This window comes from Streptomyces sp. CoH27 (assembly GCF_020181035.1).
GTDB classification, from domain to species: Bacteria; Actinomycetota; Actinomycetes; order Streptomycetales; family Streptomycetaceae; genus Streptomyces; species Streptomyces camelliae.
Genome location: NZ_JAIQYY010000003.1, coordinates 187,560 through 244,922 on the forward strand (window position 1 = coordinate 187,560; position 57,363 = coordinate 244,922).

General features: G+C 72.6%; 47 protein-coding genes and 3 pseudogenes (1 of these 50 cut by a window edge). 23 read left to right on the forward strand and 27 right to left on the reverse strand.

All coding sequences use genetic code 11. The annotated features are described in order from the left end of the window. Positions 1–259 precede the first annotated feature (259 nt). The 3 genes from LE548_RS06135 (at position 260) to LE548_RS06145 (ending at position 3,202) form a co-directional block, all read left to right on the forward strand. The gene (locus LE548_RS06135; protein ID WP_225095611.1) at positions 260–916 is read left to right on the forward strand and encodes a Tat pathway signal sequence domain protein; all 657 of its coding nucleotides are present in this window, start codon (positions 260–262) and stop codon (positions 914–916) included. 428 nt (positions 917–1,344) lie between these two features. Next, positions 1,345–1,992, forward strand: coding sequence for a ScbR family autoregulator-binding transcription factor (locus tag LE548_RS06140; protein ID WP_225095612.1), 648 nt, complete (start codon positions 1,345–1,347; stop codon positions 1,990–1,992). Positions 1,993–2,014: 22 nt separating this feature from the next. Next, positions 2,015–3,202, forward strand: coding sequence for a damage-control phosphatase ARMT1 family protein (locus LE548_RS06145; protein ID WP_225095613.1), 1,188 nt, complete (start codon positions 2,015–2,017; stop codon positions 3,200–3,202). Here LE548_RS06145 and LE548_RS06150 read toward each other — a convergent pair. Beyond that, positions 3,195–4,454: a cytochrome P450 gene (locus LE548_RS06150; protein WP_225095614.1), complete on the reverse strand. Its 1,260-nt coding sequence runs from the start codon at positions 4,452–4,454 to the stop codon at positions 3,195–3,197. The genes LE548_RS06145 and LE548_RS06150 overlap by 8 nt on opposite strands. Then, positions 4,451–5,251: an alpha/beta fold hydrolase gene (locus LE548_RS06155; RefSeq protein ID WP_225095615.1), complete on the reverse strand. Its 801-nt coding sequence runs from the start codon at positions 5,249–5,251 to the stop codon at positions 4,451–4,453. Before LE548_RS06155 ends, LE548_RS06150 begins: the two co-directional genes overlap by 4 nt. A gap of 118 nt (positions 5,252–5,369) precedes the next feature. On the opposite strand from LE548_RS06155, the gene LE548_RS06160 reads away from it, so the two are divergent. Next, entirely contained in the window at positions 5,370–6,227 is an 858-nt protein-coding gene (locus LE548_RS06160; protein ID WP_225095616.1) for a TIGR03619 family F420-dependent LLM class oxidoreductase, read from the forward strand. Between the two features lie 113 nt (positions 6,228–6,340). After that, complete coding sequence (gene cyc2 / locus LE548_RS06165) at positions 6,341–8,524, forward strand: germacradienol/geosmin synthase Cyc2 (RefSeq protein WP_225095617.1); 2,184 nt, start codon at positions 6,341–6,343, stop codon at positions 8,522–8,524. Between the two features lie 64 nt (positions 8,525–8,588). On the opposite strand, the gene LE548_RS06170 is transcribed toward cyc2, so the two are convergent. Then, positions 8,589–9,311 (reverse strand): hypothetical protein, encoded by a 723-nt coding sequence (locus LE548_RS06170; RefSeq protein WP_225095618.1) that lies wholly within the window; start codon positions 9,309–9,311, stop codon positions 8,589–8,591. Between the two features lie 92 nt (positions 9,312–9,403). On the opposite strand from LE548_RS06170, the gene LE548_RS06175 reads away from it, so the two are divergent. From LE548_RS06175 to LE548_RS06190, 4 genes are all read left to right on the forward strand, one after another. Beyond that, the gene (locus tag LE548_RS06175) at positions 9,404–10,303 is read left to right on the forward strand and encodes a LysR family transcriptional regulator (RefSeq protein ID WP_225095619.1); all 900 of its coding nucleotides are present in this window, start codon (positions 9,404–9,406) and stop codon (positions 10,301–10,303) included. A 233-nt stretch (positions 10,304–10,536) separates the two neighbouring features. Then, positions 10,537–11,124 carry a PDZ domain-containing protein gene (locus LE548_RS06180; RefSeq protein WP_225095620.1) on the forward strand — a complete coding sequence of 196 codons (588 nt, stop codon included), beginning with the start codon at positions 10,537–10,539 and terminating at the stop codon, positions 11,122–11,124. Positions 11,125–11,523: 399 nt separating this feature from the next. After that, entirely contained in the window at positions 11,524–12,651 is a 1,128-nt protein-coding gene (locus LE548_RS06185) for an aminopeptidase P family protein (protein ID WP_225095621.1), read from the forward strand. Between the two features lie 54 nt (positions 12,652–12,705). Then, entirely contained in the window at positions 12,706–13,653 is a 948-nt protein-coding gene (locus tag LE548_RS06190; RefSeq protein ID WP_225095622.1) for an aminoglycoside phosphotransferase family protein, read from the forward strand. 31 nt (positions 13,654–13,684) lie between these two features. Here LE548_RS06190 and treZ read toward each other — a convergent pair whose 3' ends face one another. After that, complete coding sequence (gene treZ / locus LE548_RS06195; RefSeq protein ID WP_225095623.1) at positions 13,685–15,430, reverse strand: malto-oligosyltrehalose trehalohydrolase; 1,746 nt, start codon at positions 15,428–15,430, stop codon at positions 13,685–13,687. A gap of 182 nt (positions 15,431–15,612) precedes the next feature. Between treZ and LE548_RS06200 the strand changes: the two genes are divergently transcribed. Together LE548_RS06200 and LE548_RS06205 are read left to right on the forward strand one after the other, a co-directional pair. Then, a complete protein-coding gene (locus LE548_RS06200; protein ID WP_225095624.1) occupies positions 15,613–16,164 on the forward strand; it encodes a DUF1707 and FHA domain-containing protein in 552 nt (183 codons plus the stop codon). Positions 16,165–16,291: 127 nt separating this feature from the next. Next, on the forward strand, positions 16,292–16,705 hold the full coding sequence (locus tag LE548_RS06205; RefSeq protein ID WP_225095625.1) for an SSI family serine proteinase inhibitor: 414 nt from the start codon (positions 16,292–16,294) through the stop codon (positions 16,703–16,705). 31 nt (positions 16,706–16,736) lie between these two features. On the opposite strand, the gene LE548_RS06210 is transcribed toward LE548_RS06205, so the two are convergent. Both LE548_RS06210 and LE548_RS06215 read right to left on the reverse strand, forming a co-directional pair. Next, positions 16,737–17,987 carry a M14 family zinc carboxypeptidase gene (locus LE548_RS06210; protein ID WP_225095626.1) on the reverse strand — a complete coding sequence of 417 codons (1,251 nt, stop codon included), beginning with the start codon at positions 17,985–17,987 and terminating at the stop codon, positions 16,737–16,739. A 137-nt stretch (positions 17,988–18,124) separates the two neighbouring features. Continuing rightward, positions 18,125–18,328, reverse strand: a pseudogene (locus LE548_RS06215) (dihydrolipoyl dehydrogenase); the annotation flags it as partial. Here LE548_RS06215 and LE548_RS46415 point away from each other — a divergent pair. Continuing rightward, positions 18,293–18,562, forward strand: a pseudogene (locus LE548_RS46415) (LysR substrate-binding domain-containing protein); the annotation flags it as partial. The pseudogenes LE548_RS06215 and LE548_RS46415 sit on opposite strands and share 36 nt — an antisense overlap. A gap of 221 nt (positions 18,563–18,783) precedes the next feature. Here the strand turns inward: LE548_RS46415 and treY are convergent. Further along, on the reverse strand, positions 18,784–21,156 hold the full coding sequence (gene treY / locus LE548_RS06225; protein WP_225095627.1) for a malto-oligosyltrehalose synthase: 2,373 nt from the start codon (positions 21,154–21,156) through the stop codon (positions 18,784–18,786). Positions 21,157–21,237: 81 nt separating this feature from the next. Between treY and LE548_RS06230 the strand changes: the two genes are divergently transcribed. Further along, the gene (locus tag LE548_RS06230; RefSeq protein ID WP_225095783.1) at positions 21,238–22,686 is read left to right on the forward strand and encodes an MFS transporter; all 1,449 of its coding nucleotides are present in this window, start codon (positions 21,238–21,240) and stop codon (positions 22,684–22,686) included. A 2-nt stretch (positions 22,687–22,688) separates the two neighbouring features. On the opposite strand, the gene glgX is transcribed toward LE548_RS06230, so the two are convergent. Continuing rightward, positions 22,689–24,803, reverse strand: a complete 2,115-nt coding sequence (gene glgX, locus LE548_RS06235; RefSeq protein ID WP_225095628.1) for a glycogen debranching protein GlgX — start codon at positions 24,801–24,803, stop codon at positions 22,689–22,691. A gap of 365 nt (positions 24,804–25,168) precedes the next feature. Here glgX and LE548_RS06240 point away from each other — a divergent pair, with 365 nt between their 5' ends. Next, positions 25,169–26,407 (forward strand): SAV2148 family HEPN domain-containing protein, encoded by a 1,239-nt coding sequence (locus LE548_RS06240; protein ID WP_225095629.1) that lies wholly within the window; start codon positions 25,169–25,171, stop codon positions 26,405–26,407. Between the two features lie 101 nt (positions 26,408–26,508). Further along, positions 26,509–27,234, forward strand: coding sequence for a 3'-5' exonuclease (locus tag LE548_RS06245; protein ID WP_225095630.1), 726 nt, complete (start codon positions 26,509–26,511; stop codon positions 27,232–27,234). Positions 27,235–27,253: 19 nt separating this feature from the next. On the opposite strand, the gene LE548_RS06250 is transcribed toward LE548_RS06245, so the two are convergent. Then, positions 27,254–28,117, reverse strand: coding sequence for a phosphotransferase enzyme family protein (locus LE548_RS06250; protein ID WP_225095631.1), 864 nt, complete (start codon positions 28,115–28,117; stop codon positions 27,254–27,256). A 39-nt stretch (positions 28,118–28,156) separates the two neighbouring features. On the opposite strand from LE548_RS06250, the pseudogene mgt reads away from it, so the two are divergent. Then, positions 28,157–29,426: pseudogene (gene mgt / locus LE548_RS06255) on the forward strand (macrolide-inactivating glycosyltransferase). 20 nt (positions 29,427–29,446) lie between these two features. Here mgt and LE548_RS06260 read toward each other — a convergent pair. From LE548_RS06260 to LE548_RS06270, 3 genes are all read right to left on the reverse strand, one after another. Continuing rightward, entirely contained in the window at positions 29,447–32,533 is a 3,087-nt protein-coding gene (locus tag LE548_RS06260) for a caspase family protein (protein ID WP_225095633.1), read from the reverse strand. Then, a complete protein-coding gene (locus LE548_RS06265) occupies positions 32,523–33,377 on the reverse strand; it encodes a hypothetical protein (RefSeq protein WP_225095634.1) in 855 nt (284 codons plus the stop codon). The genes LE548_RS06260 and LE548_RS06265 overlap by 11 nt, the downstream gene beginning before the upstream one ends. Positions 33,378–33,541: 164 nt before the next feature. Continuing rightward, a complete protein-coding gene (locus tag LE548_RS06270; RefSeq protein WP_225095635.1) occupies positions 33,542–35,782 on the reverse strand; it encodes an MMPL family transporter in 2,241 nt (746 codons plus the stop codon). Between the two features lie 434 nt (positions 35,783–36,216). On the opposite strand from LE548_RS06270, the gene LE548_RS06275 reads away from it, so the two are divergent. From LE548_RS06275 to LE548_RS06290, 4 genes are all read left to right on the forward strand, one after another. Further along, positions 36,217–36,765 carry a DUF1697 domain-containing protein gene (locus LE548_RS06275; RefSeq protein WP_225095636.1) on the forward strand — a complete coding sequence of 183 codons (549 nt, stop codon included), beginning with the start codon at positions 36,217–36,219 and terminating at the stop codon, positions 36,763–36,765. A 65-nt stretch (positions 36,766–36,830) separates the two neighbouring features. Next, positions 36,831–37,841: a ketopantoate reductase family protein gene (locus LE548_RS06280; RefSeq protein WP_225095637.1), complete on the forward strand. Its 1,011-nt coding sequence runs from the start codon at positions 36,831–36,833 to the stop codon at positions 37,839–37,841. Between the two features lie 90 nt (positions 37,842–37,931). Continuing rightward, the gene (locus LE548_RS06285; RefSeq protein WP_225095638.1) at positions 37,932–38,591 is read left to right on the forward strand and encodes a DsbA family protein; all 660 of its coding nucleotides are present in this window, start codon (positions 37,932–37,934) and stop codon (positions 38,589–38,591) included. A 547-nt stretch (positions 38,592–39,138) separates the two neighbouring features. Continuing rightward, positions 39,139–39,435: a hypothetical protein gene (locus LE548_RS06290; protein WP_225095639.1), complete on the forward strand. Its 297-nt coding sequence runs from the start codon at positions 39,139–39,141 to the stop codon at positions 39,433–39,435. Between the two features lie 73 nt (positions 39,436–39,508). On the opposite strand, the gene LE548_RS06295 is transcribed toward LE548_RS06290, so the two are convergent. From LE548_RS06295 to LE548_RS06365, 15 genes are all read right to left on the reverse strand, one after another. After that, the gene (locus LE548_RS06295; RefSeq protein ID WP_225095640.1) at positions 39,509–40,246 is read right to left on the reverse strand and encodes a sirohydrochlorin chelatase; all 738 of its coding nucleotides are present in this window, start codon (positions 40,244–40,246) and stop codon (positions 39,509–39,511) included. A 1-nt stretch (position 40,247) separates the two neighbouring features. Beyond that, entirely contained in the window at positions 40,248–41,132 is an 885-nt protein-coding gene (locus tag LE548_RS06300; RefSeq protein ID WP_225095641.1) for an ABC transporter permease, read from the reverse strand. Continuing rightward, a complete protein-coding gene (locus LE548_RS06305; protein ID WP_225095642.1) occupies positions 41,119–41,922 on the reverse strand; it encodes an ABC transporter ATP-binding protein in 804 nt (267 codons plus the stop codon). The genes LE548_RS06300 and LE548_RS06305 overlap by 14 nt, the downstream gene beginning before the upstream one ends. A gap of 12 nt (positions 41,923–41,934) precedes the next feature. After that, positions 41,935–43,038: an aliphatic sulfonate ABC transporter substrate-binding protein gene (locus LE548_RS06310; RefSeq protein WP_225095643.1), complete on the reverse strand. Its 1,104-nt coding sequence runs from the start codon at positions 43,036–43,038 to the stop codon at positions 41,935–41,937. A gap of 223 nt (positions 43,039–43,261) precedes the next feature. Continuing rightward, positions 43,262–44,596: a sulfate adenylyltransferase subunit 1 gene (locus LE548_RS06320; protein WP_225095645.1), complete on the reverse strand. Its 1,335-nt coding sequence runs from the start codon at positions 44,594–44,596 to the stop codon at positions 43,262–43,264. A 2-nt stretch (positions 44,597–44,598) separates the two neighbouring features. Beyond that, positions 44,599–45,534, reverse strand: a complete 936-nt coding sequence (gene cysD, locus LE548_RS06325; RefSeq protein ID WP_225095646.1) for a sulfate adenylyltransferase subunit CysD — start codon at positions 45,532–45,534, stop codon at positions 44,599–44,601. Continuing rightward, positions 45,531–46,067, reverse strand: coding sequence for an adenylyl-sulfate kinase (gene cysC, locus LE548_RS06330; protein ID WP_374116028.1), 537 nt, complete (start codon positions 46,065–46,067; stop codon positions 45,531–45,533). Before cysC ends, cysD begins: the two co-directional genes overlap by 4 nt. Before the next feature lie 29 nt (positions 46,068–46,096). Beyond that, positions 46,097–46,810 carry a phosphoadenylyl-sulfate reductase gene (locus tag LE548_RS06335; RefSeq protein WP_225095648.1) on the reverse strand — a complete coding sequence of 238 codons (714 nt, stop codon included), beginning with the start codon at positions 46,808–46,810 and terminating at the stop codon, positions 46,097–46,099. Continuing rightward, positions 46,807–47,046 carry a hypothetical protein gene (locus tag LE548_RS06340; RefSeq protein WP_225095789.1) on the reverse strand — a complete coding sequence of 80 codons (240 nt, stop codon included), beginning with the start codon at positions 47,044–47,046 and terminating at the stop codon, positions 46,807–46,809. The genes LE548_RS06335 and LE548_RS06340 overlap by 4 nt, the downstream gene beginning before the upstream one ends. Continuing rightward, entirely contained in the window at positions 47,043–48,740 is a 1,698-nt protein-coding gene (locus LE548_RS06345; RefSeq protein WP_225095649.1) for a nitrite/sulfite reductase, read from the reverse strand. Before LE548_RS06345 ends, LE548_RS06340 begins: the two co-directional genes overlap by 4 nt. 125 nt (positions 48,741–48,865) lie before the next feature. Then, the gene (locus tag LE548_RS46420; protein ID WP_309486338.1) at positions 48,866–48,949 is read right to left on the reverse strand and encodes a putative leader peptide; all 84 of its coding nucleotides are present in this window, start codon (positions 48,947–48,949) and stop codon (positions 48,866–48,868) included. A 169-nt stretch (positions 48,950–49,118) separates the two neighbouring features. Next, on the reverse strand, positions 49,119–49,691 hold the full coding sequence (locus LE548_RS06350) for a GNAT family N-acetyltransferase (protein ID WP_225095650.1): 573 nt from the start codon (positions 49,689–49,691) through the stop codon (positions 49,119–49,121). A gap of 75 nt (positions 49,692–49,766) precedes the next feature. Beyond that, entirely contained in the window at positions 49,767–51,101 is a 1,335-nt protein-coding gene (locus LE548_RS06355) for a hypothetical protein (protein ID WP_225095651.1), read from the reverse strand. Between the two features lie 176 nt (positions 51,102–51,277). Then, positions 51,278–52,564, reverse strand: coding sequence for a GAF domain-containing protein (locus LE548_RS06360; RefSeq protein WP_225095652.1), 1,287 nt, complete (start codon positions 52,562–52,564; stop codon positions 51,278–51,280). Positions 52,565–52,959: 395 nt separating this feature from the next. Beyond that, positions 52,960–54,597, reverse strand: a complete 1,638-nt coding sequence (locus tag LE548_RS06365) for an acyl-CoA dehydrogenase family protein (RefSeq protein WP_225095653.1) — start codon at positions 54,595–54,597, stop codon at positions 52,960–52,962. Positions 54,598–54,731: 134 nt separating this feature from the next. On the opposite strand from LE548_RS06365, the gene LE548_RS06370 reads away from it, so the two are divergent. The 3 genes from LE548_RS06370 to LE548_RS06380 form a co-directional block, all read left to right on the forward strand. After that, positions 54,732–55,916, forward strand: coding sequence for a YihY/virulence factor BrkB family protein (locus LE548_RS06370; RefSeq protein WP_225095654.1), 1,185 nt, complete (start codon positions 54,732–54,734; stop codon positions 55,914–55,916). 175 nt (positions 55,917–56,091) lie between these two features. Beyond that, positions 56,092–56,958, forward strand: a complete 867-nt coding sequence (locus tag LE548_RS06375; RefSeq protein ID WP_225095655.1) for a VC0807 family protein — start codon at positions 56,092–56,094, stop codon at positions 56,956–56,958. A 91-nt stretch (positions 56,959–57,049) separates the two neighbouring features. Then, positions 57,050–57,363 carry the 5' portion of an AraC family transcriptional regulator gene (locus LE548_RS06380; RefSeq protein WP_225095656.1) on the forward strand. It continues 373 nt past the right edge of the window, so only the first 314 of its 687 coding nucleotides appear in the window; it begins with the start codon at positions 57,050–57,052; its stop codon lies beyond the right edge, outside the window.

Consider the following 57,363-nt stretch of genomic DNA (forward strand, 5'->3'; position numbering starts at 1 on the left):
CGGGTCCCGCGTGTGCCGCGTCACCACGTCACGCACCCTCCGCGCCGCCGCCACCGGCGCGCCCGCGCCACCCGCGTGACGCACCGACACACGCACCACCACACGCACCACCCCTGTGCACCACCTGGCACCACCCGCACCGCACGCACTTCCGCGTGACGCACCACCCGATCAGCGCACCACCCGATCAGCCCACCACCCCCCAGGGCGCCGTCGCCCCTCACCTCGACCGACCCCCACACAGGAAAGAGACACCCGCATGCGTACGCGATCCGTCCTCGCCCTCGCCGGTACCGCCACCGCCTTCACGCTCGCCCTCGCGGTGGCCACCCCGGCCTCCGCCGACAGTGTCGTCCTCACCACCGGCGGCGCGGGCGGCACCGCCGTCGCCGTCGGCGACACCCTCATCGCACCCCTCGCCTCCGGCACGTCCGCCACGCTGTACTCCAGCGCGACCGGCACCAGCGGCGTCTCGTGCACGTCCTCCCAGTTCACCGCCAACGTCACGGCCAACCCGTCCGCCCCCGGCACGGCCACGGAGTCCGTCACCGGCCACACTTTCGACGCGAGCTCCTGCACCAGCAACGTCCTCGGTGTCACCGGCGTCAGCAGCATCACGGTCGACAACCTGCCCTACACGGCGTCGGTCGGCTCCGACGGCACCCTCACCGTCGCCCCGGCCAGTGGCTCGGTCATCCAGACCACGGTCAAGCTGAAGACCCTGCTCGGCAGCATCACCTGCGTGTACCAGGCCGCTGGCCTGACGGGCAAGACCGACAACGCCGACAGCAGCATCTCCTTCACCAACCAGCAGTTCACCAAGTCTTCCGGTTCCTCGCTGTGCTTCGCGAACGGCTACTTCACGGCGAAGTACGCGCCCGTGACGGACGGCGGAGCCCCGGTCTACGTCAACTAGCGGCAGACTCAAGCACATTCACCAAAGGCCCGAGCCGGCTTCAGCCGGCTCGGGCCTTTGGTATGCCGTACGGACGGATCATCCGGGATCAGGGGGCGCAAAGCACCGACCGGTTCGGCTGTTTCGCGCCTCTTGCGAGCCCCCGTTGAGAGGCCGGCCGTCGGCCTCGTATCGTGGCGATCATGGGTGCGGCGCGCGTCGTCACACGACGGCTCGGAATCGGCGGGCGAGGAAGGGGGAAACCATTCTGATCTCGCCTGATCACGGACTGCTGAAGCGTCGTTCGGTGCGGGAGTCGCGGATGACACGTGTCGCCTCGCCGGCCTGCACGCCCGACTCCCGATACCGCTCGGTGAGTTATCGTGTGCAGGGTGTGAGAAACAAACCGCATGCCCCGTTCATTGAAGTCGCGAGAAGAGGTCCCCACGATGGCGAGGCAGTTACGCGCCGAGCAGACCCGGGCAACGATCATCACGGCGGCCGCCGATCTGTTCGACCGGCAGGGCTACGAGTCCACCAGCCTCAGCGACATCGTCGCACACGCGAAGGTGACCAAGGGTGCCCTGTACTTCCACTTCGCCGCCAAGGAGGACCTGGCCCAGGTCATCCTCGAACTCAATGCGGCCGCCGCGCGGCAGCTCGTCGCCGAGGTCGAGAGCCGGGGCTGCTCCTCGCTGGAGGTCCTGATGCGCACCACGTTCGGCATCGCCCGGCTCGCCGTGGAGGACCCGGTGCCGCGCGCCGCGCTGCGCCTCGCCACCGCCGACGTCGTCGTACGGCCGCCGCTCAGGCACCCGTTCACCGAGTGGCTGGAGTTCGCCACGCGCAAGTTCACCGGGGCCGTCAGGGAGGCCGATGTGCACAGCGAACTCGACGTCGGCACGCTCGCGCACTCGCTCGTCTCCTTCTTCGTCGGCACCCGGATCGCCGCCCGCCGGCTCGAACCGGTGGGCCGGCTGCCGCGCCGGGTCGCCGAGATGTGGCACCTCATGATCCGGGGCCTGGTCCCGGTGCACCGCCGCCCCCGCTACGTCACCCTCGCCACGCAGCTGGAGCGGGAGATCAGAACCGCCTGACCCGCGCGCTACCGTGACGGACATGCCCGACACCCCGTTCGCACCCGTGATCCTCGGCAACGAACCCGGCTCGTTCCCGCACAGCGTGCTGGCCGAACGGCATCCCGCGATCATCCGGCAGGTCCGGGACGCCTTCCCCTACGGCCCCGGACAGCACCAGGCGCTGGACGAGCTGCTGGAGAGCTGCACCGAGGGCACGGTCGAGCCGCTGCCCGCCCATGCCCCGGACCGGGATCTGTGGGACGCCTGGGGCCTGAGCGCCCACGCCGGACGGTCCTGGTACGACGTGCCCTGGCTGTGGTCCGAGAGCTGGTTCTACCGCCGGCTGCTCGACGCCGTCGGCTTCTTCGGCCCCGGCGCCTGGCGGGGCATCGACCCCTTCCGCCCGTTCAAGCACGCCGAACTCGACGCCCCGGAGACCGACGCCGAACTCGCCGCGCTGGACGACCTGCCCGGCCTGCCGGAGGAGGAGCGGGCGCGCGCCCTGCTGCACGGCTCGCTCTGGGGCAACCGCGCCGACCTCGGCTTCCGGCTCTCGGCCGAAGGCGCCGAGGACCGGGACCCGGCCCGCGCTCTGGTCGCCGACGAGAGCGACACCCTGTGGTCGCTGCTGCCGCCCACCGGAGCCGGCACCCTCGTCCTGGTCGCGGACAACGCGGGCCGCGAACTCGTCCCGGATCTGCTGCTGCTCGCCCACCTCCTCGCCGAGGGCCGGGCCGCGCGGGCGGTGCTGCACGTCAAGCCGTACCCGTACTACGTCTCGGACGCCACCACCGCCGACGTCGTCGACGCGCTGCGGCGGCTGCGCGCCGCCTCCGGCGCGGCCGCCGAGTACGGGCGCGTGCTCTGGTCGGCCCTGGCCGACGGCCGTCTCACCGTGCGCGCCCACCCGTTCTCGTGCGCCCCGCTGCCGTACGCGGACATGCCGGACGATCTGCGCGCCGAGTTCGCCGAGGCCACCCTGACCGTTTTCAAGGGCGACCTCAACTACCGCCGGCTGGTGGGCGACCGGCTGTGGCCCCCGACCACGCCCTTCGCGGAGGCGACCGGATACTTCCCGGGCCCGGTCGCCGCCCTGCGCACCCTGAAGTCCGACGTCGTCACCGGCCTGTCCGCGACGACGGAGGCCGCGCTCGTCGCCGCGGAGGGCCGGCGCTGGCGCACCAGCGGCACCCATGCGCTGATCCAGGTCGCCCGGCCGGTCACATGACGTTCAGCTGAAGCGACTTGATGCCGTTGATGAAGTTCGACACGAGCCGGGCGGGCGGTGCGGCGAGCCGGAGCTCCGGCAGGGCGCGCAGCACCTCCTCGTGGAGCAGTCGTAGTTGCAGCCGCGCGAAGTGGGCGCCCAGGCACACGTGCGGGCCGTCTCCGAAGGACACGTGCGGATTGGGGGAGCGGGCGAGGTCGAGCCGGCCGGGCTCGGCGAAGACGCGCTCGTCCCGGTTGGCCGAGGCGTGGAAGACGACGACCTTCTCACCCGCCCGGATCCGCCGCCCCGCCAGCTCGGTGTCGTGCGCGGCGGTCCGGCGGAAGGACAGCACCGGCGGATGCCAGCGGAGCAACTCCTCGATGGCTGTGGCGAGTTGGATCTTTCCTGAGCGCAATGCCTGGTACGCATCCGGGTGTTCCGCCAGCGCCAGCAGTCCTCCCGGGGCCGCACTGCGCACCGTGTCGTTGCCCGCGACCGTGAGCAGGAAGAAGAACATCTCCAGCTCGGCCGAGGCGAGTTCGGCATCGTGGGCAAGTGTGGTCATCACGTCGTCCGCCGGGTAGCGCCGTTTGTACGCGGCGAGCTGCTGGGCGTAGCCGAACATGTCCGTCAGCATCGCCGGGGAGCGCGGGTTGACCGGCCTACCGGTCTCGTCCAGCACCGGGGAACCGGCCTCGTCCGGGTCCTGGTAGCCGATGACCCGCTGGGTCCAGTGCAGCAGCAGGCCCCGGTCGCTCTCCGGGACGCCCAGCAGGTCCGCCAGGTTCAGCAGGGCGTACTCGTCGGTGACCGAGGCCACCAGATCGACCGTGCCCTCCCCCTCCCACGCCTTCTGCAGCGCCCCGGCGAGCAGCGTGCCCGCCCGCTCCCGGGCGACCGCCGCGAACCGCTCGATCCGGCCGGGCGTGAACGCCCGGCTCACCAGCCGCCGCAACCGGCCGTGCTGCGGCGGATCCTGATTGAGCATCATCCGTCGGATGAACGGCAGATCCGCCGGATCGGGGTCCCGGATCTGCGTGGCGCCGATGTACGAGGAGTACGTCGCCCCGTCCTTCAGCACCCGCACCACGTCCGCGTGCCGGGTCACCGCCCAGAAGCCGGGCCCGGCCGGCCAGTCCAGCAGCTCCGGCTCCTCCTGCCAGGCGACCGGGTGCCGGTCGCGCAGCAGACGGTAGTCGTCGTGGGGGACCGCGACACCGTACCGCCGGGGATCGAACACATCGGGCACCGGAGGGACGGGCTCGCTCACGCCGACTCCCGTGCCACTCCGGGGACTTCGGTGTCGGCCCGCAGGAAGTCCTCGACCGCGCGGATCAGTTCGAGCGGCGTCTCGTCCATGGCGTAGTGCCCCGCACCGGGCAGCGTGACGAGTTCGGCGCGCGGGAACCAGGACATCCAGGTCTGCCGCATGACCGCGGGCGACAGCGCCGGGTCCAGTTCGCCGGCCACCGCGAGGGCGGGCACCGCGCAGCCCTCGACGTCGGCGTGGAAGTCCTCGCCCGCCCAGGAGTCCAGCCAGGCCCGGAACGCCTTCGCGTCACTGCGCTCCAGCGAGCGGGCGACCATCCGGTCCAGCCAGGCGGCCGGACGCCGGCCCCCGGTGGTGACGTCGATGATCGCCCGCCGGTTTGCCGGCTGCTCCGCCGCGTCCGTGAACAGCGCGGCCTGCTCACCGGCCAGCGGCAGCCCCGAGGCGGGCACCGGGGAGACACCGACGATCCGGCGCAGCCGGTCCGGAGCGAGGGCCGCCAGCCGCTGTGCCACCGCGCCGCCCATGGAGTGCCCCAGCACCGAGAACCGCTCCCAGCCCAGCCGTTCGGCCAGCGCCAGCAGATCCGAGGCCGCCTCGGCCGTCGTGTACGGGCCGGCCGCGTCCCGGGCCTCGCCGTAGCCGCGCAGGTCCACCAGCGTGTAGGTGAAGGCGGACCGGTCGAGGTCCGGCAGGACGGCGGCGTAGGCGGACCGGTCGGCGAACCAGCCGTGCACGGCGAACACCTGGTGGGCGCCGTCGCCGTGCACCTCATGGGGCAGCACGAAGGAGGTCATGCGCCTACCGTCTCCCGCGCGCGAGGGCACGACAAGGGTGCGCACGCGGGCATACGGGTGGGCGCGCCGCTGTTGCCGTACGGCAGTGACGGTTCCGGACCCGAGGAGAGGCGACCGCATGCGCATCGGAGTGGCACCCCACCGGCTGTGGCCCGGCTCGGCGCACGAGACCGACGACGCCGTCGAGACCGCCCGCACGGCCGAAGACCTGGGCTTCGACCATGTCATCGCGAGCGGCCACCTGCTGGCCGGGGACGTCGGGGTGACCCCGGATCCGCTGGTCCTGCTGTCCGCGGTGGCCGGCGCGACCCGGCGCATCCGGCTGGTCACCAGCGTCCTGGTGCTGCCCCTGTACGACCCGGTCGTCCTCGCCCACCAGACCGCGACCCTCGACCGGCTCTCCCGCGGCCGCTTCGTCCTCGGCGTCGGCACCGGCTGGTACACCGCGGAGTTCGCGGCCGTCGGCGCGTCCTTCGCCGGGCGGGGCCGCCGCAGCGACGAACAGCTCGCCGTCGTACGGCGGTTGTGGCGCGGTGAGGCCGACGCGCCGCGGCTCGGGGTGCCGCCGCGCACCGCGGGCGGGCCGCCCGTCTGGATCGGCGGCCACAGCGACGCGGCCCTGCGCCGCGCCCTGCGGTACGGGGACGCGTGGCACGGCGCGGGCGTCGATGCCGCACAACTGGCGTTGGTGCGGGCACGGTTGACGGAGCTGGCCGAGACGACGGAGCGGGATCCGGCCGCCGTCCCGATGACCGCCGGCGCGTACCTGCTGCCCCCGGGCTTCGCCGCCGCCGTCGACCTCCCGCGCCGCCCTCTGGGCGGCACGCGCGCGAGTGCCGAGAGCGTGCGGGAGGAGCTGGGGCGCCTGGCGGAGGCGGGGCTGTCGGCCGTGTCGCTGTGGCTGCCGGTCGACGCAGGCGCGCTGCCGGACGCGCTGGCCTGGACCGCCGAGGAGGTGCTGCGGCACCAGCCCTGAACCGGCCCACACCGGGCGCCCCGAGGTCAGGGTTTCGGAGGCGGTTCACGCGATGGTGTGATCATGCGCTGTGCGGTGGATGGGTGCCAGGGGCCACGGGTAGGGCCCCGGCCATGACGCAGCCGTTCGAACTCCCGCACTTCTACATGCCGTATCCCGCGCGGCTCAATCCGCACCTCGACGAGGCGCGCGCCCATTCCACCGAGTGGGCCCGCGAGATGGGCATGCTGGAAGGTTCCGGCATCTGGGAACAGGCCGATCTGGAGGCGCACGACTACGGACTCCTGTGCGCCTACACCCACCCCGACTGCGACGGCCCGGCCCTCTCCCTGATCACCGACTGGTACGTGTGGGTCTTCTTCTTCGACGACCACTTCCTGGACATGTACAAGCGCACCCCGGACCGTGCCGCGGGCAAGGCCCACCTGGACCGCCTGCCGCTGTTCATGCCGCTCGACCTGTCGACTCCGGTGCCGGAGCCGGAGAATCCGGTCGAGGCGGGCCTGAAGGACCTCTGGGCGCGCACGGTGCCGGCGATGTCCGTGGACTGGCGCCGCCGGTTCGCCCTCGCCACCGAGCACCTGCTCAACGAGTCGATGTGGGAGCTGTCGAACATCAACGAGGGGCGGATCGCCAACCCCGTCGAGTACATCGAGATGCGCCGCAAGGTGGGCGGCGCGCCCTGGTCGGCGGGACTCGTCGAGTACGCGACCGCCGAGGTGCCGGCCGCCGTCGCCGGGACGCGTCCCCTGCGCGTACTGATGGAGACCTTCTCCGACGCCGTGCACCTGCGCAACGACCTGTTCTCCTACCAGCGCGAGGTCGAGGACGAGGGCGAGAACAGCAACGGCGTACTGGTCCTGGAGAAGTTCTTCGACTGCACCACCCAGGAGGCCGCCGACACCGTCAACGACATCCTCACCTCACGCCTGCACCAGTTCGAGCACACCGCGCTCACCGAGGTCCCCGCCGTGGCCCTGGAGAAGGGCCTGAACCCGGCCGAGATCGCGGCGATCGCCGCCTACACCAAGGGACTTCAGGACTGGCAGTCCGGCGGCCACGAATGGCACCTGCGCTCCAGCCGCTACATGAACAAGGGCGCCGTGTCGCATGCGCCCTGGCAGCTCCCGAGCGGCCCCGGCATGGCCGCCGCCGACGTCGGCGCCCTGCTGGCCTCGGCCGCCCGGCAGCGCCTGCGCCGCTACACCCATGTGCCGTACCAGAAGGTCGGCCCGTCCCTGCTGCCCGACTTCCACATGCCGTACGAGCTGAGCCTGAGCCCCCATCTGGACAGCGCCCGAGGCAACCTCGTCACCTGGGCGCACCGCATGGGCATCCTGGAGGAGGGCGTCTGGGACGAGGACAAGCTCACCGCCTTCGACTTCGCGCTCTGCTCGGCGGGCCTGGACCCCGACGCCACCCCCGAGGCCCTCGACCTCAGCGCCCAGTGGCTCGCCTGGGGGACGTACGCCGACGACTACTACCCGCTGGTGTACGGCCGGCGCCGGGACCTGGCCGGGGCGCGGCTGAGCACGGCCCGGCTGTCGCAGTGCATGCCTGTCGACGACGAACCGGCCCTCGTCCCCGCCGACGCCATCGAGCGAGGCCTGACCGACCTGTGGGCGCGGACGACGGCCCAGATGCCCGCCGACCAGAAGCGCACCCTCAAGGACGCCGTGGACTCCATGACCGAGAGCTGGGTGTGGGAGCTGTCCAACCGGTTCCAGAACCGCATCCCGGACCCGGTCGACTACCTGGAGATGCGGCGCGACACCTTCGGCTCCGACCTCACCCTGAGCCTGTGCCGCATGGGACAGGGCCCCGCGATCCCGCCGGAGGTCTACCGCAGCGGCCCGGTCCGGGCCCTGGAGAACGCCGCGTTCGACTACGCCTGCCTCCTCAACGACATCTTCTCGTACCAGAAGGAGATCGAGTACGAGGGCGAGATCCACAACGCCGTCCTGGTCGTGCAGAACTTCTTCGGCGTGGACTACCCGGCCGCGCTCCGCGTCGTACATGACCTGACGACCCAGCGGATGGAGCAGTTCCAGCACATCGTCGCCCATGAACTGCCTGTCCTCTACGACGACATGAAGCTGTCCGCCGAGGCCCGCGCCGCCGTGGGCGCCTACGTGCTCGATCTGCAGAACTGGATGTCCGGGATCCTGAACTGGCACCGCGAGGTCGACCGGTACAAGGCCGAGTGGCTGGGCCGCCGTTCGCACGGCTTCCTGCCCGACCGCGCGCCCGCCGCACCGTCACTGCCCTCCGCCGCACCGGTCCTGGCGTTCGGCTGACCGGGCATCCTGGGACCTTCGGTGAGCCGTCGGGGGATCGGGCGCGGCCGGCGGACGGTGCCCGTCAGGCCGGCCGGCTCCGTTCGGCCGCCGCGTGCTCGACCGCGGCCCGGGCCAGCGCGCGGATCATCGGGTGCGGGCGCGAGCCGTCGCCGGCCAGCTCCGGCTGGAACAGGGACAGCAGGAAGAAGGGGTGGCCGGGCAGTTCGGCGACCCGCACGTGACCGTCCTCGTCGTACCCGGAGAACCTCAGGCCGTGGGCGGTCAGTGCGTCGAGGTGGCGGGAGGGGCCGTAGCTGCAGAAATACCGCTCGACCGTGCGCCCGGCGCCGATCACCGACTCCGCCAGCGTGCCCGGCTCGATCGTCACCGCCGCCTCGTGCCCCACCAGCGAGCAGGCCAGCGGCTCGATGAGCGGATCCACGGCGTCCGGGTCGTTCTCGGCGTGCGCCACGCCGGTCAGCCCGCACACGTTCCGCGCGTACTCCAGCAGCGCGTGCTGGAAGCCGCCGCACGTGCCCAGGAACGGGATGCCCTCCTCACGTGCGGTGCGCACGGCAGCGAGCACGCCCGCCTCGCTACGGTACGGGCTGCCCGGCAGCACCCACACGGCGTCGAACCCCCGGACCGCGCCCTCGGCCTCCGCGTCCTCGGAGGGGATCCAGTACGCGTCCAGCACCAGCCGGTCGCGCTCGGCGAGCGCCTCCAGCAGGAGGGGGACGCGGGTGTGCGAGACGACGTTGGGGGAGCGGTCGCCGACGAGGGCGATGGTGGCTGTGTTGTCCATGAACGTCATTTTTCGCGCGCACGGTCGTTCACGTCCAACGATGATTCCTGGTCGCTCGATAAGCGATGCTGATGGAGTGGGATGCTGGGCCCATGGACCCGCATCTGCTGCGCACGTTCGTCACCGTGGCGCGCCTCGCCTCCTTCTCGGAGGCCGCCCGCGAGCTGGGCTACACCCAGTCCGCCGTCTCCCAGCACATCGCCGCGCTCGAACAGGACCTGGGCGCGCCCCTGCTGACCCGGCGGCCCGTCACGCCCACCACGGCCGGCGAACGGCTCCTGGAACACGCGGGCCCGCTGCTGCTGCGGCTGGACGCGGCCCGGGCCGACGTCGCCCGGATGGCCGCCGCACCGCAGCACGGCCTGACCCTCGCCACCACCCCGACCGGGCTCGGTCCGGCCGTCCTCGCCGCGCTTCCGCCGGCCGGGGTCACGGTGCGTGTCCTCGCCCGCGCGGAGATCCCGGCCGCCGTCGCCACGGGCACCGCCGACCTCGGCCTCGTCGACGGGCCGGCCGCGCCGAGCGATCCGCTGCGGCTGCCCGACGTGGCGCCGCTGACCACGCACGGCGTCGCCGAGGAACCCGTCAGCGTCCTGCTGCCCGCCGGGCACCCCCTCGCCGGCCGGGCCGGCCTGCGCCTCGGCGACCTCGCCGACGCCCGCTGGCTCGACGCGCCCGACGCGGCGCTCCCGCTCGCCGCCCTGCGCGCCGCGAACGGCGGCGGCGCCCTGCGCTCCGCTCTGCGCTACGAGGGCACCGACCTGCACACCGTGACCGCCCTCGCGGCCGCCGGCCACGGCCTCGTCCTGCTGCCCCGCTCCGCCGCCACCGCCGTCCCCGGCACGACCGCCGTCCCCCTCACCGCACCCCGCCTCGTACACCGCACGGAACTCCTCCACGGCGGGGCCCCGGGGCCGGCGGCGGCGGAGCTCGTACGGAGGCTGGTGGGCGGGGGCGAGGGGGTTTCGAGCGGGTCTCCGGGGGAGCGATGAGCCTCTCGGGGGTGCGGTGGGGCACCGCCTCGGAGGGGGTGTGGCGGCGGGTGTGGGGGAGCCTCGACGGGATCACGGGGTGAGCCTGCGGCGATGGCGGGGCGGGAGTGCGCCGGGCCGCGGTGGCCGGGGCGCAATGGCTACCCCGCGATGCCCCCTGGGCAGTCTCACTCGTTCGTGTCTCGTCGCCGCCCGGCGCCCCGGGTAGAGCACCAGCCGGAGGCGAGCGAATCATGGAACAGACTGCGTTGCGGCCCAAGCCGATGCCGGGCCAGGACCCTCGGGACGGCACAGGCACAGGCACAGGCACAGGCACCGGCACCGGCACTGCCCACCGCCCGCACGCCGCGCGCCGGCGCGGGCGGCGGCTGCGGACCCTGCTGTTCGGCCTGTGCGCCGGCACCCTGCTGGTGCTGTCCGGCGTCGGCATCGGGACGGTCGGCGCCACGGTGATCGGCATGAGCAAGCTCGCCGAACTGCGGCACCTGACCACGCCGTCCGCCCCCTCGGCCACGCCCGCCCCGGCCGCCACCCCGAGCTCCGCCGCGGGCCCGGCCGGTGCCACTCTGGGCGTGGAGGCCGTGGACGCCGAGAAGGCGGGCGCGCTGGTCGTGGGCGTGCACGTGCCCGGACCCGGCTACGCGGCCGGCCTGGTCCGCGGCGACGTCCTGCTCCAGTTCGGCCCCGTGCGCGTGGACAGTGCCGCCGATCTCGCCCGAGCCGTCGCCCACGCCCGCCCCGGCGAGGAGGTGCTCCTCACCGTCCGTCACCGCGGCGGGGGGTACCAGCAGTTGACGGCCGTACCGGGCGTGGTGACCTGAACGCGGTCCGCGGTCGGCCCGTACGCGTCGGCCACCACGGCATCCCGCAACGGTCACCCCGGGAAGCTCACGTCGGTCACGCAGGGAAGCCCGCACCGGCCACCCCGTGACACCCCCTTGTGCCGCCCCGGGACGCCTCCCTCAGACGCCCCGGAACCCTCTCGGTCACCCCGGCCCACCCCCTCCGGCCGCCCGGGGAAACCCACTGGTCGCTGTCCGCCCCGCGCGCCATGATGGCCCCATGCCGAGCCCTTTCTCCCGCGACCGCGCCCCGCGGGGCGCACGGGCGATCGTGCCGGCGACCGCACCGGCGACCGGCTCGCGTGACCCCGGCCTGCCGGGCAGGATGCTGCACGAGACGCCATCGCCCCGTACCCTCACCCGCGCCCGGAGGACCGGATGACCGGTAGCACGACCCCGCCCTTCACCGCCGAGGACTACCGGGCCCGGATGGAGCGCGCCGCGCGCTCCGCCGCCGACGCCGGTCTCGCGGGGCTGCTCGTGGCGCCGGGACCGGACATGGTCTGGCTCACCGGCTACACGCCCACCGCCGTCACCGAACGGCTCACCATGCTGGTCCTCACCCCCGGCCAGGACCCCGTGCTCGTCGTACCCACCCTGGAGGCGCCGGACGCCGGGCACGCGGCCGGGGCGACCGCGCTCACCCTGCGCGACTGGACGGACGGCAAGGACCCCTACGCCGTCACCGCCGCCCTCCTCGACGGCCACGGCCGGTTCGGCATCAGCGACAACACCTGGGCGATGCATCTGCTCGGTCTCCAGCGGACCCTGCCCGACTCCTCGTACGCCTCGCTCACCGACGCCCTCCCCATGCTGCGCGCCGTCAAGGACGCGGCCGAACTCGAACTCCTCGCGGCGGCCGGAGCCGCTGCCGACGCAACGTTCGAGGAGATCCGGAAGGTTCCCTTCGCCGGCCGCCGCGAGTCCGACGTCGGCCACGACCTCGCGGAACTGCTGCGCCGCTTCGGCCACTCGCAGGTCGACTTCACCATCGTCGGCTCCGGCCCCAACGGCGCCAACCCGCACCACGAGGTCGGCGACCGCGTCATCCAGGACGGCGACATGGTCGTCCTGGACTTCGGCGGCCTGAAGGACGGCTACGGCTCCGACACCACCCGCACGGTCCACGTGGGCGAGCCGAGCGAGGAGGAGCGCCGGGTGCACGACATCGTGCGCGAGGCACAGGAGGCCGGCTACCGGGCCGTACGGCCGGGCGTGGCCTGCCAGGAGGTCGACCGGGCCGCCCGCGCGGTGATCAGCGACGCCGGGTACGGCGAGTACTTCATCCACCGCACCGGGCACGGCATCGGCGTCACCACGCACGAGCCGCCGTACATGATCGAGGGCGAGGAACAGCCCCTGGTGCCCGGCATGTGCTTCTCCGTCGAGCCCGGCATCTACCTGCCCGGCCGGTTCGGTGTGCGCATCGAGGACATCGTCACGGTGACCGAGGAGGGCGGCCGTCGTTTCAACAACACCACCCGCGAGCTGGTCGTCGTGGGCTGACCGGCCCAGGGAGATCCCTCGCGACCCCATCCCCGAACGGCAACGGCGCGATCCATGACCCAGGCACCGACACCCACCGCGGACACCGTCCGCCGACTGGTCCGCTCGCTCCTCCAGGAGAGCGCGGCCGGTACCGCAGGCGGCGCGGGACCGGACGTCCGGCCCGTCACGGAGGGCGGCGAGCATTCCACGTGGTGGGTCGGCACCCGCCATGTGCTGCGGCTCGCCCCCGACCGCGAGGCCGCCGTGCGCCAGCGCCGCGAGCTGCGCCTGCGCGACCTGGTGCGGCCCCACCTCCCCGTCGCCGTCCCGGCCGGCGTCGCGCACGGCGAGTGGGCGCCGGGCCTCACCTACACGCTGGACACCTTGATTCCCGGCGGCACCGCGGAGGAACACGACGTCTCGGCCGTCGGCGAGGCCGACCTGGCCGGGCTGCTCACCGGGCTGCGCGCGGTGCCCGTACGGCAGGCCGAGACGCTCGGGGTGCCGCGGCTCGCCCCGCGCTCCCTGGAGGCGCTGCGCCGCATGGCCGTGCACGCGGCCGAACGCCTCGCCGCCGCCGACGAGTTCGACCCTACGCGTATGCACCAGCTCACCCCGCCCGGCGCGGCCCAGCTCGCCGCCCAGGCCGGCAGCGCCGTGCTCGTCCACCACGACCTCAAGGGCGAGCACCTGGTGGTCAGCGCCGACGGCAGGGTGCGCGGCGTCCTCGACTGGACCGACGCGGCCGTCGCCGACCCCGCCGAGGACATCGCCGGGCTCGTCCGCGCCGTAGGCTCCGGTGCGGCGGTCCGCGCGGCCACCCTCGCCGGCTACGGCGCCCGCCCCTGCCTGCGCGGCCTGTGGCTGGCCCGCTGCGACACGGTCATCCGCCTCACCGACCGCCTCGAAGGCCGCGACGACAGCCCCCTGCCCCTCCTGCGCACCCAACTGCGCCGCGCCTGGGAACCGATCCTCCTGGAACGGGTGACGGACCTGAAAGAAGGCGATCCGGACGCGTAGACCGCCGTACGGCGGGCGCGGCTCCCTGGGCTCAGGGCTGGGACAGCACCACGCAGGACTCGCCCGGCAGCTCCAGCAGGCCGTTCGGGCCCGGAGCGTCGATCGGGTCCCAGGCGGCCAGGAGCAGGGCGGGCCGGGTGCCCAGGGGGATGAACGCCGGTTCCTTGCCCAGGTTCACCGCCACCCGTACGTCGCCGCGCCGGAAGGCGAGCCAGCGGGACCCCTCGTCGTACGCCACCTTCGTGTCGGCCAGGTCGGGGTCGGTGAGGTCCGGCTGCTCGTGCCGGAGCGCGATCAGGCGGCGGTACCAGGCCAGCACGCGCGCGTGGGGCTCGCGCTGCGGTTCCGACCAGTCCAGGACGGAGCGGTCCCGCGTCGCCGGGTCCTGCGGGTCCGGTACGTCCTCCTCGGCCCAGCCGTGCGCCGCGAACTCCCGCCGCCTGCCCCGCCGTACCGCCTCGGCCAGCTCCGGATCGGTGTGGTCGGTGAAGAACTGCCAGGGCGTACCCGCCGCCCACTCCTCGCCCATGAACAGCATCGGCGTGAACGGCGAGGTCAGCGTGAGCGCCGCCGCGCAGGCCAGCAGGCCGGGGGAGAGCTGGGCGGAGAGCCGGTCGCCCTGGGCGCGGTTGCCGACCTGGTCGTGGGTCTGGCCGTAGCCGAGCAGGCGGTGCCCGGCCACACGCGAGCGGTCCAGCGGGCGGCCGTGGTGCCGGCCCCGGAAGCTGGAGTACGTGCCGTCGTGGAAGAAGCCGCCGGTCAGCGTCTTGGCGAGCGCGGCGAACGGGTCGCGCGCGAAGTCCGCGTAGTAGCCCTGCGCCTCGCCGGTCAGCGCGGTGTGCAGGGCGTGGTGGAAGTCGTCGTTCCACTGCGCGTGCAGTCCGAGCCCGTGCTCCGCGCGCGGGGTGATGTACCGCGGGTCGTTCAGGTCGGACTCGGCGATCAGCGTGAGCGGCCGGTCCAGCTCCGCGGCGAGCGCGTCCACGGCCGCCGACAGCTCCTCCAGGAACGGGTACGCACGCGTGTCGCGCAGCGCGTGCACCGCGTCCAGGCGCAGCCCGTCGATCCGGTAGTCCCGCAGCCACGCCAGCGCGCTGCCGATCAGGAACGCGCGCACCTCGTCCGAGCCGGGCGCGTCCAGGTTCACCGCCGAACCCCACGGCGTGTGGTGCGCGTCGGTGAAGTACGGCCCGAACCGGGGGAGATAGTTGCCCGAGGGGCCCAAGTGGTTGTGCACGACGTCCAGTACCACCCCGAGACCGAGTTCGTGCGCCCGGTCCACGAACCGCTTCAGCGCCTCGGGGCCGCCGTACGGCTCGTGCACCGCCCACAGCGACACGCCCTCGTACCCCCACCCGTGCCGCCCCGGGAACGGACACAGCGGCATCAACTCGACGTGGGTGACGCCCAGTTCTGCCAGGTGCTCCAGCCGTCCGGCGGCCGCGTCCAGGGTGCCCTCCGGGGTGTACGTGCCCACGTGCAGCTCGTAGAGCACCGCCCCCGGCAGCCCGCGCCCCCGCCAGTGTGCCTGCCACGTGTACCGCCCGTGGTCCACGACCGCGCTCAGCCCGTCCGGGCCGTCCGGCTGGCGGCGCGAGCGCGGGTCGGGCAGGACGGGACCGTCGTCCAGCGCGAACCCGTACCGGGCGCCGTCGCCCGCCTCCGCCTCCCCGGTCCACCAGCCCGCGCGGTCGGGATCGCGCGCCAACGCGCGCGTGGCGCCCTCGCACTGGAGCGTCACTCGGTCTGCCTGCGGTGCCCACACCTCGAACTGCACGGACGGTTCCCCTTCGTCTGCTCACCGTGATGACGTCCCGCGGCCCCCCATCGTGCCGTCCGGACGCCCCATACGCGCTCGAATGCGGCCTTCCCCCGCCGGTGTCGCGGAATCCACGCGCGCGCGACAGGCGAATCCCGGTTTTCTGGACACCCGGGGTTCGCTGACCGACAATCACCTCCGTGACGTCGTCTTTCGAGTTCTCCACGTACCCCGCGCGGCTGTCCGACGCGGAGCGCGACAAGGCGCTTCAGGTGCTGCGCGACGGCGTCGCCAAGGGCCGGCTGTCGCACGACACGTTCGTACGCCGCATGGAGCTGGCGCTCTCCGCCCGTCACGCCGACGAGCTGGCCGCCCTCGTCGCCGACCTGCCTCGTGAGAACCGTCTCTCCCGCGCGGTGTTCGGCACCGTCGAGGCCGTCTCCGGGTTCACCGTACGGCTGCGCCGCGCCTGGCAGGCCGAGCGGCTGCCCAAGCTGCTGCTGCCGCACCCCGGGCAGACCCACCCGCTGCGCATAGGCCGCGACCCCGCCAACGGGCTGCGCCTGAACCACGAGACCGTCTCGCGCGTGCACGCCGAGCTGCACCGCCAGGGGGACATGTGGGTCCTGAGGGACCTCGGCTCCACCAACGGCACCACCGTCAACGGCCGCCGGGTCACCGGTGCGGTCGTGGTCCGTGAGGGTGATCTGGTCGCCTTCGGCAGGATGGGGTTCCGGCTCTCGGTGAGCTGAGACCGTACGGCTGCGGCGGCCGGCCGGGTTCGAACTGGTGCTCTTTCCCGCGCGTGTGCCCTCCCGTTCGGGTGAGCCGGGCCGAGCCCGGCCGGGGAACCCCGGCCGGCGTGCCGATGCTGGGGGCATGACGTACCTCACCAGAGTGACAGCGGCGGCCGGCGCCCTGCTGTCGGCCGCCGGGCTCCTCGCCGCGAGCCCGGCCCACGCGGCGCCCCGCGACGACCTCCCCCGCAACTGGCTCTCCCTGATCGTCACCCGGGGCGACGCTCCGACGCGCACCACGCGCGGCGCGCTGCTGCTGTGCGACCCGCCGCAGGGCCACCCGCGGGCCGCCGAAGCCTGCACGGAACTCGCCGCCGCCGACGGCGACATCGCCCGCATCCCGGCCGACAACGTCTTCTGCCCGATGATCTACGCCCCGGTGACGGCCTACGCGCGCGGGCAGTGGAACGGCCGGCCGGTCGACTTCCGGCAGACCTACCCCAACGCCTGCGTCATGAACGCGCGCACCGGAGCGGTGTTCGCGCTCGACGGGTGAGATCTGCTCCCGGCGACCGCCTGAGTTCTGCTCACAGCGCCCGCTCCCGGGCCTGCTGCGCCGCCACCAGCACCGTCCTGGACTGATGCTCCACCTGGTGCTCCAACGGCACCCAGCGGGCCCGGAAACGCACCGCGAACGCGTCGCACCAGTCGGCGACGAGCCGCTCCAGCCGCGGCGCCGCCCGGTCGTCCGTCTCCCGCAGCACGCGCAGCAGCATCGCCGCCGCGCGCAGCGGCAGCCGCCGCCCGAAGGCGTCCACACTGCCGACGTACGCCATCGTGGTGCCGGCCGGCGGGGTATGGATCCAGTCCTCGGCCAGGCCCGGGATCAGCTCCAGCACCCAGCGCGCGGCCCGCAGCAGCGGACCGTCCGTGCCGTCGAGGCGGGGCAGTGCCTCGGCGAGTATCCGTTCCACCTCGCCCGCGTCCCCCGTCAGCCGCCGCGCCAGCCGCCGCATCGCCGCCGCCGGCGCCGGGTGCGGCGCCCGGTCGTCCACCAGGTCGCTGGCCCACATCGGCACCTCCACGACGGCCGTCAGACCGCCGTACCGGTGCGCGTGGTACCACGTGCTGTGCCGCGCGTCGTCCGGCATGCTCGGGTAGGCGACGCCCGTCTCCGGGCCGGGCATGACATGCACCCCCGGGCCGGCGGCCGGCCAGCCGGCGGCGTCCGAGGCGCCCGTCTCCACCGGGATGTGCAGCTGCGCCGCGGACTTCGCGAACGGCTCCGCGAGCCCCGGCAAGGCCCTGGTCAGCTGCACCCAGCTGCCGCCCAGATCGGTGCCGTGCAGCGTCACCTGGAGGTACGGGCGCAGCTCGTCGATCAGCCCGGTCAGCGTGCGGGTCTCGGGCGGCAGCCGGTCCGGCGGCAGCACCGACGGCGACCACTCCGGCTGCTCCGCGCCCGTCGGCCGGTAGAAGCCGAGATGGTAGTCGAGCAGGCTGCGCGGCGCCGGGGTCACATGCAGACTCGCGCCGTCCGGATCGGCGCAGAGCAGGAAGTGCCAGGACGTATCCGTCCGCAACTCCCGCTCGGCCAGGACGCGTTCGGCCAGTACCCGCAGGGTGGAGCCCCCCGTCGGCTCGTTGGCGTGCGCGCCGGCCACCACCAGCACCGTCCGCCGGGCATGCCCCACCGACAGCAGGTGCAGGGGTCTTCCCGCGCGCGAGACGCCCACCTGCCTGAGCGCGCACAGCCCGGGCTCCTGAGCGGCCAACGCCTGTGCGGAGGCGACCAGTTCGGGAACGCTGGGATAGCGCAGCTCCGGCAGGAAACTCACCCCCGACTCGTCCGCCCGGCTTCGCCCTCCCAGTCCCGCACGGGATGGGTGAACTGTCAAGTACACGGTGGGGGAGGCTCCAGGGGGCGCCCGGGCGCAGTTCCCGGGACGCGGTCCGGGCACTGTGGGGCGTGGGCTCACTGCTGGTGAAGGCCGTGTCCCGCGAGCGTCAGGAACACCTCGCCCACCGCCTCCGGCAGCGTCGGAGGCGCGTGTACCTGCCGGGCCGCGTCCGCCGGCTCGGCGTCCCGGCCGACGATCAGCCGGCTCTCGGCGATCATCTCCGGCACGTGCGGCCCGGCCGGATGCACGCCCAGCACCTGTCCACCGGCCCGCCCGGCACCGTCGTACCGGTCGACGAGGAGGAACTCGTCCTGGTGACACCGCTCGACGACCGGCTCGCGGGCCGTACGACGGTGCGGCTGCCGGAACTCGCCAACGGCGCCCGGGTCCGCTGCGCCCTGGAACCCGTGGTGCACGGCGAGCGCTTCCTCGACCGGGCGTGCGCGCAGGCCGGGTTCCGTGCGCAGAGCGCCGTATGGACCGAGCACACCTCGACGGCCGTGCGCATGGCCGCCGCCGGCGCCGGTGTGTGCGTGGCCTCGGCCGGCGTCGTGCGCGGCGCCGTCGGCGAGGACTGCGCGATCCTCACCCCGGCCCGCCCTGGAAGCGCCCTCCGGCTGTCTACGCGCGCGTGCCTCCCACCGGCGCCGCCGAGGCCTTCACCGGCTTCCTGCGCACCACCTGGCCGGCCACGGGCCCGGCCGGCCCACCCGGCAGCCTGCCGCGACGCCCCTCACCCCTCGTCCGTCCGCTCCAGCAGCACCACCGGCAGCCGCTCGAAGAGATCCGCCACGCGCGCGTGCCCCGCGAACTCCCGCCCCGGGGTGAGCACATCCGCCCACCGGCCGGGCGGCAGCGCCAGCCGGGTCCCGCGCCAGCCGCCCGCCTCCGCGAGCCGCAGGGACAACCGGGTCACCGCCGTGACCACCGCTGCGGAGCGGGCGAAGGCCACGCAGTGCGGGGCCGCCGGCCCTTCGGCGGCCAGCGGGGTGTACGTCGCGGTCGTACCGAAGGCGCCGGGGCGCCGGGCGCGCAGCCGGAGCGCCGCCGCCGTCACCGCGTCCTTCTCACCGGGTGCCTCGGGCGGGAACGGCACCGGGCGCCGGTTGTCCGGGTCGACCAGCGCCCGGTACTCGCCCTCCGTGCCCTGGTACACGTCCGGCACCCCGGGCATCGTCAGATGGACCAGCGCGGTGCCGAGGACGTTCGCCCGCACATGCGGCTCCAGCGCCTTGCGGAACGCGGCCACGCGCTCGCCGGGCGGCCCGCACGGCCCGGCCGCGACGAACGCGGCCACCGCCTCCTCGTACGGCGGCTCCTGCTCCGTCCAGCTGGTGTACAGGCCCGCCTCGCGCACATGCTTCAACAGCGCCCCCTGGACCCGCTCCTCGGCGCGCCCCTCGTCCGCGGGACCCAGCCCGAACACCGTCTGCCAGGCCGCCCAGGCCAGCTGCCCGTCCGGCACTCCCTCCTCCGGCAGCGTCACCTCGGCCAGCAACTGTGCCCACCGCGCGGGACACTCGGTGAGCACGGCCAGCGCCGCGCGGACGTCGGCACTGCGCTTGGTGTCGTGCGTGGAGACGACCGTGCCGGTGGCCGGCCAGTCCCGCTGCACGCCCGCGCAGTACGCGTGGAAGTCCTCCGGGGACACCCCCGGCCGGCCGGGATCGCCGCCCACCTCGGTCGCCGACAGCAGCGGGACGTAGCGGTAGAACGCCGTGTCCTCCACCGACTTGGCGCGCAGCGCCGACGCGGTCTGCGCGAACCGCGCGCGCAGTTCCCCGGCCGCCGCCCCGGCCACCTCCCCGTCCGCGTCCACCAGCAGCCGCCGCACGACGTCCACCGCGCCGGCCTCCTCGGGCACGACGAAGGCGTGCCGGGCCTCGGCGGCGGCCTCCTCGGTGACGACGGCGGCCGCGTCACCCGAGGCGTACGGCCGGTACACCCGCATCCGGACCAGCAGCTCCACCAGGGCCGTGCGCAGCGCCCAGGGTGCCCGGTCGCGCAGTGCGAGATCCGGCGACGACGCGCACAGCCGGGCGGCCGTCCGGGTGAGCCGGTCCGTCTCGGCGGCCAGCTCGTGTGTGAGTACGTGGTAGGCGGCCCGGCGCACCGTGGCCTCCCAGTCGCCGCCCCGGTCGGTCTGCGGGGCCGCGAACCGACGGTACCCGGCGAGGAGTTCACCGGCCCCGGCGCGGTCCGTGAACAGACCGTCGACCTGGCGCAGGGCGTCGTATCCCGTGGTGCCGGCGACGGGCCAGGACGGCGGCAGGCGCTCGCCGTCGGCGAGAATCTTCTCCACCACCGTCCAGCGTCCGCCACTCGCCTCGTGCAGCCGCGCGAGATAGCCGTCGGGGTCGGCCAGCCCGTCGGGATGGTCGACGCGCAGCCCGTCGACCACGCCCTCCGCCAGCAGCTGGAGGATCTTGGCGTGGGTGGCGTCGAACACCTCCGGATCCTCCACGCGCACCCCGATCAGCTCCGAGATGCTGAAGAAGCGGCGGTAGTTGACCTCGGTGCGGGCGAGCCGCCACCACACCGGGCGATACCACTGGGCGTCCAGCAGCTCGGGCAGCGGCAGGTGCCCGGTGCCCGAGCGGAGCGGGAAGGCGTGCTCGTGGTAGCGCAGCACGTCGCCGTCGACCACGAGGTGCTCGCGTTCCGCGCCGACCGGGCCGCCGAGCACCGGCAGCAGCACCCGCCCGCCCTGCGCCTCCCAGTCGATGTCGAACCAGCGCGCGTACGGCGAGGCGGGCCCCTCGCGCAGCACCTCCCACAGGGCGTGGTTGTGCCGGGGCGCCATCGCCATGTGGTTGGGCACGATGTCCACCACCAGGCCCAGACCGTGCTCCCGCGCGGTTCCCGCCAGTGCCCGCAGGCCGTCCTCGCCGCCCAGTTCGTCGCGCACGCGCGCGTGGTCCACCACGTCGTAGCCGTGCGTGGAGCCGGGCACGGCCTCCAGGACGGGGGACAGGTGCAGATGCGAGACGCCGAGCGACGCCAGGTACGGCACGGCCGCGGCGGCGGCGGCGAACGGGAAGGCGGGCTGAAGCTGGAGGCGGTAGGTGGCCGTGGGCACCCGTGGCCCGGGTCGCACAGGAGTCATGGAAACCTACGTACCCAGACCGCCCGGTTTCGTGTCATCGGTCCCTGCACGCGCTCACGCGCGCGTGCCTGGCTTCGAGCGATGGGGACAACGGGGAGACCGGACCGGCGCCGTACTCGGGACACCTACCGTCAGGTGATCGCCCTGACCGGGCCGCTGCTGCCGTGCGTGTCGTTCCTGGGACGGCTGCCGACGGCGACCGTTCAGTTCGGCAGCGTCCTGCTCATCGCCCGGACGAGCGGCTCCCTGTCGGCGGCCGGGCTGACCGGCGGGGCGCTCGCGCTCGGCCAGGTGGTCTGCGGACCGGTGGTGGGGCGGCTCGCGGACCGGCGCGGTCAGCGCAGGGTCGTCGTCGCCTTCTCGCTCGCCAACGCGCTCGCGGTGGCCTCCCTGGTCGCCGGCGCCCTGGCGGCCCTGCCCACGGCCGTCCTGGCTCTCCTGGGCGCCGCAGCGGGCGGCACCATGCCGCTCGTGGGTCCGCTGGCCCGCGCCCGCCTGGTCGCTCTCGCCCGTCGCTCCGGCGCTCCCGAGTCCACTGTCGGCGCCGCGCTGTCCGTCGAGAGCACCCTGGACGACATGTCCTTCGTCCTGGGCCCGGCCCTCGTCGGACTGGCCTCGGTCCTCGCCCACCCGGCGTACGCGATGGCCGGCGCGGCCCTGCTGGTGGCCGTCTGCGGTACCGCCTTCGCCCTCCACCCGACCGCCCTGACCACGCTCCCCGCCCCGGAGAACCAGCACCCGGCACACGCGCCGGCCGGCACCGAGCGGCCCGAGGACCGTGCCTCCGCCCGCCTGCCTGACGCCACCGCCTCCGAGGACTGCGCTCCCACCCGCGCACGTGCCGCTGCCGAGGCCGGGGCCGGGGCCGGGGCCCGGGTACGCGCACGCGTGCCTGCCGCGGCCGTGACCGCGCTCGTCCCCATGCCCCGCTGCGTCCACGCCCTGCGCGCCTTCCTCGCCCTTCAGGGCGCCATGTTCGGTGCCTGCCAGGCCGGTATCACCGCGCTCACGGCTCGGCTCGGGCAGGAGGATCAGGCGGGGCTCGTGTACGCCGCCATGGGGGTGACGAGTGCCGCGGCGGGGCTCGCCATGGCCGCCGTACCCGCCCGCTTCGGGCTGCCCGCGCGCCGACGGCTGGCCACGGCGGCCGCGTTCGTCCTGTCGCTGCCGCTGCTGCGCACGCACGGCCTGGCCGGTCTGTACGCCGTGGTCACCGTGCTCGGGGTCGCCTACGCACCGCATCTGATCACGGTGTTCGGGCTCACCGAGCGCGCGGTGCCGCCGGCCCGGCTCGCCGAGGCGATGGCGTTCGCGACCAGCGCCCTCGTCGGCGGCCAGGCCCTCTCGGTCGCCGTGACCGGCCGCCTCACCGACTCCTACGGCCCACGAGCGGCCTTCGCGGTCGCGAGCACGGCGGCCGCACTCACCTTCGTCATCGCCCTGGCGGCCCGCCCGACGGCCCACTGCGGACGGATCGCACCGGCTCCGCACGCGCGCGTGGACGACGAACCGGCCCGCACCACCTCCTGACGTCAGGCGGGGCGCTGCAGCACCGTCAGGCTGCGGTCCGGCAGGGTGATCCGGTCGCCCGCCCCGACCTTCGCCCCGCCGCCCGGCGGCACCCCCTCAGGGCGGGCCGTGTCGACCACCACCTGCCACTGCCGGCCGTGGTCGACCGGCACCAGGAACTCCAGCGGACCCGGCGAGGCGTTGAACATCAGCAGGAACGAGTCGTCGGTGACGCGCTCCCCGCGCGGGCCGGGCTCGGAGATGGCGTTGCCGTTGAGGAACACCGTCAGCGCGGACGCCCGCGCCGAGTCCCAGTCCCGCTGGGTCATCTCGCCGCCCTCCGGGGTGAACCAGGCGATGTCGGACAGCGCGTCGTGCGTGCCCTCCACCGGCCGCCCGTGGAAGAAGCGCCGCCGCCGGAGGACCGGATGCTCCTTGCGCAGCCGTGCCATCGCGCGCGTGAAGGCGAGCAGCTCACCGTCGTCCTCGTCGGAGGGCCAGCGCACCCACGCCAGCTCGTTGTCCTGGCAGTAGGCGTTGTTGTTGCCCCGCTGGGTGCGGGCGAACTCGTCGCCGTGGCTGATCATCGGCACACCCTGGGACAGCATCAGCGTGGCGACGAAGTTCCGCATCTGCCGGGCGCGCAGCCCGAGCACGCCCGGGTCGTCGGTCTCGCCCTCGATCCCGCAGTTCCACGACCGGTTGTGGCTCTCGCCGTCGCGGCCGTCCTCGCCGTTGGCCTGGTTGTGCTTGTCGTTGTACGACACGAGGTCGTGCAGCGTGAAGCCGTCGTGGCAGGTGACGAAGTTGATGGAGGCGAGCGGGCGGCGGCCGTCGTCCTGGTACAGGTCGGAGGAGCCGGTCAGCCGGGAGGCGAACTCGGCCAGCGCCCGCGGCTCGCCCCGCCACAGGTCCCGTACCGTGTCGCGGTACTTGCCGTTCCACTCGGTCCACAGCGGCGGGAAGTTGCCCACCTGATAGCCGCCCTCGCCCACGTCCCACGGCTCGGCGATCAGCTTCACCTGCGAGACCACCGGATCCTGCTGCACCAGGTCGAAGAACGACGACAGCCGGTCCACCTCGTGGAACTGCCGGGCCAGCGTCGCCGCGAGGTCGAAGCGGAAGCCGTCGACGTGCATCTCGGTCACCCAGTACCGCAGCGAGTCCATGATCAGCTGAAGCACGTGCGGGGACCGCATGAGCAGCGAGTTCCCGGTGCCCGTCGTGTCCATGTAGTAGCGGCGGTCGTCCGTGAGCCGGTAGTACGACGGGTTGTCGATGCCCTTGAAGGACAGTGTCGGACCCAGATGGTTGCCCTCGGCCGTGTGGTTGTAGACGACGTCCAGGATGACCTCGATCCCGGCCTGGTGCAGCGCCCGGACCGCCGACTTGAACTCCAGGACCTGCTGGCCGCGGTCGCCCCAGGAGGCGTAGGCGTTGTGCGGTGCGAAGAAGCCGATGGTGTTGTAACCCCAGTAGTTGTTCAGGCCCAGGTCGGCCAGCCGGTGGTCGTGGACGAACTGGTGGACGGGCATCAGCTCCAGGGCGGTCACCCCGAGCGTGGTCAGGTGTTCGAGGATCGCCGGGTGGGCGAGCGCCGCGTACGTGCCGCGCAGCTCCTCCGGCAGCCCCGGGTGCCGCATGGTCAGGCCCTTGACGTGGGCCTCGTAGATGACCGTGTGGTGGTACCCGGTGCGCGGCGGCCGGTCGTCGCCCCAGTCGAAGTACGGGTTGATCACCACCGAGGTCATGGTGTGCGGCGCCGAGTCCAGGTCGTTGCGCCGCTCGGGGGCGCCGAAGTGGTAGCCGTACACCTCCTCGCCCCACCGCACGGTCCCGCTGACCGCCTTCGCGTACGGGTCGAGCAGCAGCTTCGCGGAGTTGCAGCGCAGCCCGCGCCCGGGGTCGTACGGGCCGTGCACCCGGAATCCGTAGCGCTGTCCCGGCATCACACCCGGCACGTACGCGTGCCGCACGAACGCGTCGCTCTCGCGCAGTTCCACCGCCGTCTCCGAGCCGTCGTCGTGCAGCAGACACAGCTCTACTCGGTCAGCGGCCTCCGTGAAGACCGCGAAGTTGGTTCCGGCGCCGTCATAGGTGGCGCCGAGCGGATACGCCTCTCCAGGCCAGACCTGCATGGTGACGACTCTGACAGGTGTGCCGCCCGCCCGGGGGCCGCCTCGGCCCCGAGTCTCCCGAAAGTGACCAAACCTTCCACGCCCCGGGGCCGGTCCCCGGGCCCGACGGCACCCGCCCCGGCGGCTATGACCAGCGTGGATGGTACGGCGGCGGGGGCCCGTCGGTATCCCCCGGGAGGCCGGCGCTATGAATCCGCTCACTCCGCGTGACGCGACGTCGGGGAAGTGCCGTCGGCACAGGCAGAGTTGAGGAAAACAGTTGGACAACCGACCTGTCCATCCGGCTGCACCGCCGACCGGTCCCGGAGTACCCTTCCTTGATCGTTGAGACGGGAAAGGCCCCGGGGGCGGAAGGCGGTGCACGGGTGGGCTCGGGAGGGCTGGAGCTGCCCCCTGGTGACGAGGGTCACGAGGGGAACTCCGCAGACGTCCCGCCCGGCGCGGTGTCCCTGGCCCGGCCGATGGACGCGGGGTCCATCGGGCCGGAGCTGGACTGGGACGCCGACGCCTGGCACGAGGTGCGCACCCGCGCCCAGCGGGCCGGCCGGGCCTACATCTGGCTGAACCTGGTCGAGCAGCGGCTGCGCGCGGTCGTGGCCGCCGTCCTGCGGCCCATCTACGAGCCCGTCCACGCGGACGACTGGGTGGTCGCCGCGGCCGGGCCGGCCGGGCAGGAGTGGGTGCAGCGCGCGGTCGCCGTCCGCGAAGTCAGCCGCCGCAAGGGCTACTTGCTCGACCCGGCCGACGACAACGTGCTCAGCTTCCTGACGTTGCCGCAGCTGCGCGAGCTGATGGTGCAGCACTGGCCGTGCTTCGAGCCGTACTTCGACGAGCGCCGGGACCTCGAACTCGCCCTGGACGAGCTGGAGGTGACCCGCAACGTCGTCTCCCGTAACCGGGCCCTGTCCGAGGCGGTCCTCGGTCAGGCCGAGCGCGCCTCGGCGCGACTGCTGGAGATGCTCGGCGCGGGCGGGGACGTCCCCTCCGCACGCCGGCTGCCCGTCGACGCGGTCGAGGACCTGGTCGGCGACCGGTACGCCGACGTGGTCGCCGTCCACTCCGACCGGGTGCGGCTGATGCGCCAGTTCCCGGCCGAGGACCTCTTCGCCGGCGCCCGCCGCCTCGACGCCATCGGCATCGGCCTCAACCTGCTCGTGCAGAACTTCTCCGGGCGCCGCCTGATCCGCCTCGCCGAGTCCGGCTGCCGGGTGCGACTGCTGTTCCTCAACCCGGCCTCCAGCGCGGTCAAGCGCCGCGAGCGGGAACTGGGCATGAAGAGGGGCGAGCTGAGCCGCTCGGTGGAGATGAACATCCTGCACATGCGCCGGGTCCGCGCCCGGCTGCGCGACCCGGGCGCCTTCGAGATCCAGGTGTACGACGAGACGCCCCGCTTCACCGCCTACCTGGTGGACGGCGACGGCGCCGACGGCATCGCCGTGGTGCAGTCCTATCTGCGCGGCGCGCGGGGCATGGAGTCGCCGGTACTCGTGCTGCGCAACGGCAGCAAGCTGGTCAAGGCGGACGACGCCAGCGAAGCCGGGCTCTTCCCGGTATACCGTGAGGAATTCGAGCTGGCTTGGGCGGATTCGCGCCCCGTGTCCTGAACTGTCCACCGGCGTAAGCGGAATGCCGTCCTCGGATTGTCAGTGCCGCGTGCGAGGGTGGAGGCCACTGGGGGAAAGCACCACCGAGAAGGGGGGCCGCCATGGGCTGGCACCGTGAGCTGCTGATCGGCTTCGACCTGGAGACGACCGGCACGGATCCGCGCGAGGCGCGCATCGTCACCGGCGCGGTGATCGAGGTCAGGGCCGGTGAGCCCGTGGGACGCCGGGAGTGGCTGGCCGATCCGGGCATGGAGATCCCGGCCGACGCGGTGGCGGTGCACGGCATCAGCACCGCACGCGCGGCGGCCGAGGGCCGGCCCGCCGACCAGGTGGCCGACGCCCTCGCCGAGGTCCTCACCGGGTACTGGCGGGCGGGCGTCCCGGTCGTCGCCTACAACGCGGCCTTCGACCTCACCCTGCTCTCCGCCGAGCTGCGCCGGCACGGCCTGCCGTCCCTCGCCGACCGCCTGGCCGGCGCCGACCCGGCCCCGGTCATCGACCCCTACACCATCGACCGCTGGGCCGACCGCTACCGCCGGGGCAAGCGGAACCTGGAAGCGGTCTGCGCCGAGTACGGCATAGCCCTCGACCGAGCCCACGACGCCTCGGCCGACGCCCTCGCCGCGGCCCGCCTGGCCGGCGCGATAGCCGACCGCCACCCCAAGATCGCGTCCCTTTCTCCGGCGGAACTGCACCGCCGCCAGATCCAGTGGTACGCCGAGTGGGCGGCGGACTTCCAGGCGTTCCTGCGGCGCAAGGGGGATGCGGGAGCGGTGGTGGACGGGACGTGGCCCGTGCGGGAGCCGGCCGAGAGCCAGCCCGCATAGCGGTTGCCCCTACGGGCGCTCAGAACGGATACCAGCGCACCGTTTCGTCCCCGTCCCGCAACGACCCCACCCGCCGCCGGAATTCGTCCCGCGCCTTCGGATTGCCCGGCGCGTGCTGGGCCACCCAGGCGCAGCTGGCCGTCTCGCGGGCGCCGCGCAGCACCGCGCAGCCGGCCCACTCCCGTACGTCCCACCCGTACGCCTCGGTGAAGGAGTCGTACGCCTCGGCGGGCAGCCCGTAGCGGTCGCGGGAGAGGGCCATGACCACCAGGTCGTGCTCGCGCAGGTCGGCCGAGAAGGTCTCCAGGTCGACCAGGACCGGCCCGTCCGGCCCGATGTGCACATTGCGGGGCAGTGCGTCGCCGTGGATCGGCCCCGGCGGCAGATGGGGCGTCAGCGCGGCCGTGGCCGCCCTGAAACCGTCCCGGCGCGCGCGGAGGTAGGCCGCGTCCTCGGGGTCGATCGCGTCGCCCGCCAGCCGCAGCCAGCGTTCGACGCCGCCCAGCAGGTCGCGGGGCGGCAAGGTGAAGGTAGGCGAGGGCAGTGCGTGCACCGTGCGCAGCAGTTCCGCCAGATCGCGCGGCTCGGCGGGGCGTACCGGCTCCGGCAGCCGGTGCCACACGGTCACCGGATGGCCGTCGGCCAGCCATGGCTTCGGCTCGGCCGCCCGCACCGCCGGCACGCCCGCCTCGGCCAGCCAGCCGGCGATGTCCAGCTCGCGCCGGGCCCGCTCCAGCAGCTCGGCGTCCCGGCCCACCTTCACCACCAGGTCCCCGGCGGCGAACACCGCGTTCTCCCCGAGGGCGAGCAGCCGCGCGTCCCCGGCCGGGCCCGGCAGCACCCCCGCCGCGGCCAGTACGTCCCGTGCCCGTGCCTCGTCCATCGTGCCTCCGTGCCGTCGGATCTCCCCGGCCAGTCTCGCATTCGTACATCGCGCGAAAGAAACAGCTTGGACGAGACGTCTCGTCTCGTTTAGCCTCGGGTGCATGACCAGTCCCGCACACATCGCCATGTTCTCCATCGCCCAGCACGGCCACGTGAACCCCAGCCTGGAGGTGATCCGTGAGCTCGTCGCCCGGGGACACCGGGTCACGTACGCGATCCCGCCGGTGTTCGCCGAGAAGGTGGCCGAGACCGGCGCGCGACCCGTGCCGTACACCTCGACGCTGCCCGGCCCCGGCGCCGACCCGGAAGCGTGGGGGACCACCCTCCTGGACAACGTCGAGCCGTTCCTGGCCGACGCCATCCAGGCGCTTCCGCAGCTCGCCGAGGCCTACGACGGCGACGAGCCCGACCTCGTGCTGCACGACATCGCCTCCTACCCGGCCCGCGTCCTCGCCCACCGCTGGGGCGCTCCGGCGATCTCCCTCTCACCGAATCTGGTCGCCTGGGAGGGGTACGAGGAGGAGGTCGCCGAGCCGATGTGGGCCGAGCCGAGGAAGACCGCGCGCGGGCAGGCGTACTACGCCCGGTTCGAGGCATGGCTGGCGGAGAACGGGATCACTCAGCATCCCGACCCGTTCGCCGGCCGCCCGAGCCGCTCGATCGTCCTCATCCCCAAGGCCCTCCAGCCGCACGCCGACCGGGTCGACGAACGGGTGTACAGCTTCGTCGGCCCCTGCCAGGGTGACCGTGCCGAACAGGGCGACTGGCAGCGCCCGGCCGGCGCCGACAAGGTCGTGCTGGTGTCCCTGGGCTCGGCCTTCACCAAACAGCCCGCCTTCTACCGCGCGTGCGTCCGCGCCTTCGGCGACCTGCCCGGCTGGCACCTGGTCCTCCAGGCCGGCCGCCATGTGTCCGCCGCCGACCTGGGCGACGTACCGGCCAACGTCGAAGTGCACAGCTGGGTACCGCAGTTGGCGATCCTCAAAGAGGCCGACCTGTTCGTCACGCACGCGGGCGCCGGCGGCAGCCAGGAGGGCCTCGCCACCGGCACGCCGATGATCGCCGTACCGCAGGCAGCGGACCAGTTCGGCAACGCCGACATGTTGGTGTCTCTCGGCGTCGCCCGGCGGCTGGACACCGAGGAGGCCACCGCCGACCGTCTCCGCGAGGCCGCCCTCGCCCTGGTGGACGACCCCGAGGTGGGCCGACGCCTGAAGTCCCTCCAGGCCGAGACGGCCCAGGAGGGCGGCACCCGCCGGGCGGCCGACCTCATCGAGGCCGAGCTGCACCGACTCGGCCGCGCGTGAGGAGGGCCGGCGGATCCCGGTCAGCGGTGGCCCGGCAGCACCGGCGGCCCGTACTGGGAGCGCACCACCAGGGAGAGCAGCCCGGTGACGGAGGGCGGCAGGACCGGGGCGACGAAGGCCGGGTTGGACTCGTCCATCCTGGCCTCCGGATGGTCCCACTCGTACAGGAGCGCGGTCCGCAGCTCCTCCGCCGTGTCGTCCTCCCGAGGAGCGCCCCGGTAGAGGGCGAACATCTCCCGGGCCCGTTCGAGATTGCCGCCGTGCAGGGCGATGAGCGACACCAGCCAGGTCTTGCCCTCGTGCGGCTTGGGGCGGGGGCTGTTCGGGATGCCTTCGGGGAAGGAGTCCAGCGCCGCCTGCGCCCGTACCGGGTCGCCGGCCCCCAGCCAGCCGATGGCCTCGTAGAGCGCGAGGTTGATGACTTTCGGGTGGGCCGGCCGGTAACGCTGTGCGGTCCGGGCCGAGTCCAGCCACTGCCCGCGGCGCTGCAGGAGCAGCACCTCCGCGAGGTAGGCCTGCGCGGTCAGGGCCGGGTTCTCCCCGAGCCACCGGGCCGTTCGCACCAACGGTTCCTCGGTCGGTTCGGCGGCCGCGTACGGGACGGCGTGATCGGCGAGCCGGTATGCGTCCTTGTACTTCACCTGCTCGCACCCCTCGCGGAGCGTCTCCAGCGCCTGCGGCACGCGGCCGAGCTGGACCTCGCACTTGGCGATCTCGTCGTAGATGGCGAACTTCTGCTCCCTGACCTTCTTGAGCGCGATCCGGCCCTCGCGCACGGTGGCTTCGGGGCCCTCCACGTCCCGCACCAGCTTCAGCAGCAGGCTCCACGGGTACATCTCGGAGCGCCCCCGTGTCGCCTCGCGCGCGTGGACCAGTGCCTTCTTCAGATCACCGGGTGCGTCGCGCAGCCGTAGCAGCATGGCCAGATGATGGTGGGTGTACGGCGAGCCGCCGTCGGTGAGATAGGCCTCCATCAGCTCGATACGGGCACTCAGCTCCGCCGGGGACTCGGGCAGGGAGTGGTGGTAGCGCCCCCTGCCGTACCTCCGCTCCAGGTAGCCGCCGATCGTCCGCGCCATGCGGGCCAGCTCGTCGTCCAGCTTCCCCTCGGAGAAGTGCAGCCGGGCCGCCGACAGGGCGAGGGCCAGCCGGTGGTCGCCGGACCTCGACGGGTCCTGCGCGTAGAGCGGGCGGGCGTACCAGAGTCCGGCGCGGCGATGGGCGGCCTTCCAGGCCTTCTCGTCCTCGCGCATGCGGACGCAGACGACCTCGCGCACGGCGGGGTGCACCTGGAAGTGGGTGCTACGGGTGTGCGTCGTCTCGTTGTCGACCGTACGGACCTGGAGCAGGAACCGCTTCTGGAGCTGTTTGCGCAGCTCGGAGAAGTCGCCGAGGTCCCGGGTCATCGCCTTCACCAGGTCCTGGCCGGCCCAGTCCGCGAGCACCGACAGATTGCGCAGTGCGGCCCGGGCCGACGGCGTGAGCCGCTCGGTCGCCTTGGCGACCAGCTCCTTCTCGATCGTCTCGACCAGACTGAGGTCGTACGGTGCCTGGGGCACCTCGCTGGGCGGTCCCAGCAGCTCCTGCAGCGTCCAGTCGTACGGGCCCACCAGGCTGTGCAGCAGGCGCAGCACGAACGGGTTGCGGCCCAGCCGCTCCACGACCTCCTCGCGCCGCTCCGGCGGGAACCACTCCTCCGCCTCGTCCCGCTCCCGGGTGCCGACGAGGATCCGCACGGCGTCCTCGACCGGAGGCGGTGGCAGCTCCACGGGGCTGAAGTCCTGGGCCCAGACCGGGTCGGCCTTCTGGTTGGACACCAGCCAGAGACAGCCGTCCCCGTGCTGCCCCGGCGCCACGACGGTCTTCAGATCGTCCGCGATCGGCTGCACCGGGCGGCCGCGCTCGTCCAGCAGCCGCTGGAACTCGTCGAAGACCACCAGCACCCCGCGGTTCAGCAGCGTGGTCAGTGCCCGGTCGAGCCGCCGTTCCGGCGCGAGGGTGTCCGCCAGCTCGTAGTGGCCCGTGTGTTCCAACTGCTCGTGCAGCCGCGCGAGAAGCTCCTTGACGGCGTCGACGGGATGTTCCGGCACGTCGACGAGCACGGTGGTGCGGCCGTGCATCAGCCGGGCCTCGTCCATCAGGGGGCGTACGACCCGGTCGGTCTTGCCCACCCCCGAGAAGCCGTGCAGCAGGGCCGCGCTCCGGCGCTGCCTCGTCCAGCGCTCCCACAGCTGGAGCGCGGCCGTGCGGCGCTGCTCCCCGTCGATGCCCTGCAACAGGGGCGGTTCGGCGTCGGTGAAGAGAGGGCCGGCGCCGGACTGCCGGGCCGCACTGAGCGGTGTGGCCGGCGTGGCGGGCCGGGGTGGGGGTGCGGCGGCCGGCAGGGCCAGGAACGGGGGGACGTCACCGTTCAGGCCCATGGGATGCCAGTTGATGCGCTGGTAGCCGGGCCGGTTCTCGCTGGACTGCATCTGCTGCACAAGCCTGCCCAGGGGCAGCACACCGCCGGCGCCGGCGAGGGCGTCCACGGCCTCCCGTAGCAGGGCCGGAAAGGCCCCGGACTCGGCGGACTCGTTCTTCTGCGCGGAGGAGAGAACGACGAAGCCCGATTCGGTGTCCTCCGCACCCCAGTCGAGCGCCATCTGCCCTACGGCGGAGGCAGCGACCTGGTCTCCGCCCCGGCCGGAGTAACAGGTGTCCAGGATGAGCAGGAATCGCCGTACCGGGGTTTCGAGCAGTGCGGCTCTGGCCAGGTCGTCGGTCGGCAGGGCGGCGGCGAGATCCGTGGGCCGGTATTCCGAGGTGAGCAGGACGTGCCTGTTGTTGATCTCGATGACCTCGCCGTGGGCGGCGATGTACAGGACCACGAGATCGTCGGGTCTGCGATCGGGGGAGGCGCAGAATTCCCGCACGGCCTGCGTGAGCTGGACGGCGGTGGGGTTCAGGCCGAGGGTCGTGACGTGCTCGTAGCCGAAGCGTTCTGTGAAGAGTTCGATGACGTCGTCGCGGGCCTGCGCCAGTTCGGGGCGGTCGAGTTGTGGGTCGTTGTGATAGCGCGGCACCGCCGTCGCGAGCAGGTACCGGCGTGCGCCGTCCTCAGCGGGCATCCAGCCCTCCCCTGATCGCCTTGCCGGTGAGCCGGTCGGTCAGATATGCGGTGGCGTCGTGGGCGTGCGCGCCGTTGTGCACGATCGCCGAGGTCATCCGTTCCCCGAACCGCGGCCGGAGATCCTTCACGAGGGCGACGATGTCACCCTCGTCGGCGATGTTCGTCCAGGCCAGCGCCGGGCCGCCGGGCCAGGCACCGGTCGGTGCCGGCGCGGGCGACAGCCGGTCGAAGACCATCCGCATCCCGAGCGGCGAGCCCAGCGTCACCAGGGCCCGCACCCCGTGCCCGTCCAGCGCACACAGCGCCTCGTAGGCCACGACCGAGCCCAGGGAGTGCGCCACGACCACCCGGGTGTCGGCGCCGATCGCGTCGGTCACCCGCTGCCGGGCCTCCCGGCGCACCTCGGGATCCAGCAGATATCGGGTGGTCTGCTTCAGGTCGGACACCAGCAGCCGCAGGGTGAGGCCGGAGAAGAACCGGGACGCCGACAATGCCCGCAGCGCGGTTTGCACCGAACGCGGCGTCCGGGCCAGGGTGTTGGCGTCCGGCGGCACGACCCTGTTGTCCACCGCGGCCGCGGCCTCCCACCACGCGTACAGCAGCTCGGTCTCCGGCCCCTCAGCCACGTCGGCCGCCGTGTACAGCGGATCTCCGACGGCGAGGGTGCGGCCGGGCGGGCGGAACAGGTCGCCGTAGAAGGCCATGGACAGATCGCCGGGACCGAGTTCGGGACCGTCGGCCCGGCGCAGCCCGTCCAGCAGCGCCGGCCGCCAGTCCTTCAGCAGGCCGTCCTCGCCCAGCAGTTGCTTGCCCACCCCGTGCACGGCGACCACGGATGCCATCCGTGTCCTCCTTCATCACCAGACAGCCGAAATGTCGATCGGCCCACTTTAGATGAACCCGCTTGTCTCTTCCCGCAGTTCACCGGTGGAGCTCCGGCAACGACACGAAGAGAGGGCCCGTTGGTTCCCCCGGAGACCAACGGACCCTCATACGGGTGGAAGCGTCAGACCCGCACCGTCTCACCCTCGTCCGGCACCGCCGGCGCGGCCGGCTCCGGCGCCTCGTCGTGCGTGAGGTCGGGCAGCCGGTGCAGCCACTTCGGCAGATACCAGTTGCGCTCGCCGAGCAGGGCCATCACGGCCGGCAGCAGCACCCCGCGGATCACCGTCGCGTCGATGAGGACCGCCGCGGCCAGGCCCACACCCATCTGCTTCATCGACTGCATGGACAGCGTGCCGAAGATCGCGAACACGGCGACCATGATGACCGCGGCGCTGGTGACGACACCCGCGGTGGTCACCACGCCGTGCCGGATCGCCTCCCGCGTCTGAAGTCCCCTGGCCCGTGCCTCGCGGATCCGGGAGACGACGAACACGTGGTAGTCCATCGAGAGCCCGAACAGGATCACGAAGAGGAACAGCGGCAGCCAGGTCACGATCGCGCCGACCCCCTCCGCGCCCACCAGCGAGGCACCCCAGCCGTGCTGGAAGACGGCGACGAGGATGCCGTAGGCGGCGCACACCGACAGCAGGTTGAGCACGATCGACGTGATCGCGACGGTCAGCGAGCGGAACGACAGCAGCATCAGCAGGAAGGCGAAGACGACCACGAACACGAAGACCGGGACGACGGAGCCGAGCAACTGGTCGTTGAAGTCGTGGTTGCCGGCGACCTGTCCGGTGACCGGCGCCTGCAGGCCGGGCACCTTGCCGAGCGTGGCGGGCCGCACCTCGTCGCGCAGCTTCTCCAGGCTCTTGACCGCCTGGTCCATGTCGGAGCCGCCGACCAGCGGTACGGAGACCACGGCGATGTTCTGCGCGTCGTGCAGCCGGATGTCGACCGGGCCGCGCGAGGCGCCCGAGGCGATCGCCCGCTGCTTGAAGTCGGCCAGCGCCTGCCGTACCTCGGGCGCGTTGATGTCCTTGGCCTTGACCATGACCTGGGCCGGCTCGCTGCCGCCGGGGAAGGCGTCGTTGACCCGGTTGTAGGTCTGCACGATCGGCAGTGACGTGCCGAACTCCTGGTCCAGGGTGAGCTGCTGGGTCTTCATGCCGAGCGCGGGCGCGGCGATCGCCAGCAGCGCGCCGGCCGCCACGGCGACGGAGACCAGCGGCCTGGCCAGGACGACCCGCAGCACGGCCGTCCAGAACCGGCTCTCCGAGGCGCCCTTGCGGCGTCGGCTCAGGAACGGGAGGCGGCCCTTCTCGACGCGCTCGCCGAGCAGCGACAGCAGCGCGGGCAGCACGGTCACCGAGCCGACCATGGCGACCGCCACCACCATCAGCGAGGCCAGACCCATCGCCTCGAACTCGGCGAGCCCGGTGAACAGCATGCCCGCCATGGCCACGCACACCGTGACCCCGGAGACGATGACCGCCCGTCCGCTGGTGGCGGCGGCGATCCTCAGGGCGGTGCCGGCGTCGCGCCCGGCGGCCCGCTCCTCGCGCTCCCGGCGCAGATAGAACAGGCAGTAGTCGACCCCGACGGCCATGCCGACCAGCAGCATCACGGAGTTGGCGGTGTCGCTCATCGGCTGCAGATGGCTGACGACGCCCATCAGACCCATCGTCGCCATGATCGCCGTGATCGCGAGGGCCACCGGCAGCAGCGCGGCCACCAGCGCGCCGAACGCGATCAGCAGGATGCCGAGGGCCACCGGCACCGCCGAGTACTCGGCCTGCTTGAAGTCGTCGCCGAAGGCGTCCTTGTACTGCTTCTGCATGCTGGCGCCGCCGATCTCCTCGATCCGCAGGCCGCTGTGCTGCTTCTGCACCCCGGCGACGGCGTTCAGCACCGGCTCGATCCGGTCGACGGCCGTCTTGGCGTCGCCGCGCACGTCGAACTGGACCAGCGCGCTGCGCCCGTCCCGGGAGATCGTGTGCGTGTCGTACGGCGAGGTCACCCCCGTGACCTTCCCGGTGGCCCCGACGGCCTTCACCACATCGGCGACGGCGGCCCGGAACTCGCTCCCGGTCGCCTGCTGGGCACTGTCCTTCGACTGGATCAGGACGGTCTCGCCGGCCGGCTGCTTGATCCCCGCGTCGTCGATGATCCGCGCGGCGGTGTGCGTCTCGCCGCTCAGCTGGTCGCCCTCGTTCACGTCGACCCGGCCCGCCGCCGAGCCGAGTCCCAGCGCCAGGACGACGAACAGCACCCATATGCCGACGGCCGCCCAGCGGTGCCGGGCGCTCCAGCCGCCCGCGCGGGCGGCCAGCCCCCGCGCCCGCACCTGTGTGTTCCCCATGACGGGTCTGCCCCCCTCGTGTGCGGTGACGGCCCCCTGCCGCCCCGTCTTCCTTGCTCCGCATTGACCGTATGGGGCGGATAAAGGCGTCTCGTCGTGCTGTTCGGTGAAGTGCGCGACCGGTTTCTCCGCACTGGGAAGGACGACGGCCCCTTACACCTATCGGGGGTTCTCGGGGACGCGTCTCGGGGTCGGAACCGGCCACGCGGCAGGGCCGCCGCGACGAGGGGGTTCCCGCGCCGGGAGGAGGGATGTCCGTTCCGCCGTCCGCGCGCCGGTTTGTGATTGCGAAAGCTTGTTGAACGAGTCACAGCTGCGTGGAGAGGTTGCTCCGGCCCCCGGCGATCGGCGAGAGTTTCGCGCAGCCCGCCCCACGCGGGCCCGGCCGCCGTGCCCACCCCCACGGGGCACGGCGGCCCCTCTAGGCTGGCCGGATGACGACCTACGCGGCGCTCCTGCGCGGAATCAATGTCGGCGGCGGCAAGAAGGTGCCCATGGCCGATCTGCGCGCCCTTCTGACCGGCCTCGGCCACACCGGCGTACGGACCTATCTGCAGAGTGGCCAGGCCGTTTTCACCACCGCGCGTGGTGACGAGGAGGCGCTGGCCGCGGAGTTGGGCCGGGCGGTCGAGGAACGCTTCGGCTTCCCGGTCGACGTGCTCGTGCGCGACCATGCCTATCTCAAGGCCGTGGCGGAGAACTGTCCCTTCCCCGCTGCCGAGTTGGCGGCCCGGCAGTTGCACGTCACGTACTACTCGGCGCCCGTCACCCCCGACCGCTTCGCGCACATCGACCAAGCCGCCCTCCTCCCGGAGGAGTTCCGGCTCGGCGACCGCTGCCTGTACCTCTACGCCCCCGACGGCCTCGGCCGCTCCAAGCTCGCCGAGCTGCTGGGCCGCCGGCCGGCCAAGGGGCTGATCGCCACCAGCCGGAACTGGAACACGGTGCTCAAACTGGTGGAGTTGACGGCTCCGCAAGCATGACGGAAGCCTGCCGGGAGCAGGGCGGGCGCGGGCGGGAATGGGCACAGGTGTGCGAGGCTCGCCCCATGCGCTACATCATCATCGGGGCCGGAGCGGTCGGCGGAACCGTCGGCGGGCGGCTCGCCCAGGCCGGGCACGAGGTCGTCCTCGTGGCACGCGGCAGACACCTGATGGAACTCGACGCACACGGCCTGCGACTACGCGTCCCGGAAAGGGAGTTGACGTACCGGCTGCCCGCCGTCGACGGACCCGGCCCGCTCGGCGAGCTGCGCGCCGACGACGTCCTCGTCCTCGCCGTGAAGACCCAGGACACCGTCTCCGCACTGGACGCCTGGGCCGGGACGCCGGTCGCGGGCGGCGGTACGGCGGCCGAGCGCCTGCCACTGGTGTGCCTGCAGAACGGCGTGGAGAGCGGCCGGCTGGCCCTGCGTCGCTTCCGGCACGTGTACGGCGTCTGCGTCTGGCTGCCCTCGACCTTCGTGGAACCCGGTGTCGTCTCCGCCCCGGGCACCCCGCTCACCGGCATCCTGCACCTCGGCCGGCTGCCGTACGGGACCGACGACACCGCCCGCCGGATCGCCGCCGACCTGGCCGACGCCCGCTTCGAGGCGCCCGTCGTCCCCGACGTGGCCCGCTGGCAGCACGCCAAGCTGCTCGCCAACCTGAGCAACGCCATCGAGGCGCTGACCGGGTCCCGCGAAACCGAGGCCGCCCAGGCGCTGTTCGCGCGGGTGCGCGCCGAGGGCGAGGCCGTGCTGGACGCCGCCGGGATCGCGTACACGAGCGACGCGGAGCAGCGCGCGGCCCGCGGCGACAAGGTGACCCTGGTGCCGCTGGACGGCACCCCGCGCGGCGGCGGCTCCTCCTGGCAGTCCCTGGTCCGGGGCACCGGCACCATCGAGGCCGACTACCTCAACGGCGAGATCGCCCTGCTCGGCCGGCTGCACGGCGTACCGGCCCCGCTGAACGAACTGCTCCAGCACCTCGCCAACCGGTTCGCCCGCGAGCGCCGGGCCGCCGGGTCCATGCCGGTCGCGGAGCTCGTCCGCAGGGCCGACGCGGCGGAACAGCCGTAGAACAGCGGTTGGAATCAAGCCAATTGGGCCAAGAAAACGAGCGACGAATGGGCCGGGATTGCACACCAATGACCGAGTACCGTCAAGGGTATGAACCACAGCGAGACCGCCACCGAGACCGTTGCCGCCACCGGCGCCGAGCCCCACCGTACCCGGGTCGACTTCTTCTTCGACCCGGCCTGCCCCTTCGCCTGGATCACCTCCCGCTGGATGCTGGAGGTCGAGCGGCAGCGCCCGCTCGACCTCCGGTTCCGGCCCATGAGCCTGTACCTGCACAACATCGGCAACGAACTCCCGGACTGGTACCGGGACTTGGTGGACCGCTCGATCGGCCCCGTACGGGTCGCCGTGGCCGCCGCCGGGCAGCACGGCGACGAGGTGCTGCGCGACCTCTACACCGCCTTCGGCACCCGCATCCACGAGCGTGAGATCAAGGACTTCGACGAAGTGATCGCCGACTCACTGGCCGAACTCGGCCTCCCCGCGGATCTGGCGGCCGCCGCCCACGACCCGGCGTACGACGACGCCGTACGCCGCAGCCACGAGGCGGGGGTCGAGCCGGAGACGGGCGCCTACGTCGGCACCCCGACCCTCCACGTCGACGGCACGGTGTGGTTCGGGCCGGTGCTGCGCGCCGTACCGCGCGGCGCCGAGGCGGCCGAACTCTTCGACAGCTTCCGGGTGCTGGCCCGCCACCCCGACCTGTTCGAGCTCAAGCGGACCCGCACCGGGGGCCTCCGCTTCGACTGACCCATGAACCGCTTGGCCGATAAACGTCCCTGAGGCGCCCGCGGTCCGCCTCACCTGTGACACACGGGCGGTGCCCGGCGCAGAACGAAGAGCCGACGGGTCCGACGTCACAGGGGAGCGCCGGACCCGTCGGCCTTGTACCACGTCCCCGCCTCCCGATGGCGCCGCTCGCCGAACCTCGCGACAAATTCGTCCGCTTGTCCCTAGGGTCAGGAGCGCGAACGGCCGAGGCGGAACGGTCCGAGGGACGGGTGGATGAGCGGGACGGGCAGCACGGGCACAGCGGCACCGACGGTGCCGCCGTACCTCTCGCGGCGCCGGTCTCCAGGGCCCGGTCAACGGACGCCGATCACCCAGATGGGTGAGGATTTCCGGCCCGCTCCGCGCCATCGTGACCGTCCGGGCCATCGTCCGCCCGGCGGACGCCCGCGACAGCGCCGTACGACCGCACACGCGCCCCCGCGAGATCGGTAACGTCAGCGGCCCTGAACCCCCCCACACACACTCCCCCCCCATGGCTCCTTCGGGTCAGATGCGAGGACAGGACATGAGCACCTACGACTTCGGCGACCACGGTCGCATGGACCTCAGCGACGGCCCGCCCGACCTGCGGACCCTCATGGCTGCGGCGGACCGCCTCACCGAGGCGCTGCGGGCCGAGTATCCCGGGCTCGCCGGGTGGGGCGAGAGCGTCCAGCGCGAGCTGGCGCTGTCCGCCGAGGACGGACTGCCGCCCAACCGGGGCCGGATCCGCACGGCACTGGAGGAGGTCGCCATCGTGGCGAGCGCCGGCACCGGCAGCCTCAGCTTCACCCGGCAGCTCCTGCACGCGCTCGACCTGTGACCGGCCGCCGGTGACCAGGCGGGGCCGCGTCGGCACGCGGCCCCGGACACCGCCCCCCTGCGGGCCGGTGCGCTCAGGCACCCAGCGCCGCCAGCGCCGGCTGGCGGGCCGCGTCGTAGCGCTCCAGCAGCACCCGTGCCACCTCGGGCGCCGGGCCCAGCACGTCCGCCCGTACGTCCGCCCCGGCCGCGCCCCGCGCGATGCGGTCCGGCAGAAAGCCGGGGGCCAGGACGTACGGCGCGACGGCGACCCGCTCGCAGCCGAGCGCACGCAGCTCGGCTACGGCGTCCTCGGTGCGCGGAAGGGATGCGGAGGCGAACGCAGGCCGCACGGCGCACCAACCGGTGTGCCACCACTCCCGCGCGATATCGGCGATCACTGCGATCGCCTCCGGGTCGGAGGACCCCGCCGAGGCCAGCACGACCCCGGTCGAGGGCTTGTCGGCGGGGCTCAGCCCCGCTTCGTACAGCCGCCGCTCCAGCGCGTCCAGCAGCAGCGGCGACGGACCGAGCACGTCCGCCTGCCGGATCCTGAGGCGCGGCGGGGCGTCCCGCAGGACGGCCGGGATGTCGGCCTTGGCGTGGAAGGCGCGCGTCAGCAGCAGGGGCAGCGCGACGACGTCCCGCACTCCCTCCGCCGCGAGTGACTCCAGCACCCCGTGCACGGACGGTACGTTGAATTCGAGGAACCCGGTCTCCACGCGCAGCCCCGGCCGCTGCGACCGCACCCGCTCCACCAGGGCGTGCACGGTCGCAGCGTGCCGCGGATCGCGGCTGCCGTGGGCGATGACGAGCAGGACCGGGGCGCGCATGTCAGCCCTTCACCAGCAGGCCGCGGCTGCGCAGCACCCACCGCTCCAGCGGACTGAAGATCAGCAGGTCGATCGCGATACCGACGAACAGGATCAGGAAGATCGCCTCGAACACCATGGACATGGAGCTGGCGTTGCGGCCGTTCTCCAGCAGCGCGCCCAGACCGATGCCCAGGTCGGGGGAGGAGGCGATGATCTCCGCGGCCATCAGCGAACGCCAGGAGAACGCCCAGCCCTGCTTGAGCCCGGCCAGATAGCCCGGCAGCGCGGCCGGCAGCACGATGTGCCAGGCGCCCTTCAGCCCGGTCGCGCCCATCGTGCGGCCCGCCCGCAGGAACAGCGGGGGCACCTGGTCGATGCCGGACACCAGGCCGTTGGCGATGGACGGCACCGCGCCGAGCAGGATCACCGCGTACATCATCGAGTTGTTCAGGCCCAGCCAGATCACCGCGGGCGGCACCCACGCCACCGACGGCAGCGACTGCAGACCGGACAGCACCGGCCCGATGGCCGCGCGCAGGAACTTCACCCGGGCCACCAGCAGCCCCAGCGGGGTGCCGATGGCCAGCGCGAACAGGAAGCCCAGCAGACCGCGCGAGACGGATGTCCAGATGTAGCCGAGCAGGTTGCCCTGCAGCCAGGCCTGCTTGAACTCGTTGCCGACGTCGGCGGGCGACGGCAGCTTCGTCGGATCGTCGACGATCTTGAAGGAGATCAGCGCCTGCCACACCGCCAGCACCACCACCGTGGCGACCAGCGGGGGCAGGATCTTGCTGACGAAGGTCTGCCGGAACGACGTCCGGGAGGTGACGGCGGTCTCCAGGGCGTCCAGGCCGGCCTCGACGCTTCCCGCGTCCGTGACGGTCGTCGTCTCAGTGCTGGCCATGGCGGCGGATCTCCCCACGCAGTACTTCGGTGATCTCAAGGGACAGCTCGGCGACCGGCGCGTCCTCGATGCGCCGAGGCTGCGGGATGTCCACGCGCCACTCGCGGGCCACCCGGCCCGGCCGGGACGACAGCAGCACGACCCGCTGCGCGAGCCGCACCGCCTCGCGCACGTTGTGCGTGACGAACAGCACCGACAGCCCCGTCTCCGCCCAGATCCGGGTCAGCTCGTCGTGCAGCAGGTCACGAGTGATCGCGTCCAGCGCGGCGAACGGCTCGTCCATCAGCAGCAGCTGGCTGTCCTGGGCGAGCGCGCGGGCCATGGCCACACGCTGGCGCATACCGCCGGACAGCTCGTGCACCCGCTTGCCGTACGCGCCCTGCAACCGGACGAGTTCGAGCAGCTCCTCGGCCCGCTCACGCCGCTCGTTCTTCGCGACGCCCCTGAGCTTCAGGGCGAGTTCGATGTTCTTGCCCGCGGTCAGCCACGGGAACAGGGCGTGCTCCTGGAACATCAGAGCCGGCCGCCCGTTGGTCGTGATGCTGCCGGCGGAGGGCCGGTCGAGCCCCGCCACCAGGTTCAGCAGGGTCGACTTGCCGCAGCCCGAGGCGCCCAGGAGGGTGACGAACTCGCCCGGCGCGACATCGAGGCTGATGTCGTCCAGGACGAGCTGCTGCCCGCCGGGGTTCGCAAAGGACTTCGAGACGTGCTCGATGCGCGCCGCGTGCTCTACGGACTCGGCGGCCTTGGCGAAGGTCGTGGCCATGGTCGTCACCTCCTGGGAACTCATCGGCTACGGGGGTTACTTGACGCCGAGACCGGCGTCGCCGACAGCGGGCTCGCCCGCGGCCTTGAGGACCTTGTTCAGCAGGGTGAGGTCATAGATGCCGGCCAGCTGGGGGTTCTTCAGCAGACCGGCCTTCACCGCGTGCTGCGCCTCGGTGTCGAGGGTGGAGGCCAGCGGGTCGTCGGTGAACTGGATCGACGTCCAGGCCGGGTCCAGCACCTTCGCCGGCAGCGCCTTGCCCGAGTCCGCCGCCAGTTGCTGGTTCGCCGCCGCCTTGGCCTGGTCCGGGTTGGCGTTGATCCACTTGTTGGTCTCGACCGAGGCCTTCAGCACCGCCTCGACCGCCTTCGGGTGCTCCTTCAGGAAGGCCTGCCGCACGATGATGTTGGTGATCACGAACTTCTTGTCCGGCCACAGCGACGCCTCGTCCAGCAGCACCTTGCCGCCCTCGGCGACCAGCTTCGACGCGGTCGGCTCCGGCACCCACGCGCCGTCGATGGAGCCGGACTTGAAGGCGTCCGGGGTCACCTTGTTGTCGGTGCGGACGACGGACACATCGCCCTTGCCGCTCTGCGCGTCGACCGTCCAGCCCTGCGAGGCGATCCAGTTGAGGAACGCCACGTCCTGGGTGTTGCCCAGCTGCGGGGTCGCGATCTTCTTGCCCTTGACGTCCTGCAGGGACGTGATCTTCTTGGGGTTCACGACCAGCTTCACCCCGCCGGACGCCGAACCGCCGATGATCCTCAGGCTCTTGCCCTTCGACTTGGTGTAGCCGTTGATCGCGGGGGAGGGGCCGATCCAGCCGATGTCGATGGAGCCCGAGTTGAGGGCCTCGATCTCGGACGGGCCGGCGTTGAACACCTGGTACTCGGCCTTGGTGGCGCCCAGCTCCTTCTGGAAGAAGCCCTTCTGGTTGCCGACCAGCGCGGTGGCGTGCGTCAGATTGCCGAAGTAACCGATCTTCACGGAGTCGAGACCGTCGATCTTCTCCGCTCCGGCGGCGATCTTGGCGGTGTCGCTCTTCTTGGCCTCGGAGCCGTAACCGCAGGCGGCGAGGGTGAGCAGGGGGAGTGCGGCGATCACCGCGAGGCTGCGGCGGAATGCGGTCGGTGCAGGCACGGGAGGTGTTCCTCTCGGAGGCCCGGCGGTCACGGTCTCTCAGGTCGTGGCCGGGAGGTCGGCAGGTCTTCGTCTACGGCGGTGGGGGGTGAGGGCGCGCGAGCAGTGCGCGTACGTCAGCGCACACATCGGGCCACTCCGCCCTGCCCGCTGCCGAGGGCGCCGCTGCCGACGCGGCCGCCCTCCTTCGCGAACGTCGAGTAGATGTCCAGGGCTTTCATGCTCAGAAGTCCCAACCGTCCTCGTCGGCCTGGTCCTTGACCGGCTCCGGGGACGCGAACGACTCGCCGACCATGCCCGCGGTCAGCGTGGTGCCGTCCGACGGGTCGATCAGGATGAAGGAGCCGGTGCGGCGCGAGTCGGCGTAGGAGTCGACCGGCAGCGGCTCGGCGGTACGGATCTTCACCCGGCCGATGTCATTGGCGACGAGCTGTCCCGGGTGCGGGTGCAGGGACAGGTCGTCCAGCGTGAGGCGGGACGGGATGTCCTTCACGATCGCCTTGACCGTGCGGGTGCCGTGCTTGAGCAGCACCCGGTGGCCGACCCGCAGCGGTTCGTCGGCCACATGGCAGACGGTCGCCTCCACGTCCTGGGTGGTGGCCGGCGCGTCCTTGGTCGGCACGATCAGATCGCCGCGCGAGATGTCGATGTCGTCGGCCAGCCGGATCGTCACCGACTGCGTGGTCCAGGCGATGTCGACCGGCTTGCCCAGCAGATCGATGCAGGAGATGGTCGAGGTGCGGCCCGACGGCAGCACGGTGACCGCCTCGCCGACCCGGAAGGAACCGGCCGCGATCTGGCCCGCGTAGCCCCGGTAGTCCGGGTGCTCGGAGGTCTGCGGCCGGATCACGTACTGCACGGGCAGCCGGGCGTGGCAGTGCGCCAGGTCGTGGCTGACCGGCACGGTCTCCAGGTGCTCCAGCACCGTCGGACCGCCGTACCAGTCCATGTTCACCGACGGCTCCACCACGTTGTCACCGGCGAGCGCCGAGATCGGGATCGCGGTGACCTCGGGCACACCCAGCTCGGTCGCGTACGCCGTGAACTCCTCGGCGATCGCGGCGAACACCTTCTCCGCGTACCCGACGAGGTCCATCTTGTTGACCGCGAGGACGACGTGCGGGACGCGCAGCAGGGCTGCGATGGCCGCGTGCCGCCGGGTCTGCTCGACCACGCCGTTGCGGGCATCCACCAGGATCACCGTCAGCTCGGCCGTGGAGGCACCCGTCACCATGTTGCGGGTGTACTGCACGTGTCCGGGCGTGTCGGCCAGGATGAAGCGGCGCCGGGGCGTGGCGAAGTAGCGGTAGGCCACGTCGATCGTGATGCCCTGCTCGCGCTCGGCGCGCAGGCCGTCGGTGAGCAGCGCGAGGTCGGGGGCGTCCTGGCCGCGGCTGGCGGAGGCGCGCTCCACGGCCTCCAACTGGTCGACGAGGACCGACTTGGAGTCGTGCAGCAGCCGCCCGACGAGCGTGGACTTGCCGTCGTCGACCGAGCCGGCGGTGGCGAACCGCAGCAGGGTGGTGGCCGAGAGTGCCTCGGTCGTGGTCGTGCTCATGGCTAGAAGTACCCCTCGCGCTTGCGGTCTTCCATCGCGGCCTCGGACAGCTTGTCGTCGGCGCGGGTCGCGCCCCGCTCGGTGAGCCGGGAGGCGGCGATCTCGGCGATCACGGCGTCCAGCGTGGCCGCGTCGGAGTCGACGGCACCCGTGCAGGACATGTCGCCCACGGTCCGGTAGCGGACCTGGCGCTTCTCCACCGTCTCGCCGTCCTTCGGGCCGCCCCACTCGCCGGCGGTCAGCCACATGCCGTTACGGGCGAACACCTCACGCTCGTGCGCGAAGTAGATCTGCGGCAGCTCGATGCCCTCCCGGGCGATGTACTGCCACACGTCCAGCTCGGTCCAGTTGGACAGCGGGAAGACCCGCACGTGCTCGCCGGGCGCGTGCCGGCCGTTGTACAGGTTCCACAGCTCGGGGCGCTGACGGCGCGGGTCCCACTGGGAGAACTCGTCGCGCAGGCTGAACACCCGCTCCTTGGCGCGGGCCTTCTCCTCGTCCCGGCGTCCGCCGCCGAAGACCGCGTCGAACTTCTCGCTCTGGATCTTCTCCGTCAGCGGCAGCGTCTGCAGCGGGTTACGCGTGCCGTCGGGACGCTCCTTCAGCACACCGCGGTCGATGTAGTCCTGCACGGAGGCCACATGCAGGCGCAGCCCATGGGCGGCCACCACACGGTCCCGGTACTCAAGAACCTCGGGGAAGTTGTGTCCCGTGTCCACATGCAGCAGCGAGAACGGGACCGCGGCCGGCGCGAACGCCTTCAGCGCCAGGTGCAGCATGACGATGGAGTCCTTGCCACCGGAGAACAGGATCACCGGGTTCTCGAACTCGCCCGCCACCTCACGGAAGATGTGCACGGCCTCGGACTCCAGCGCGTCCAGGTGGGACAGGGCGTACGGGCTGTCCGTACCGCCCTCGACCTCGGCCACGGTCGTCATGCCAGTCCCCTCTCGCTCAGCAGGGCGTACACCGATGCCGCGGACTCCTGCACGGTCTGGTTCTGCGACTCGATCCGCAGATCCGGGGTCTCCGGCTCCTCGTAGGGGTCGTCGACCCCCGTCAGCCCGCTCAGCTCGCCCGCGGCCTGCTTGGCGTACAGCCCCTTCACATCGCGCACGCTGCACACCTCGACCGGGGTCGCCACGTGGATCTCCAGGTACGGCGTGGCGTTCTCGTCGTGCCGCTTGCGAACCGCCTCCCGGCTGTCCGCGTACGGCGCGATCACCGGCACCAGCGCCTTGACGCCGTTGCGGGCCAGCAGTTCGGCGACGAAGCCGATGCGCTGCACATTGGTGTGCCGGTCCTCACGGCTGAAGCCGAGGCCCGCCGAGATGAACTCGCGGATCTCGTCGCCGTCGAGCACCTCGACACGGTGGCCCTCGGCGCGCAGCCGGCCGGCCAGCTCGTAGGCGATGGTGGTCTTGCCGGCACTCGGCAGACCCGTGAGCCAGACGGTGGCTCCGGTGGTCACGTCGTTCTCCTGAAGAGTCTGATGGTTCGTCATCCGTGCAGTCCGCACTCGGTCTTGGCACTGCCCGCCCAGCGGCCGGCGCGCGCGTCCTCGCCCTCAAGGACCCGGCGGGTGCACGGGGCGCAGCCGATGGAGGCGTAGCCGTCCATCAGCAACGGGTTGGTCAGGACGCCGTGTTCGGCGACGTAGGCGTCCACGTCGTCCTGCGTCCAGCGGGCGATCGGGGAGATCTTGACCTTCTGCCGCTTCTCGTCCCAGCCGACGACCGGGGTGTTCGCCCGGGTCGGGGACTCGTCGCGGCGCAGCCCGGTCGCCCAGGCCTGGTAGCCCTTGAGGCCCTCTTCCAGCGGCTGCACCTTGCGCAGCTTGCAGCACAAGTCGGGATCGCGGTCGTGCAGCTTCGGGCCGTACTCGGCGTCCTGCTCGGCCACCGTCTGCCGCGGGGTGAGGGTGATGACGTTGACGTCCATCACGGCCTCGACGGCGTCCCGGGTGCCGATGGTCTCCGGGAAGTGGTAGCCGGTGTCGAGGAAGACGACGTCCACGCCGGGCATCGCGCGGGACGCGAGGTGTGCCACCACCGCGTCCTCCATCGAGGAGGTCACGCAGAAGCGCTTGCCGAACGTCTCCGCCGCCCACTGGAGAATCTCCAGCGCGGAGGCGTCCTCCAGATCGCGGCCCGCCTGCTCGGCGAGCGCCTTCAACTCCTCGGCCGTACGCTGCTGTTCCTGAGCCGTCGTCATATCAGCTCGTCCCCTCCGTTGTCGGCTCGCTGAAGGCCGCCTTTTTCAAGGGCGTTCGCCTTCGGAGCGCTGAAGTCGGCACTACGGCTCACGCCCCGGGCGAGCAGCCCGAGGAACTTCAGCTGGAATGCGCGGTTGCACGCCCCGCATTCCCAGGCGCCGTGACCCTCTTCGCTCGGACGCAGGTCCTCGTCGCCGCAGTAGGGGCAGTAGAACGGCGCGGCACGCTCGCTCACGACAACGCCTCCTCGGAAGCGCGGGCCGCCCAGGTGGCGAACCGCTCACCGTCCGCGCGCTCCGCCCGGAACCGCTTCAGCACCCGCTCGACGTAGTCGGGCAGTTCCTCCGCGGTGACCTTCAGACCGCGCACCTTGCGGCCGAAGCCCGGCTCCAGACCGAGTGCGCCGCCGAGGTGCACCTGGTAGCCCTCGACCTGTTCGCCCTGGTCGTTCAGGACCAGCTGGCCCTTGAGACCGATGTCCGCGACCTGGATACGGGCGCAGGCGTTCGGGCAGCCGTTGAGATTGATGGTGATCGGCTCGTCGAAGTCCGGCAGACGGCGCTCCAGTTCGTCGATGAGCTGTGCGCCGCGCTGCTTGGTCTCGACGATGGCGAGCTTGCAGAACTCGATGCCGGTGCACGCCATGGTGCCGCGCCGGAAGGAGGACGGCCGGGCGGTGAGGTCCAGTGCCTCCAGGCCCTCGACCAGCGAGTCCACCTTGTCCTGCTCGACGTCGAGGACGATCATCTTCTGCTCGACCGTGGTCCGGACCCGCCCGGAGCCGTGCGCCTCCGCCAGATCGGCGATCTTCGTGAGCGTGGCGCCGTCGACGCGGCCGACCCGCGGCGCGAAACCGACGTAGAACCGGCCGTCCTTCTGCCGGTGCACACCGATGTGGTCGCGCCACTGCTGCACGGGCTGCTCGGGCGCGGGGCCGTCGGTCAGCGTGCGCTTGAGGTACTCGTCCTCCAGCACCTGCCGGAACTTCTCCGCGCCCCAGTCGGCGACGAGGAACTTCAGGCGGGCGCGGTTGCGCAGCCGGCGGTAACCGTAGTCACGGAAGATCGAGATGACGCCCTCGTAGACGTCCGGGACCTCGTCGATCGACACCCAGGCACCGAGCCGCACACCGAGCTTGGGGTTGGTGGACAGCCCGCCGCCGACCCACACGTCGAAGCCGGGGCCGTGCTCGGGGTGGACCACGCCGACGAACGCGATGTCGTTGATCTCGTGCACCACGTCCAGCAGCGGCGAGCCGGAGACCGCGGACTTGAACTTACGGGGCAGGTTCGAGAAGGCCGGGTTGCCGACGATCCGGCGGTGGATCTCCTCGACGGCCGGGGTGCCGTCGATGATCTCGTCCGCGGCGATCCCGGCGACCGGGGAGCCGAGGATCACGCGGGGCGTGTCACCGCAGGCCTCGGTGGTGGACAGGCCGACGGCCTCCAGCCGCTCCCAGATCTCGGGCATGTCCTCGATCCGGATCCAGTGGTACTGGATGTTCTGCCGGTCGGTGATGTCCGCGGTGCCGCGCGCGAACTCCTGCGAGATCTCGCCGATCACCCGCAGCTGCGCCGTGGTGAGCGCACCGCCGTCGATGCGCACGCGCAGCATGAAGTAGCGGTCGTCCAGCTCCTCCGGCTCCAGGATCGCGGTCTTGCCGCCGTCGATCCCGGGCTTGCGCTGGGTGTAGAGGCCCCACCAGCGCATGCGGCCGCGCAGGTCGCTCGGGTCGATGGAGTCGAATCCACGCTTGGAGTAGATCGTCTCAATGCGCGTCCGCACATTGAGACCGTCATCGTCCTTCTTGACCTGCTCGTTGCCGTTGAGCGGGGTGAAGTGCCCCGCGGCCCACTGACCCTCACCGCGGTGACGACTCACCTTGCGGCGGGGCGCTGAGGCGGCGGGGTTCTGTGGGCTGGCGGCCATGGTTCTACGTCCTTCAAGACAGGCGGCAAGGGGCTCTGACCTGCGCACGGGCGCGCATGCGGGCATGGTCGCGCATCATTGCGCGGCAGAAATCAGGTACGGGGAGTGCGGCGGTGCTGGTGGGCTCAGCTCGCCGGACAGATGGCGCTGGACATGCGGCCGAGGTCGACGTGCCGCCGACTCACCAAGGCAATTCCAGTTCCAGACATGACGGAAGCGTGTCACGGCGATCTGGACACAGTCCAGCTTTATCCATCATGTGGACATCCTTGTCCCGAAATGTGGACGGAGGGTGTCGTCGCTCACATGTGCCGCCGGAAGGCTTGTCGTAGCAGGTCGCGCGGGGTATGCGGGGGATGCGGGGGGCATCGGCCGGGCTCAGGCGGGGTACGCCCCCGGCCACGGTCCCGGCGTCGCGACCTCCCGCTCCAGCTCGACCTTGGTGTCGAACAGCCGGAAGCCGCGCCGCTGGTAGTTGTCCATCGCGAACTCGCCGTCCTTGCTGCACGTGTGCAGCCACACCCGCTTCGTCGGCGCCCGCCCCGGCCACCGCTCGGCCAGGTCCCAGGCGCGGGCCGTGCCGTACGACAGCAGATGGCCGCCGATCCGCCGGCCGCGGAAGGCGGGGAGCAGTCCGAAGTAGACGATCTCCACCACGCCCTCGTCCTGCGCCTCCAGCTCCACATAGCCGGCCGGCGTGCCCCGGTCGTAGGCCACCCAGGTCTCCACGCCCGGCCGTGTCAGGTGCTCCTGCCACCGGGCGTACGTCCAGCCCAGCCGGTCGGTCCAGCGGAGGTCGCCGCCGACCGAGGCGTACAGGAAGCGGCTGAGCTCGGGGGAGGGGACCTCGGCGCGGACGATCCGTACATCGCCCTCGGGCGCGGCGGCGGACAGAAGGTCGACCGGGGAGGTCTGCTCCAGGGACCAGGTGGTGACGGGGACGCTGCTCATGCGGGCCAGGGAATCATCCCGCCGCCCGGTCTGTCGATCGACCTGGTCACGCCGGATGCGGCCCGGCGTACGGGCTCAGCCCAGTGAGCGGTCCAGCTCGGCCAGCGGGAGCGAGAACAGCATCCGGTCCGACAGCGACCACACCTCGCCGGTCGCCTGCCAGTACGACAGGGAGCCCGCGTCCTCGGCCCAGCAGCGATGCGAGGCGTCCGCACCGCAGTGGGCCGCCTTCGCCGCCGTGACGTCCTGGCGCCACAGACCGCCGTGTCCGTCCCGAGAGTCGGGCAGGTGTCCCACATACCAGGACGGATGGTCGGCGCCGGGCCGCCGGTACGACAGCACGCCCCGGATCCCGGCCGCCCGGGTCCGGTACGCCTCCACCGCCGGGACTTGCCCGGAGGCGTCCGCGGCGAGCGGTCCACCGCGCTCGGGGTCCGTGCCGAACGCGTACCGCCACAGCCGGGCCGTACGGTCTGCGCCGGGCGCGGTCCACTCCGCCGCCACCAGGCTGTCGGGCACGGTGCTCCGGTCCAGGGCGAGTGCGCCGGGACAGGGCGGGCCGGCGGCGGAGCAGCGGCCGGCGGTGAAGCGGTAGGAGCCGACGGCGGGCATCACGTACCGGTAGCCGTCCGCGGACCAGCCGCCGGGGACCCGTCCGATCGCGGGCCCGTCGACCGTGGTGCGCTGGATGCGGTCGAGGTCGAAGACATAGAGCGCTTCGGCGCCGCCGGCCCCGGCGGTGACCAGCAGCTTGTCCTGGTACCAGACCATGCCCGAGATACCGGAGGCCAGGCCCCGGTAGTCCTGGCCGCCTTGCACCGGCAGCACCAGCAGCACCCAGCGGTAGGTGAGGCGGGCGGGGTCGTCGGCGTTCACGAAGGCGACCCGGGCGAGGCCCCGCTCGGCGGCGCGTCCGGTGGCGGCGCTGTGGGTCCAGCCGGCCAGGACCACCCGGTGTGTGCCCCACAGGCCGTCGTCGTCGGCGTCCCCGGAGGTGGTCACCGACGCCGGCCGCCAGTCCGTGGCCGAGGCGTCCGCCCGGTCCCAGCAGTAGGCGCGGTCGGCGGACGGGGAGACGGGCAGGGACGCGCGGTCGCCCGAGGAGCAGTCGGCGGCCTCGCTCATGTCGCGGTCCGCGCTCGCCAGTACGTCGTCCACGCCGACCGGGGTGCCCATCGCCGCGGACAGCCGGTCCAGGGCGCGGGCGGGGACGAGCTGCTCCTGGAGCCGCAGCCGGGAGATGTCCGCCGGGGATGAGAGGGACTTGAGCGCACCGGGGCTGTCGGTGACATCGGCCTGGGACGCGCTGATCAGGGTGGCGGTCGCGGTGAGCGCCAGCGCGGTGCCGGTCAGGACCGCGCGCAGTACGGCGCCCCGTCTGCGCCGCCGGTGTCTGCCGCGATGCTTCATCTCGTCCCCTCTTCCAGGGCTCCTTCGCCGCCGAGTCGGCCCGGGGCCGAGGCGGGCCAACTGTGCCTGCTGGTTTGTAGGTTGACGCGTGCAACAGCCGGGGAGCCCTGAAGGGATGCTACGGCAGTAACGGCCCGCGCAGGGCGAATACCCCGCACTTGTGCCGAAGACTCCGCTCAGGGAACGGGGGACCCGGTGCCCTCCGGAGCCGTCCGGCGGCGGGCGATCGCCGGCGCCGTAGAAGAAGGCAGCAGGTCACGCGGGTCGTCGGGGAGCAGGACATCGATCTCCACGTCCTCGCAGAAACGATACGGCCGATGCTGGAGAAGTTCCCCGAGGTACCGCCGGATCCGCGACATCTCGGCCCGTACCGTCACCGTGCGTGAAGAATCCCCGAACAGATCCCCGGCGAGCGCCGCCGCGCTCCGGCCGGCGCGGTGCTCGGCGAGCAGAAAGATCAACTCGGCGTGCCGGGGGCTGAGTTCACGCGACCAGGCACCCGCGGACCCGGTCACCGTCAGCGTGCTGCGCCCCGCCTTCGCCAGATCCAGCACGATCCGCGCGGCCGTGGCCGGCGGTTCCTGCGCCGCCCGCAGCAACCAGCCCCCGGCCAGCGGCTCCACCGCGCACGAACCCAGCGACGGCAGCCACCGCAGGCCCGGCGAGAGCGACTTGGGCAGCGCGACGCGCCGTACGTACGGCATCCCCGACACCGCCGCCGACCAGCCGTCCCGGTCCACCACCAGCGCCTGCCCCTCCAGCCGGGCCAGTACCGGCGCCGCCACCGACCGCAGCCGCTCCAGCGAGTCCAGATGCAGCTCCCGCAGCCGCGCCTCCGCCAGCTTCGCCACCGCGTCCACCCAGGCCAGCGTCGCCGGATGCATCGTCTCCAGTGGGCCGCTGACATCCACCACACCGATCAGCCGGCCGTCCCTGGGATCGGTGATCGGCGCACCCGAACAGGTCCAGGAGACGTGCGAACGGACGAAGTGCTCGCCGGCGAACACCTGCACGGGCCGCCGTACGACCGCCGGGGTGCCCACCCCGTTGGTGCCGACGACGTCTTCCCGCCAGTCCGCGCCGAGTTCAAAGCCGAGACCGTCGGCCTTGCGCAGCACCTGCGTGGCCCCCTCCCGCCACAGCACGCGGCCGTCGGCGTCCGCGACGACCATGATGTGCTGGGCGACGTCCGCGACCGAAAGCAGACCGTCGCGCAGCACCGACAGGACGTGCCGCAGCGGTGACTCCTCACGCCGGCGCCGGATCTCGTCCGACGGCAGCAGCCCCGACCGGAAGTCGTGGTCCGGGTCCACGCCGCTGCGCAGCATGCGCCCCCAGGACTGCTCGATCACCGGCCGCGGCGCGATCCGCGCACGGTGACCGGCGAGCGTGGCCTCGCGCACCTCGCTCAGCACCCGCGCCGCCTGTGCCACGTCCACGGCGGCCAGGCGCGCCACGTTCATCGGCGGGTTCACCACTGGGTCCTCCCGGAACGGCCCGGAAAAGGGCTTCGAACATGCTTGTCAAGCCGTACCGACGGCGGTTTCCGGCCCGGCTGTGCCACACATACTGCCGTTCCAGGCCGGGCGGAGGCAGACAATCCGCACACGCGGGCCGACAAGTTGCAACCCCTTGCAACCCTGGTGAACTTATCGGGGGTGGCCGAGACTTGACCCCCGGGGTGGTGCCGTGTCGGCGCAGCACCACCCCGCCCGGGGGTTTGGCCGGGTTCGCCTTCGGGGGTGCCGGGTTCTGTGCGTTGGCGGGTGCGGGTGCGTTGTGGTTTCTCGCGCCCACGCGGCGGTAGCCGCATGTCGATACAGTCTCGCGCCCCTCACGTCGGACCAGGTGCCCTCGCTCAAGAGGCTGGACGTGCTCGTTCCACGATCGCCACCAGGTCCAGGCCCGCCGGCAGGGTGCCGAAGCTCGCTCCGTGGTCGCCGCCCAGGCGGGAGGCGCAGAAGGCGTCGGCCACCTCCGGTGGGGCGTGGCGGACCAGGAGAGAGCCCTGGAGGACCAGGGCGAGGCGTTCCACCAGGCGGCGGGCGCGGGCCTCGATGCCGTCCAGGTCGGCGAGTTCGGTGAACAGGTCCTTCACCGCCCGGTCCAGGCGGTGGTCGGCGCCATGGGCGCGGCCGATCTCGGTGAGGCAGGCGTCCAGCGCGCCCGGCTCGCGTTGCAGCGCCCGGAGCACGTCGAGCGCCTGGACATTCCCGGCGCCCTCCCAGACGGAGTTCAGCGGCGACTCCCGGACCAGCCGGGGCAGTCCGGACTCCTCGACGTAGCCGTTGCCGCCGAGGCACTCCGCCGCCTCCACCGCGACGGGCGCGCAGCGCTTGGTGATCCAGTACTTGGCGGCGGGTACCGCGAGCCGCAGGAAGGCGCGCTCCTGCTCGCCGCCCTCGTCGTACGCTGCGGCCAGCCGCAGCGTGAGCGCGGTCGCGGCCTCGGACTCCAGAGCGAGGTCGGCGAGGACGTTGCGCATCAGCGGCTGGTCGATCAGCCGTGCGCCGAACGCCTCCCGGTGCGCGCAGTGGTGCACGGCCTGCACCACCGCCTGCCGCATCAGGCCCGCCGAGCCGAGCGCGCAGTCCAGCCGGGTCGCCGCGACCATCTCGATGATGGTCCGCACCCCGCGCCCCTCCTCGCCGACCCGGCGCGCCCAGGTCCCGGCGAACTCCACCTCGGCGGAGGCGTTGGACCGGTTGCCGAGCTTGTCCTTGAGTCGCTGGAGCAGGAACACGTTACGCGTGCCGTCCGCGAGGACCCGCGGCACGAGGAAGCAGGTGAGCCCGCCGGGGGCCTGGGCGAGCACCAGGAAGGCGTCGGACATCGGTGCCGAGCAGAACCACTTGTGACCGGTCAGCGCGTACGTCCCGGACTCGGCCAGCGGCCGGGCCTCGGTCGTGTTCGCCCGTACGTCGCTGCCGCCCTGCTTCTCCGTCATGGCCATGCCCATGAGGGCGCCGGCCTTCCGCGCGGCGGGCCGCAGCTCACGGTCGTACACCGTGGACGTCAGCAGCGGCTCCCACACGGCGGCCAGCTCCGGGTCGGTCCGCAGCGCGGGCACGGCCGCGTGGGTCATCGACAGCGGGCAGCAGTTGCCCGCCTCGACCTGGGTCCAGATCAGGAACCCGGCCGCCCGGCGCACATGCCCGGCGGGCCGTGTCCAGGCGCCGGTCAGCCCCGCCCCGACCCCCTTGCCGAGCAGCCGGTGCCAGGCCGGGTCGAAATCGACCTCGTCGATCCGGTGGCCGTAGCGGTCGTGGGTGCGCAGCCGGGGCGGGTGCTCGTTCGCCCGCGCCCCCCACTCCTGCACCTGCGCCGAACCCGAGGAGCGGCCCAGCACGGACAGCTCCGGGCGCACCTCGTCCAGTACGCCCGGGTCGGTGTACCGCTCGACGGCCGCCACGAGGGCCCGGTCGGCGGTGAACAGGTCGTAGCCGACCAGGGGCGGCGGCTGGTTCGTCACGGTGTGGGTGGAGGTGCCTGCCATGATTGCGAACCTACCCGGGACTGGTGGAGGTGATGGCCTCCAGCGTGGCACAACGGCACGGGCCGGGGCGCCGGGGACCCGCTGACCCGGCCCGGAAGGTGAGGGCGGTCCGGTGCTGCGGCTACGGTTGGGTCGTGCAGCCAGCAAGTGAACCCCCCGAGCGGCCCCCCGGCCGTCTCCACCGGGCCAGAGCCCTCTACCGGAACGTCTCCAAGCGAAGGACGGCCTGGCTGCTGCTCAAGGACACCGTCAACTCCTGCATGGAGTACCGCATCCTGGGCCTGGCCGCCGAGGCGGCGTTCTTCACGCTGCTGTCCGTGCCGCCCCTGCTGCTCTGTCTCATCGGGCTGCTCGCCTACGTCGACACCTGGACCGGCGCCCACACCATCCAGAGCCTGGAGACCAACATCCTCGACGCCTCGCGGACGGTCCTGTCCGACAAGGGCGTGAAGGAGATCGCCGAGCCGATCCTGCACGACGTGCTGAAGACCAGGCCCGACGTCATCTCCATCGGGTTCGTCTTCGCGCTGTGGTCGGGATCGCGCGCGGTGAACGTCTTCATCGACACCATCACCGTCATGTACGGCCTCGACGGCGTCCGCGGCATCGTCAAGACGAGGGTGATGTCGTTCCTGCTCTTCATCGTCGCCCTGCTGATCGGCTCGGTGGCGCTGCCGCTCATGGTGGCGGGCCCGGACGCGGTGGTACGGGTGGTGCCCTGGTCGGCGACGGTCGTGCAGGTCCTGTACTGGCCGGTCGTCATGGTCCTGTCCATCGCCTTCCTGACGACCCTGTACCACGTGTCCGTGCCGGTCCGCTCCCCGTGGATCGAGGACGTCCCCGGCGCCCTCGTCGCGCTGGCCATGTGGGTCTTCGGCAGTTTCCTGCTGCGGATCTACCTCGTGCACACCATCGAGGGCGCCACGATCTACGGCTCCCTGGCCGCCTCCGTCGCGGTCCTGCTGTGGATCGGCGTGTCGGCCTTCGCGGTCCTGGTCGGCGCGGCCGTGAACGCGGCCATCGACCGGGTCTGGCCCGCCGCCGCCACGGCCGCCGCCCGCGAGGCGAACGAGCGGATACGTGAGGCGCAGGTCGCCGAGTACGTCGCCTGGACGGCGGCGTCCCGCGAGGCCGACCCCGACGACCCGGACATGCCCTCCGAATTCCCCGAGCGCTGGTCCCGCTTCCTGCCCCCGGAGGACATCACGGCCCGCCTGCGCACCCACGCCAAGAACCCGCACCACCACCCTCACGCCCACAACGGCACCGGGGACACACCCACGAATCCTCACGGGGGCACACCGCCGCAGGGCCAGTGAGCGGTGACTCTCCACCCCTGGGTGCGCATCAGCGGTGGATGACGGCGCCGGGTGTTTCCACCTGCATTCCACCCGTCTCTCCACCCGTGCTCCGATCCGCCCGGTACCGCCATGGACCTAGCGTTTTCCACGGGCCGGCGGTGGCTTCCCGACCGGCGAAGAGGCGGAGGTCGATATGACGGAGACGGAGACGGGCCCGGGGGCGGAGTCGGGCCCGGGGGCGGAGTCGGGCCCGGGGGCGGAGTCGGGCCCGGGGGCGAGGAACGGTGGGCTGGGCCACGGCCCGCTGCTCGGGATCGCCGCCGACATCCTCCTGCCCCTCCTCGTCTACTACGCCGCCCGCGTACTCGGCGCGCACCAGGGCCCGGCGCTCCTGCTCAGCGGGGCGCCTCCCGCCCTGCGGCTGCTGTACGGCGCGCTGCGGCACCGCAGGATCGACGGCGTGGACCTGTGCTTCACGGTGTGGCTGGCCGGTGCCGCGCTGGTGTCCCTGATCGGCGGCGGTCCCCGTGTCCTGCTGTTCAAGGACGAGGCGCTGTCCCTCGTCGTCGGCACCTGGGTGGCCGGCACCGGGTTCACCCGCAGGCCGCTGGCCTTCCAGCTGGGACAGCGGCTGCACCGGGGGCCGGCCGCCCTGGCGCGCGCCGGGCTCTGGCGGGACTCCGCCGAGTTCCGCCGGGCCCTGCGCGCCCTCACCCTGGCCTGGGGCGCCGAGCAACTGCTCGACGGCGGCCTCGGCACACTCGCCGCGGCCGTACTGCCGTCCGACACCGTGCCGCTGCTCACCCGCGTGGTGTCCCTGTCCCTGCTCGCCCTGACGGCCGCGGCCACCGCCGGGTACGCCCGCCGCTTCCGCACCCGCCACGGCCTCCCGTTGCTCGGCACCCCCGGCACGGAGCACGCCGACCGCACGAACGGCAGCCTGCCCCCGTCCTTCCCGTCCTTCCCGTCCGCTCCGGCGCCCGCTGCGACCCTGGCGACGGCGGACCCCGGCATACGCACCCAGCTGCCGCCGCGTTCTCCGGCCCGGCGTCCGGGCTGACCGTCACTGCGGCACCGGCACCGGCACCGGCATCGGCATCGGCACCGGCACCGGACAGACTGAGTGCCGTCGGCGACGTAGGCTGGCGCTTGTGTACGCGGAGCGGGCGTCCCGGCTGGCCGGTGCCGTCGTGTGGACGAACACCCCGACCGGGGCCGGTGGCCGGGCCGTGCTGCCCGACGGCTGCATGGACCTGCTGTGGAGCGAGGGCCGGCTGCTGGTCGCGGGCCCCGACACCCGCCCCTACGCCCCCGAGGGTCCGGAACGTTCCTGGGCTGGTGTCCGTTTCTTTCCCGGCACCGCGCCCGCCCTGCTCGGCGTACCGGCGCACGAACTGCGGGATCGGCGCGTGGAGTTGGCCGACCTGTGGCCCGCCGCCCGAGTCCGCCGGCTGTGCGACCGGAT

Excerpts from the sequence above, each read along its gene's own strand:
- LE548_RS06245 (WP_225095630.1), top strand. The coding sequence starts at position 26,509 with ATGGGCTGGCACCGTGAGCTGCTGATCGGCTTCGACCTGGAGACGACC.
- LE548_RS06155 (WP_225095615.1), bottom strand. The coding sequence starts at position 5,251 with ATGACCTCCTTCGTGCTGCCCCATGAGGTGCACGGCGACGGCGCCCAC.
- LE548_RS06295 (WP_225095640.1), bottom strand. The coding sequence starts at position 40,246 with ATGCGCGCCCCGGTCCTGCTCGTCATCGCCCACGGCAGCCGCGATCCG.
- LE548_RS06185 (WP_225095621.1), top strand. The coding sequence starts at position 11,524 with ATGACCGGTAGCACGACCCCGCCCTTCACCGCCGAGGACTACCGGGCC.
- cyc2 (WP_225095617.1), top strand. The coding sequence starts at position 6,341 with ATGACGCAGCCGTTCGAACTCCCGCACTTCTACATGCCGTATCCCGCG.
- LE548_RS46420 (WP_309486338.1), bottom strand. The coding sequence starts at position 48,949 with ATGTCTGGAACTGGAATTGCCTTGGTGAGTCGGCGGCACGTCGACCTC.
- LE548_RS06350 (WP_225095650.1), bottom strand. The coding sequence starts at position 49,691 with ATGAGCAGCGTCCCCGTCACCACCTGGTCCCTGGAGCAGACCTCCCCG.
- LE548_RS06260 (WP_225095633.1), bottom strand. The coding sequence starts at position 32,533 with ATGCCCGCTGAGGACGGCGCACGCCGGTACCTGCTCGCGACGGCGGTG.
- glgX (WP_225095628.1), bottom strand. The coding sequence starts at position 24,803 with ATGCAGGTCTGGCCTGGAGAGGCGTATCCGCTCGGCGCCACCTATGAC.
- LE548_RS06250 (WP_225095631.1), bottom strand. The coding sequence starts at position 28,117 with ATGGACGAGGCACGGGCACGGGACGTACTGGCCGCGGCGGGGGTGCTG.
- LE548_RS06160 (WP_225095616.1), top strand. The coding sequence starts at position 5,370 with ATGCGCATCGGAGTGGCACCCCACCGGCTGTGGCCCGGCTCGGCGCAC.
- treY (WP_225095627.1), bottom strand. The coding sequence starts at position 21,156 with ATGACTCCTGTGCGACCCGGGCCACGGGTGCCCACGGCCACCTACCGC.
- LE548_RS06290 (WP_225095639.1), top strand. The coding sequence starts at position 39,139 with ATGAGCACCTACGACTTCGGCGACCACGGTCGCATGGACCTCAGCGAC.
- LE548_RS06205 (WP_225095625.1), top strand. The coding sequence starts at position 16,292 with ATGACGTACCTCACCAGAGTGACAGCGGCGGCCGGCGCCCTGCTGTCG.
- LE548_RS06355 (WP_225095651.1), bottom strand. The coding sequence starts at position 51,101 with ATGAAGCATCGCGGCAGACACCGGCGGCGCAGACGGGGCGCCGTACTG.
- LE548_RS06270 (WP_225095635.1), bottom strand. The coding sequence starts at position 35,782 with ATGGGGAACACACAGGTGCGGGCGCGGGGGCTGGCCGCCCGCGCGGGC.
- LE548_RS06305 (WP_225095642.1), bottom strand. The coding sequence starts at position 41,922 with ATGAGTTCCCAGGAGGTGACGACCATGGCCACGACCTTCGCCAAGGCC.
- LE548_RS06175 (WP_225095619.1), top strand. The coding sequence starts at position 9,404 with ATGGACCCGCATCTGCTGCGCACGTTCGTCACCGTGGCGCGCCTCGCC.
- LE548_RS06320 (WP_225095645.1), bottom strand. The coding sequence starts at position 44,596 with ATGAGCACGACCACGACCGAGGCACTCTCGGCCACCACCCTGCTGCGG.
- LE548_RS06375 (WP_225095655.1), top strand. The coding sequence starts at position 56,092 with ATGACGGAGACGGAGACGGGCCCGGGGGCGGAGTCGGGCCCGGGGGCG.
- cysD (WP_225095646.1), bottom strand. The coding sequence starts at position 45,534 with ATGACGACCGTGGCCGAGGTCGAGGGCGGTACGGACAGCCCGTACGCC.
- LE548_RS06145 (WP_225095613.1), top strand. The coding sequence starts at position 2,015 with ATGCCCGACACCCCGTTCGCACCCGTGATCCTCGGCAACGAACCCGGC.
- LE548_RS06180 (WP_225095620.1), top strand. The coding sequence starts at position 10,537 with ATGGAACAGACTGCGTTGCGGCCCAAGCCGATGCCGGGCCAGGACCCT.
- LE548_RS06230 (WP_225095783.1), top strand. The coding sequence starts at position 21,238 with ATGGGGACAACGGGGAGACCGGACCGGCGCCGTACTCGGGACACCTAC.
- LE548_RS06190 (WP_225095622.1), top strand. The coding sequence starts at position 12,706 with ATGACCCAGGCACCGACACCCACCGCGGACACCGTCCGCCGACTGGTC.
- LE548_RS06360 (WP_225095652.1), bottom strand. The coding sequence starts at position 52,564 with ATGAACGTGGCGCGCCTGGCCGCCGTGGACGTGGCACAGGCGGCGCGG.
- LE548_RS06335 (WP_225095648.1), bottom strand. The coding sequence starts at position 46,810 with ATGACGACGGCTCAGGAACAGCAGCGTACGGCCGAGGAGTTGAAGGCG.
- LE548_RS06135 (WP_225095611.1), top strand. The coding sequence starts at position 260 with ATGCGTACGCGATCCGTCCTCGCCCTCGCCGGTACCGCCACCGCCTTC.
- LE548_RS06140 (WP_225095612.1), top strand. The coding sequence starts at position 1,345 with ATGGCGAGGCAGTTACGCGCCGAGCAGACCCGGGCAACGATCATCACG.
- LE548_RS06275 (WP_225095636.1), top strand. The coding sequence starts at position 36,217 with ATGACGACCTACGCGGCGCTCCTGCGCGGAATCAATGTCGGCGGCGGC.
- LE548_RS06300 (WP_225095641.1), bottom strand. The coding sequence starts at position 41,132 with ATGGCCAGCACTGAGACGACGACCGTCACGGACGCGGGAAGCGTCGAG.
- LE548_RS06170 (WP_225095618.1), bottom strand. The coding sequence starts at position 9,311 with ATGGACAACACAGCCACCATCGCCCTCGTCGGCGACCGCTCCCCCAAC.
- LE548_RS06365 (WP_225095653.1), bottom strand. The coding sequence starts at position 54,597 with ATGGCAGGCACCTCCACCCACACCGTGACGAACCAGCCGCCGCCCCTG.
- LE548_RS06265 (WP_225095634.1), bottom strand. The coding sequence starts at position 33,377 with ATGGCATCCGTGGTCGCCGTGCACGGGGTGGGCAAGCAACTGCTGGGC.
- LE548_RS06285 (WP_225095638.1), top strand. The coding sequence starts at position 37,932 with ATGAACCACAGCGAGACCGCCACCGAGACCGTTGCCGCCACCGGCGCC.
- LE548_RS06345 (WP_225095649.1), bottom strand. The coding sequence starts at position 48,740 with ATGGCCGCCAGCCCACAGAACCCCGCCGCCTCAGCGCCCCGCCGCAAG.
- LE548_RS06280 (WP_225095637.1), top strand. The coding sequence starts at position 36,831 with ATGCGCTACATCATCATCGGGGCCGGAGCGGTCGGCGGAACCGTCGGC.